This window comes from Leptospira alstonii serovar Sichuan str. 79601 (assembly GCF_000347175.1).
Lineage (GTDB): Bacteria > Spirochaetota > Leptospiria > Leptospirales > Leptospiraceae > Leptospira > Leptospira alstonii.
The window spans coordinates 56,100-113,770 of the sequence record NZ_ANIK01000056.1; the positions used below are offsets into that span (position 1 = coordinate 56,100).

Consider the following 57,671-nt stretch of genomic DNA (forward strand, 5'->3'; position numbering starts at 1 on the left):
TTCTTCGAGAAGGTCGGAAACAAAAGCGTTGATTGCATAGTGCGTGGGAAGGGAAGAAAAATCCTCTTTGATGAGATATCCGTGTTTTAATTCGACTTCGATTCCGGGCAACTCTTTCGGTCCTAGATCCGTGTTGGATAAGGCTCCGTTACTCTTGCCGGAATCCAATCCGTAAGCGGGCGCAACGTCTACTTCGCTTCCATCGTAATACCAGGAGAAATCGAGCGCTTTGATTCTTTCGTTTTGAGAACAATAGATAAGAGCCCGTTCGATTCCGTCCGCAAACTCGGAAAGAATTTTTTTTCGATCGAGTTCGGAAAGAAGAGTTTGCGCTTTTTGGAGAAACGTCTCCGCATTATGATTTTTCAGCCAGTTATGAATCGCGTTTTCTCTTTTTACGAGATTCTCCGGATCCCATTGTAGGATCGGTTTTTTGATTGGTCTTTCCATGAATGTTCCTCTTCGTTGTCGAGTTTTTCGTAGATCGTATTATCGATAAAATTCATCGCTTCTTTGTACATAGTGTCGTAATCCCCGCAGTAGTGCGTATGAAAAAAGTCCGTAAAAACGGATAACTCGTCTCCGTATGTGGTGACTATAAAGGATTCAAAGATGTTCGATAAAAAACTTAAATCGAAGTCGAACGATCATGGTAGCCCTTTGTCGTATGTAAAGAAAAATCCGTACGGATTGTCATTGGAAGATCGAGGAAACGGATTCCGGTTTTGTCGCGCGGCGTTTGGAGCGGATGATAAAACGAACTCATTCGAAAAAGGGTGGACATATCGTTGTGCATGTTCCCTTATCGATTCCTAGATCGGCCTACAGTATGTCCAATTTAGAAATCGCAGATATGCCTCTTTGTATAGGTATGGAATACGAAGTAATCAAATCATTTGACACTTTTCAACAGAGTAAGAGATACACTTACGTCGGATATAATGCGCTCTATGACGATAGGAGCGTTGCAGGTTATGAACATTTTTTTCATGATGCGGAGAACGATAAACTGCACGGTTGGCGAACCTCAAACGATAGAATTAAAAAAGAGACCGTTTCATTTTTTAATCGGGTAGGCGGGTGGGAAAAACCCGTATCGAACTCGATCACACCGATCGATTTGAATCGATTCGATTTATCTCAAATTCTTCAATCGTATGTCCCTTATTTTAAATCATTGATTGCGGGGGAAAAAAACATACGGAATTGGTACGAGTGGTGGGAGGAAAACGAAAAACTTTTGGAGAAGATTTTTTCGCGCGGAGAATACCTGCGGTGGAAAATTTATCCGATACAAGAGGTGGAAAAGTTTCTTAGAGAATCGAATATTCCTTTCCAAAGGGGTTATCGATACCTTTGGATCGACTCCGATCGTTTAAAATATTATTTTAATATGTAATGCGTGCGTGATCGCGGCTTTATGAAATTTGAATTTACTTGTAGTATATCGGCCGCCGTAAGAGGCGGCTTTTGAATTTTAAGAAATCAACCGTAAAAACGCAACAAGGAGGGATATTGCAGTTTTTATAATATTTCTTTGGATCATTTACTCGTCGTCATCCTCGTCGTTTTCCTCGTTTTTACCGAACACCAAACCTTCGGGATCCATGGAACAGGCCCAACCGTCGTGTTCACAAACATAAACTTTGAAATTTTTAACGGTTTTCAGTTTTTTAAAGGATTTGTCTTTTACAGCAAGAGAAACCGCACGTCCCATCGTTCGACCGACAAGGTTCCAGATATAATCTCTAAGGAGACGAAATGATTTGTCTTGATAACCGAGCGTGTCGTAGGCGTCGCTCATGATTCTACCGGGTTCATGCAACGTGAAACCTCCCACGGTTGGTCCTTCTTCGAAGTATTCGTCGTCCTCTCCGATACCGAAATAGAATTCGCTGCAGTCGATCCCGGCTTCTCTAAAGTTTTGGTTACCGCATTCGGCGACAAATCCGGTTAATCTTTCTCCGTCGTCCTCGTCCATTTCCTCTTTCGCGAATTGAAACGCTTCGATACAATTTTTGAATAATTGTTTTTCGTACTCGGCCCACGGAAGCGCCGATAATTGTTCCAGAAACGAAGCCAATTCCGGTAATTGCGAAACTGCCGTTTTTAGTTCCTCCACTCTCTCCTCGATTTCCGAATTGGCGCGACCGCTTGCGGAACCGGCGGAAGAAGTTTGCGCTTCTCCTTCTATATAACCTTTTTTTAATTTTTCGGCGAGTAGCTTTTTTGCCTCTTTCAGACATTCTTCCTCGTCGTCGAACGATTTAGTCTGCGTTTGTCCGGAGGAACCGGTTTTTCCGTATGTTACCGTAAATGAATCTTCGGAAACTTCGATCTGCCAAAATTTATCCGATTTGTCGTCTTTAAACGTTAGGTAGTGTTTCATGGTTTTCCTTATTGAATTTTATTTTACAATGTGTCCTAAAATTTGCCGTAATATATATCTCATTCGTTTACGAATTCGGACATGATTTTTTATCGACTTAATTTGCCGGTAACTTTATTATACGGGATCGGTTGTCGTATCCGCCTCGCCTAGCTTCGCCTCGTATTCCGTAAGATACAAAAAAAATCAAGGACGTTAATCTTCTACTGAATTGAGTAACTCCTCAGGAAAAGTTAAGTGTAACTTTGGGATTGATCTGTCCCATCTCGGTTTTCATCTCTTCTTGATTTTGAGAGACCGGGTTGTTGCCGATTTTTAATTCTTTCAAAGTTTTCATTTCGGAAAGAAATTTCGGCAGTTCGGAAATTTGATTATCGTTCAACCAAATCTCTTCTAGTTTTTTCAGATCTTTTAAAATTTCCGGGAATTGTAAGAACTTGTTATTTGTCAAATAGATGTCTTTTAAAGATTCCAATTGAACGACCGAGTCCGGGAGAGAGGAAAGTAAGTTATCACGAAGAGAAAGATATTCCAATTTTCTAAAGTTCCCGAATAAATCGGATAGTTCTTCCAATTGATTGTTACTTAGATCCAAAGATTTCAGGTTCGGAAATTGAATCAGAGATTCCGGCAATTTGGAAAGTTGGTTCCCAGGGAGGCTCAACTCGGTTAGGGACTCGAGTGTGACTTCTATATTAGGAAAATTTGAAATTCTATTCCTATCCAGAGCGATACGAGTCAGTTTTTTCAATTCCGCAATTTCGGTAGGGATCGTTTCCAGTTCATTGCCCCAAAGCAAAAGCTGCTCCAGATTGGGAAAGTTGCGGACCCCGTTTAGAGAAGTCAGTTGATTCTCGAAGAGTCCCAGTTCTTTGAGGCTTGTAAATTCACGGTTTAGATTGGAAATTTTTGCGATCCGGTTGTCGGATAAGTTCAAATCTTTGAGAATTTTTAAGTCCGCCAGTCGATCCGGAAACTCGGTCAACTGATTGTTCATAACCAGTAACTTCTTTAGTTTTGAAAGTTGGAAAACGAATTCCGGTATTTCCGTAAGGGAATTTCCGTTCAGACAAAGCGATTCAAGTTGCGAAGAATTTGACGGGCTCGTTTTCTTTTCCGCAAAAAAACCGTTATCGGTAAAATGCAAGGACCGAAGCGAAGATATATCCAATAAGAATTCAGGAAACTCGGATAACTTTGCGCCTTTGATAAAAACGGTTTGGATGTTTTTGAGTTCGGCGAGGCTTTTTAAAGAAATTATATTTTTACAATCGTTAATCGTAAAACTCTTTAGATTTTCGAATAAACCTATATCGCTTAGACCGATCTCTTCAACTCCCGAAATACTGATGGATTCGCCGCCCTTTGAATAATACTTGAAGAGAGGAGATTGACCGATTTTGAGTATTGTATATAGATCTTTCTGCTCTTTCGCGTTCGGATCGAAAAATACGGAAGCGTCTTCGTCGTGGTAATAGGAGAACATTAGAAAATACGGCTGCTGTTTCGGAACTCGTTTAAAAACCTCTTCTTTAAGAGTTTGTCGAATCACTTCCTGTGACAGACGACAAAGTATATCTTTTATCGCCGAGAAGTCTTCGTCTTCCAATACTTCGCGGATTTTTTCCGGTTTCTGTTTTAGGTGATTTCGGATAAAATTCGAAAAATCTATAATCGGAGTATTTCGGATACTACCTTCGGTCAATGCGTTTTCCGGATTGTTACTTTCCAGGTCGTAATCGAATTCGATACAGTGATCGGTATTTGCGTCGTCCCATCTTATATCAAAGACGCCGATAGGGGATTTTTCGTTTTTACCCAGTTCGTCCCAGTATCTATGAACGGCGTCAAAAACTTCGCCCGCAGCGTTTTCCCAATCCGCTTTTTGAAGTATTTTAGAATATTTTGAAGATGTAATGTCTTTGATCCGAATTTTCAGAAATTCACGGAATGTGTCGGATAGCAACGGATTTGGATTCATAAAGTGTCCTTTGGATTTTGATCGATCCATAACGTTTTAAGGGAAGATAAATCTCATCTATATTTAAAAATTTTTTCGGAATTTCAGGCATCGGCTTTGCGAAGTATGTTCTTTCAAAGCCGAAAATTGTCGTTTGGGAGCGTTAGGCGGTATTGCATTACGGTTTTCCTTATTGAATTTTACAACAGCAACTTAACTTTATTTTATCAAAAAGCAGGCTACAAGAATTTGTAGGTCTTTCCAATGATAAAACCCCGACCGTTTATTGCGATTTTCCGCACATCTTCCTCGTTACTTACGATGTTCTATGAAAGTATAATTTCTACCATGAAAAACCAAAGCTAAATCGGTAGTGGGCTTGTACAAGCGGATGGTTTTGTAAAAATCAAAAGTTGCCTATTCAAATGTCGGACTGTAAGAAAGGATTTGTGGATCTACTACCAACGGCTTAAAATTTCGATTTTCGTATAAGGATTTTTGTCGTCTCTCGGATCGACGGCCGTATTCGCCTCTACTTCGACGAATTTTGGAATTCCTTTTTCGGCAATACACAAATCGATATTATTGTCATTGTCGTCCGTATCTGCAATTTTGAACGGAAAAACGGTCAGCTTGTTTTTTCCGGAAATCATTTCGATCCGAAATTTTTTCAACTCGCGATCTCCCAGTTCTTGCCCGTCCGGAGCCCTAACACCTCCCGCCCAAACGGTTCTTACGACTACAGCAGTTTCCGAAAACGGACAATCTCCTCCACGTTTGGAATCATTGTACGGATAGGAGCGACTGAAATCAAAATATTCCGCATAACTGATAAAAGGTCCCGCAACCAACGGAGTTACTTGGATTTTTTGTCCGGTTAAATTTTGTCCGTCGCGAGTTAGCAATTCTCCTACGATGACTACTTCCGTCGGTTCGTTATCGGGGTGGTTTCCAAATTCGCCGATCAATAAAACGGTCCGCAATTCGAACGGTTCCAAAGCGGGCACAAACGTAACAAACGAAGGGTAAAAAATTTCCCCTTTCATCGTAAGGATCCGAAAGTCGGAAACATCCAGAGTTGTCGGGTCGATCTCATGGGAAAAAACCAAAGGCATTCCGTCCTTTCCGGGCGCGCTTCTCCACAAAACGATCGATCGCAAAGGAAGGGCGTTGTCCAAACCGAAAAAAGCGGAGAGTAACTTTGCTTTTCGACTTTTACCGATTTCCGGAACATTCGAGGACAATTGGTAATTCGGTATAGAAACGCAACCGTTCAGAAGGAAAATTCCTATAAAAATGATTTTTATCAAGTTCCACATAGTAGTTCCGACCTTTCAACGATCTTGTTCCCGTTTTTCGGTAAAGCGAAAAATGTTTTCAAAGGAATGAGAGCTGTAAACCTGACCCCTATCCACTGATTCCTAGTACGCTCCTACGTTTTTAAACGAACGATGAAACCCCGGATTTCTTCCGTGCCCTTATGGAGAAAAACGGAAAAAATTTTAACCTGACCCCTGAGCCCTATCCACTGATTCCTAATACGCTCCTGCAAGTTTCCTCGAGGTTTCAAAGATATTGTTCCAAATATTCTTTCCCTCGAAGATGACTCGGAAAGAAAATCGGAAATTTTTTACCGGTTTTGGCTCTGGACCTTCTATAGGATTTGGATGAATTCCAGAAGGTTTCGTACTCGGAATCCAAACGAAAAAGAAGTTTTTCCCAAAAAATAAAATGCGAGTCCACGAACTCTTGTCGGATGTCCTTCGCTCTGAGAGTCAAAGGGCATTTGCCGGTAAATTCTTTCATAAAGACGAGTCCGACTAAAACTCCTCTCGTATCCAAGTAAGGTTCGAGAGGAAAGGTTCTGCAACTGATCGAACGGTTGTCCCTTTCACAAAATTGAATTCCTTTGCATTCGCAAAAAAGGGTCTCTTTGGAATCGTATTCGGCAAGCATCTTCTTATCGATTTCCGTTTCCGGTTTCCAAACTTTCCAGAGATCCGTTCTTTTTTGTAACATGGAAAATTCGGAACGATATAAAGTCGGAACTGCGTTATCCGCGATACAACAAAACGGAATCCCGTCGTTGTCGGGTTTACACAATTCTCCGCAATCGAATTCGGTTAGTTCCTCTTGGAGTAGGGAGTAGTAATAAGCAATCTCATCCTCTGCGAGGTGTTTAGGATCGTTTTTTTTTGCTGTCGTCTTCAATGGATAGATTGCCCCGGTTTTGATCGACTCTGGTTTTTTTTGGACTTAGGATTTTCCGAAAGACCGCATATCCTAAAAAGAGAATTCCCGCAGAGCAAAGAATTCCCCACTTTCTGTAGAAGAGTTCCACACCGGGTGAAAGAAAACTATTTTTCTGAGCTAAGGCCATCAAAAGAGCAAAAATCGTTAAGAGTGAAAACGCACTTAAAAAAAATAATACCGTGATCCTTAGATTTTTCAGAGTGTTTTCTAGATCTCTTTTGAATTCTAAAAACCGAGAATAAAATTCTCTCGTTTCGTCTCCTTCCGACAACTTTTGCACGTTATAGAATGACTCGAATTCTTCGGGGATCTTAGTCGTATCTAAAAGTAGGAACTCATAATCCAGGGTCTTATCGTATTCTTCTCGAACTTCCGGAGAACTTAAGGTGAGGTAGGCTCTGGTTCCTTCTTCACGATCCAATTCTCGGGAAGGGTTCCAGGGATCGGATTCCAGTTTTTCCAAATAATCCTGGTACGCAGACTCGATTCTGCGTAAGTCGGAACTCCGGGAAACATCCAGGAGTCGGTAGTAGTCCGGTTTTGTGTTCACTGCCATAAACAATCAAAAAAGGGGAGAATTCGGGAATTCTATGGAAAAATCCCCTCGACCCTATCTATGGAAAACCCCTTTACAGCGCGTCCTGCAAGCAGAAATTCAGTTCTATGGGTGTTCTGGAACAAGAAAAAAAGGCGGGAAAAGTCTATATTGAGACATATGGCTGCCAAATGAACGAATACGACTCCGGGATCGTTTCCAGTTTGATGAAGGACGCCGAATATTCCTCCTCCCCCGACCCGGAGAATTCCGACATTATCTTTTTAAATACCTGCGCGATCCGGGAAAATGCTCACGCAAAGATTTACAATCGCCTTCAGTCCCTCGGATACCTGAAAAAAAGGAATCCGAAACTAGTCATCGGAGTTCTCGGGTGTATGGCTCAGAATTTAGGGGACGATCTTTTTCATCAGGAACTTCCTCTGGATCTGGTCGTAGGACCGGACAATTACAGAAGTCTTCCCGAACTGATTCAAAGAATTCGAGGCGGGGAAAATTCAATCTCTCTCACCCGTCTTTCTAAAATCGAAACCTACGACGAAATCGAACCTAGGGTAGTCAGTGGAATCCAGGCCTTCGTTACGATCATGAGAGGCTGCAATAATTTTTGTACTTTTTGCGTGGTTCCTTATACTCGGGGAAGGGAAAGAAGTAGGGACCCTCAAAGTATCGTACGGGAAGTTCGGGATCTCGTGGAAAAGGGAATTCGTCAGGTCACTCTTTTGGGACAGAACGTAAATTCTTACCAAGAGCAAGGACAGGATTTTGCCGCTTTAATTCGGATGCTTCTGGATGAAACTACCATCGAAAGAATCCGTTTCACTTCTCCTCATCCGAAGGATTTTCCGGTTCATCTCCTCCGGTTGATGGCGGAAAATCCTCGTTTCTGCCCGAACGTTCATCTTCCCCTACAAGCCGGTAATACGAGAGTTCTGGAAGAGATGAAACGTTCCTATTCCAAGGAAGAATTTTTGGACGTGGTCCGCATGATCAGAAACATCGTTCCCGATGTCGGAATTACGACCGACATCATCGTAGGTTTTCCGAACGAAACCAACGAAGAATTCGAGGACACTCTCGCCGTGGTTCGCGAAGTGCAATTCGATATGGCATTTATGTTCAAGTATTCGGAAAGAGAGGGGACGATGGCCCGGAGAAAACTTCCGGACAACGTTCCCGAAGAAACGAAGTCCGAAAGACTTACAAAACTCGTGGACTTGCAGACTTCGATTTCCCACGAACAAAATCGTTCCCGAATCGGAAGAGTATATTCAATTTTGATTGAAAACACTTCCCGCAAGTCGGATAAACAACTTTCCGGAAGAACACCTTGCGGTAGAATGGCCGTGTTTCCTCTTCCCGAAGGAAAGAACGTTTCCGAGATGATCGGTTCTACGGTTTCCGTACGGATCGAAAGTGCAACCAGCGCGACTCTCAAGGGGAGGATCCTTGCTTGAAGGATGGCGACAATCGAAAGAAAGCTTCCGCAAAAAAGTCGGCGGCGCGCCAGTCCGCGGATAAAACAAAAAACGTTTCTTCCTCCAAAAAAAAATCCGATGTATCACCTAACAAAAAGACTACGAAACAAAAAACGTCCGAATTTTTTTCTTCGGTAGATTCTTCCCCTAAAAAAAACGCCGATCTTTCTTCCGCCTTCGATTCTCCCAAAAAAAGCAATTCCGGTTCTGCGGATCTAAGAACGGTTCGTTTGAACAGCGTGGAGGATCTTCCGCCGGATTTTAAAGTCCATACGGACAAACGTAAGTTTTATATGGTGATTCCGATTTTGGATCGATACATTCTGGGTGAAATTCTTTCTCCGTTTTTGGTCGCCCTAGCGTTTTTCACCATGGTTTATATGGTTCTTGCCCTTCAAAAGATGATCGGTCTTTTTGTGGGAAAAGGTGTGGACCCGCTTCGTCTTTTGGACTACTTCGGTTATCTTCTTGCAAACACTCTTCCGATGACGATTCCAATGGCATGTCTTATGAGCGGAATCATGGCCGCGGGAAGGCTTTCGGGAGATTCGGAAATTACCGCGATACGCTCCGCGGGAGTCAGTTTTCCGAGAATCTATATTAACTTTCTTGCATTCGGTTTCGTCATGGCTTTGATCGTGGCTTATCTGAACTTCTATCTTTCTCCGGAAAACACGAGAAAGATGAACGAGTTCAACAAATGGGTTCTTGCGTATAATCCCCTTCTTGCGATCACCCCCGGTCAGTTTAGCGGAGATAAGATGCAGGATCTTTTTGAAAAAAGAGCCAGAACCATGTACACGGAAGGGATGAATCCGGACACCGGACAACTCAATGGAGTTCAGATCCGCGAGTGGGAAATTTTCCTGGAAGGAAACGAATACTTTCATATCGGCGGAAAGATGATTCCGATGGGGGGTTCTCGGATCATTCAGATCATCAACGCGGGCAAGGGAAATCTCGTGGAAAAACTCGGACCCGACGGGGAATATGAGAAATCTATTCGTCTTAAAGACGGTTGGATCTTGGAGTGGAGCGACGATCGAAAGAGTTTTTCGGTAACCGATTTCAGAAACGGAGAAATGGATTATAATATTCCTAAGGGAAAGGAAAAGAAGACGTTGGAGTTGAATGTTAAACCGGAAACTTTTTCCATGCCGGTTCTGTTTCAGATTCGAAACAATATTGAAAGCGACGGTCTTGAAAAAATTCCCGGACTCGAAACCCTAAAAGAGATGGGAGTTCAGATCAAGGGTTTGATCGGACTCAAACAAATGGTGGAGCAGATGAAGATCGAACTCGCCATGGGAGCGGCTAACGGAACTTTGACGCCGGATCAGATGACTCAACAATATTCCGTTCTGACTCAGTTGATGGCTTTGATGCAGCAGGGTAAAAAGGTCTTAACGGATTTTAACGTGGAAATTCACAGAAGAATCGCAATGCCGATCTCTTGTCTGATTTTTTTCTTTATCTCGTTCCCTTTGGGGCTTGTGGTCAAACGTTCCGGCAAGGGAATGAGTTTTACGCTTGCGGTCGTTTTTCTAATGATCTACTTTACATTTTTTACCTTGGGAAGTACGATTTCCTATAATGATAAGGTTCCGGATTGGATCGGTCCTTGGAGTGCAAATATTCTGATCGCTCTTCTGAGCGTCAATATTATGATCAAAAGAACGGATATGGATTTACCGAAACCGATTCAAAAGATTCTGGATGGAGTTTCCGATCAAAAATCAAAATTGACAGAGAGATTGGAAAGTTTAAGTATATGGGGAAAGATAAAAAAGATCACAAAAAGAGGTCCCTGACCCGGGAAAATCAGCGGTTAGTGTTAGAATGAATAATACAATGAGTCAAAAAAACGCGATCATTTGGCATCTTACTTCGGGGAAGGAATTCCCGATTCAAATCTGGAAACATCCTCGCGTAAACATAGAGTTGAGCAAGGTTCCTCTGGACGGTCTCGGTGCGATCGATCTGTTAAAGGCGGATATTCATATCTTCTTTCTTTCCGTAAGTTTGGAGGAGTGGAATCGAATTCGTGAATTTATCAGAAAATTCGAACTTCATCCATATGCAAGTTTGATCATGGTTTATTCGGACGAAGCCGAAAAGATCAACAGAGTTGTTCCCGAAAACGGTAAAATCGAAGTGCTCGAACATCCGGTTCATCCGAGAAATTTAAGACTGATCTTGGACAGAACGATTCAATCCGAATTTTATAAACTCGCCGCGAACGAAATCGGAAACAGTTGTTTGACGAACATAGGATTTTTTGAAGGAGTTTTCGAACTCGCTCAGAAAGAATATAAGGATGCGGCCAAGGCGAACGAAGCTTTACAAGCCATCTTAGAATTCGAATCCAAGGTCAAAAAGAACAACGAAGAAATCAACAAGGCATTGGAAAGAGTGAACGAACTGAAAAACAGAGAATTACTCGCTCTTCACGAACGTCTCAAAGTTTCCGAGATTTTGGATTCCATGAAAACTCAGGAATTGAAAGACGCCCTTGATTTTAAAAAGGCGACCGAACAAGCGTTGAGTTATTCTCATATAGAAGAGATTCAACTGGATCGAATTCTCGAAGCTCAGGATCGTCTTTTTGCATACACCGAAAAAGAGATCAGGGATCTGATCGAAGAGAATCGAAATCTGAAAAAACGTTTAGGAATTTAGTGGGGGTTTTTGTTTGTCCCGAAACCTCGAAGGAAATTTGCAGGAGTTCCTCTTTTTTCAATCTCTAAACAGTTCTCTGGAGAATTCTTTGTAATCCGCGGAGTTTTTTCCGAACTTAAACTCCGCATACAAAAGTCCGTGTTTTTTTCGGAGAATATCGTATTTCTCCCGAGCTTGATCGTCCCGATTCTTTTTAGAAAGTCGATACGCTCTTTCGTAACAGTTTGCAAGAAAACCCTGAGCTTCCGAGTCCTCGTAATATTTGTTTCCGATTTGAATGTATCTTTCCAAAAGATCCATGGCTTGCAAAAAATTTTTTAAAGCGAGCTGATGTTTGATGTATTCCCTATAAATGTTCGCTTGTAGATCTCGATAAGATTCGGAGTCTTTGATTTTTTGATTCTGGATCTTTTCCAAGGAGTTCATCGAAGAAACTAAAAGATGAATGGAATCGGATCTGGATTTGATCAGGTCTCTGGCAAGGGATCTTTCGAAATTTTCGCGACGATTTTTCTTTTGCCATTCGTAACGATCCGCTTCAAAGGTTTGCCGATCGAATTCTTTCCGTTTTACATCCGCAAAGTCGTTCGTTTTTCTAAAACGATCCACCGAACTTAGGAAATCCTCTTTTGCCTTTTCGAAAAGACTTTTGGAATTCTCCTCGCTTGCGTCTCCCAATAAATCCAAGTCTTGGAACTGAAGAGAATCCTTACCCCAATCGGATTCTCCGTCGCTTCCGTCGGGGATTAGAATTTCGATCTTCTTTTCGTTCGGTGTTTGTTCGCTCCCGAGCATAAAAGGAGAATGGAGTATGAAAAATAAGATCGTAAGGAATCTGAAATAAAACGAAGAATTGTTCATCGGAGATCGGTCCAGGGACAAAGAAAAAACGCGAAAAGAATCACGGATCGACTTTGAAAAAAAATATCTGAGGTCAATTTAGGATTGTTCTGAAATTTGCGTCATCCAAAAATTAGAGCGAAAAACAAACCATAAAGAGTCACAAAGAATGAAAGCAGTTTCCGTACCGGCAACCAAGAGGATCGCGCTCGTCGCACACGATAATCGTAAAGAGGATTTGGTGTCCTGGGTTAAAACTCACAGAGAAATCCTTTCCGGACATCATCTATTCGGAACGGGTACGACCGGAAAATTGATAAACGAAGAGACCGGACTTCCGGTTTATAGATTTCTTTCCGGTCCCTTGGGAGGAGATCAACAGATCGGAGCTAAAATCGCGGAGGGAGATTTGGATATCGTGATCTTTTTTTGGGACCCTCTTACCGCGCAACCCCACGATCCGGACGTGAAAGCATTACTTAGGATCGCCGTACTTTATAATGTGCCGATGGCTTGCAATCGATCCACCGCCGATTATATGATCAGTTCTCCCCAATTTATGATATCTTACAAAAAGATTCTTTTGAGCTACGATCGGAAAATTAAAAGAGATTGATCGAGATGGGGATTGTTCCCCGCAAGCGTTTCCAGTGGCGAGAGGCTATCTTTTAGGAATTAGGATTTTACATGCAATAAAATGTAAGTGTACGGATAAATGGAAAAATTTTTACTTGCGAAAAGTATGATTTTCTGATAGAGGAAAAGTTTTCAAATTTCTCGTAGTTCCGACAGATTTATCTTGCGATCCAAGTATTTGTGAGGTCGGATATGACGGAAAGGAATTACGCTCCAATGCCGATCAAAGTTATTCTCAATATTTTTAAGAGACGTTTAAATTTCGCTCTTCCTTTGCGGTTTTCGGAAGAGGCCGTTACGGCGATTCGAGCGCATCTTGTCGATCGGCCGGAATCCGCGTTCCAAGTAAGAATAGAAAGAAAGGACGGACACACGAACGTTCAAGTGGGTTATGATCGAAAGAAAAATCTAAAAACCGCTCACTCGTATCCGGTTCTCGTGGAAATTGCCGAAGAAGACGAAATTTGCCTGGAGGGATCGAGGATCGAATGGAATCGGGAAAATAATGAATTTCTAATCTATCCGGACGTGGATTTGGAGATAGAATATCAGATTTTTCTAAATCGTTTTAAGATACGGATAAATCGAAACGTATTCAAAGACGATCGAACGAGAACCTACGCGAATCGTTCCGAGTTTCCGGATTGGTTTCCGATTCGCGCCGGAGAATTAGGGATTTCTAAAGTGAAAATTAAAGGAAGAATTTGGACTTTGACTTTGGTCGATCGTTACAAAACAAAGGAAATTCTAGAAATCGAAAGTTCCGTCGCGGATGGAATCTTGGATTATTTCAGTAACTTTCCCGTTTTACGCGATTAACGTTTCCAGAATACTCGATCGCCTTCGGAGATCGTTTTTAAACCTCCGTTATCCGGAACGGCTCTGGAAAGAAAGTAATCGGTTTCCTCTATCGTCGCTTCTCCCGATTTGCCCGAACTATTGAAAATCTGAATCTTACTCCCTTTTTTTAAACCGTCCAGAGTTCCGACGTTGACGACGATATCCTGGTCTTTCACTTTCAAGACGGAACCGCTCGGCGGAATCGCCGCTAAAATTTTGGAAACGGATCTCGCGGATGCTTCCGGAATAAAGTCCCTGCCTTTTGCGAATATTCTGAATGTGGAAAGTATCTTTTCGTGTTTGGAATCCTTGATGGTCCAGTCGATATTTAACGAATGATTTTCGTATTTTAGAGAACCGTAAATTATAAATCTGGGTTTGACCCCGTTCTTTGCGGAGTCTTTGATTTTGAGAAGGGCGGATTCCGAAAAAGATAAAATTCCCGTATAAGGATCGGCTTTAATATCGAAAGAAGCCGGGTTATTTCGGGCGGATTCCAAAACGTCCGAAAGTAGGATCGTAGGATTTAAGGAAAGATTTTTACGCACCGAAGCGGAAACTAAAAGCGCAAGATCCGGATAATCGCCCAAATAGGATTTATCGGAAAGGTCGAACAACAATAGAACCGGTGGGGTTCTTCCGTAGTTTTCCACAAGATTGTCGCCGGTGATTTCCACCAATCCCTCTTTGTAGGAAATCGATTGTTTTGCGGAGTTCAGAAGATTTTCAATTTCATACTGATACTTTTGATTTTCCGAATATTTCTTTCTCAAGAATAAAAGAAGATTGAGATAACGCGGAAAAAATCCGGTTCTTTTATATTCGGATAAGGTTTGAAATTGAACTTCCGGTTGACCGGGAATGAGTTCTTTTGCGGTTGCAAGATGATGAGAAGCCATATCGTAAAGAAGGGAATTTTTAGAGGAACGAAAACGTTGCATTCTATATTCCCCGAGTTTTCTTCGAAAGGAATGATTTTCCGGAAAATGATCGAGCGCGACAGACTCCGCTTTTTGCCTCGATATCGAATCTAAATCATCTAATCTTAATATTTCGGTCAGATCGTTTTTAAGCGCATCCTTTTTTGCGGAGTTCGTTCCTTTTTCTTCGGCAAACGCTTTCAAGTAGAAATACGAGGGATTTTGAGGATAAAGAGAAACGAGTTTGCCGGAAAGCGAGGCCGCCGAAGAAAAATCCCCTTGCCAGATTTTGATTCTTGCGAGCAAATCAATCGCTTCTTCAAAATCGGGATATAAGGAAATGGCTCTTTCTAATTTTTCGGCCGCCGCTTCCAGCTTTTGTTTTCTCTCCGGATCGAAACTTTTTTCGGACCAATCGATCAGTAACGAGGCCATATTGAAGAATAACTCGGGATCATCCGAAGAAGAAGCGAGAACAGTGTTCCAAAGATGATAGGCTTTGGAAAAGTTACCTGTCTTACCGTTTACCTTCGCTTCTAAAATTTGAACTTCTTTGGAGTTTTGAAATTTAGACCTGGAGCTTTCGAGTTTTTTCAGAGCGGATTCGTAATTTCCCATCTCCAAAAGAATCTGAATTTGAACCGGAGCCAAAACCGAATCCAACGGATCGGTTTCCAACGAAGGTTTTAAGAGATTTAGAGAATTCTGATATTCTTTTTTACGAACGTAAGCTAAAGCGGCCCCTTTAATCGCGGTTTTGTTTGCCGGTTCGAGTGCGAGGACCTTGTTATAAGCCTCCAAGGATTCCTTATCCTTATGAAGATGTTTTGCCGCGTCCGCGAGTCCTAGTAAAGAACGAGCCGACATCGGATTGGAACGGGACGCTTCGGAAAAGGACTGATAGGCCGCCGTATAATTACGATCCTTAAGAAAGGATTCGCCTTCTTGAATTTTTCGAATCGTATCCTGAGAAAAAATCGGTTTTATGAATAAATATAGAATCAGGATAGAAAGGAAACGTCTTTGTAAAATGTTTAAGATCATTTTATTTTGTAAAGAATCCCGCTTCGGTTTTACCCGAAGTGTTTCTAAAGTTCGCCTCTATGACAAAGGGAATGTAAAAATCTTTTTTGTCCGCGTCCAATCTGCTTTTGAAAGATACGATATAACGTCTGTCCTTATGAGATAAAAAGGAGTTGTAAAGGTTCTTCTCCGATCCTTCTCCCGGAATTAGGATGAATTTGCCCCCGGTGGAGGCCGCGATCATTTTATACGTTTCGACCGCGGGTCCGGAATCCGAAAGCGATAAGAAATATACGGGAATCGAATGTGCTTTGGAATAGCGGATGATTTTTTCCGGCGATATCTGAGTAAACGAATCCGGATACGAATCCCCTGAAATCAAAACTAAAACGATCCTCGGTCCGAGACGACCGAGTAAATCGGATATTCCCCTATAAATCGCTTTGCCCGTCTTAGAACTCGAATCGTTAGGAGAAGTTCTTAATATTCTAAAAATCTCATGCATTGAATAGTTGAAATCCGAGGCCTTGATCAATTCCGTTCCGGAACGAAGGACTTCGATTCCGTCGTATTGTCGCAGCGAAGTTAGAAAAGGTTTCAGGGACTTTTCGAATACCGGATAGGCGGATTTGATTTCGGGAGTATTTTCGTAAACGAGGGATACCGAGATTCGATTGTTGAATTGCTGCATGTCGGCAAGTCCGATCAACGGGGAGAGGTTTCCATATTCATAAACTTTAAAGGAGTTTCTTGGAATCGCCTTGATGTCCCGTCCCGATCGATCCCTTACGCGGAGAAATACCGAAATATCCGGATATTCCCGATTTAAGACCTTTTCCAATACTATGTCCATGTTGGAAGACAATTGATTGGAGGGGCTGAAAATCTCCACTCGGTGCCGATTGAAGTCGGCGATGAATTGTGTTCCCGTGTAATCAAAGGCAGATGAGAAAGGTTGGTTTAGTTTTCGTATTACGTTTTTTGAATCTCGAAAGGAATCCAATAATCTCCAAGTATTGTCTTGGGTATTGTAAATGATGAGTCCCGACTTTTCGTCGGAAATATGGATTTCGTTTTTTCGAATCGTCAAATTGCGGGGAGATGACAGGATATTTGGGTTTGTAATTTCCCTGAGAAAGTTTCCTTCCGAGTCGAATACGGCGATCCGGGAATTCCCGCGATCTGCCACGTAGATTTCGCCTTTAGAATTTACTTTGAGTCCGGACGGGTTGCGCAGAATTCCGACACCGATTTCTTGAACGAAGGTACCGTCCGCTTTTAACTTCTGAATTCGATTGTTTCCGGAATCCGAGACGTAAAGATATCCGTCTTTTGTGAAGAATATTCCGGTTGGCCCATGAAATTCCCCGTTTCCTTTTCCTGAATTTCCGAACCGATTGCGATATTCGCCTCTTGTATTGAACTCATAAACCTTATCGGCCTTAAAATCCGCGACAAAAATTGAATTTCCCCTCAATGAGAAGAATAGAGGACCCGCCAAGTTCCGACCTAAGGAACCTTTGAAGTTATCCATTGGGTTACCGTTCGGATCAAATTTTACTATGTTTGCGGTGTCAAAGGAAAGGATATATAGAAATCCGTCGTCATCGATGGCTACGTCGGAAGGGTTTCGGAATCTAAAACGCCTGAGGTCGTCACCTAAGATCGAGGAATAATAATGTAAGGCCAAATCTTGGCTTCCGCCCGCTAAATTAATTCTAAGCGCATCTAATCTCGTTTTTTGAATTTGATTGAGACCTGTGGTCTTCTCTATTTGTTCTAATTCCGACATACTCTCAGGCCAATCACCGGAAAGATAATACGAGTTTGAAAGTAGAAGCCGAGCCAACGTAAAGTCATTCTTAATGGAGAGCGCTTTTAAGAAGCCTTCTCGTGAGGATGAATATTGTGAGTTATTAAAATAAGAGAATCCTCTCGTAAATTGGGTCCTCGCTTCCTTTTCCTGAATAGAAAAGTTTGGAAGTCCGTCGGAATTCAAAGAAAGCGTAGCGGAGATAAAGATTAAAATAATAAAAAATCGACTAAAATGCATATGTGAATGCTTAATTTCGCCCTTATCTCTATAGGCAGATGAAAGAGACATAATTTCAAGAATTTTTTACCTAAGACTAAAGAATAACTATACTGTGAAAGTATGATCTGAGCTTGTTTGCGAAACCGTATTAAAAACGTGAGTTCGTTTTAACCGATGTGAAAGCGATTGAATATGGAGACTTAGAACTTATCCTAAAACATGTCGAGCGCCAATAAAAACAAAACGCCTTAGTTTCGCAAATATGTGGGAACTCCTGCAAATTTCCTTTGAGGTTTTGAGACAAGTTCTAAAGCAAAAGGGGAGTTCGACATAGGAAGCAAAGATAGGACAGATTCTTGTGTGGAATCAAAGGAGTATAAAATCAAAATCAGGTTTCAAATACGGATAAATTTTCCATAAAGGCGGATTTTTCGCTAGCAATTTCATTGCTTTGAAGGGAAACATTTTCGAAAACTTTACGGCTTTGTTTCCAGTTTTGGTGATGTTCCAACCAAGTTTCCCTCTTAGCTCGGTTTTCGGAAAGTTCCGTTCTGGTTTCTCTAATGAGAAAATCCAAGAGGAAGATATAGTTTCTAAAACTTATTTCAATACGTTTAAGCTTTTCTTCCACTTCCATTTCTTCTTCCAATATCGGATCTTGCCGATAAAAAAACGGAAAATTATGCGCTATTCAACTCGAAATTTTTTCCGAACAAAATTTTCTTCAAAATCAATTTTTGATTGGAAAAAATCGTAAAATAAAAATGAAGAGGGACTTCTTGCTTTCTGAACTTTATAAGTTCATCCGCTAAATTTTTACTTTGCGAATCTTCTTCCCTGTCCAAATCGACGAGTCTAGAAAAGAGCTTACAGACCGATATACCGAAATAGAACCCTGCGAACTTTGCCTCATACCAATCTTGGTGATCAGGACGAAAAGAATATCGAATCAGTCGTTGGTGCTTTGATTGATAGAGTGTTTTTCTAAAAGCCGTATCTGGGAATTTAGAGAACAGATTTCTTTTTTGAAATTTGAGCATCAAATAATGAAAGTAATTCTTTAAATTCTTATGTCTTTTGATTTGTTTTCGAATAAATGTATCTAAATGTGTTGGAACTAATAAATCGGAAGGTCCTATGTCTTTTTTGGATTTACCTTTGAACTCTGTGAAATCGTTTAAATGATTTTTTTGCATTTTTATCTTCCCCTAAATAATGCGGTTTCAGAAGGAGTTAAGATGTCTTAATGAAATGAAAAAAATTTAAGAAAATATCTATTAAATGCAAAATAAATAATGATATAGATCGATGAATTTTGCCAAATTTACCCTTAAGAAAAAAAATTTAAAACGGCCACATGAGCTTCCACCGATTCCGATAAAGCATTTAAATCGTATCCCCCTTCTAAAAAGGATAATACTTTACCTCCGCAGATTTTGTCGGCGCTTTCTAAAACGATTCGAGTTAGATCTTCAAACCCCTTCGTTGTGATATTCATTCCTCCGAGAGGATCTTCCTTATGTGCGTCAAAGCCTGCAGATATTAAGATGATATCCGGTTTAAAATGTTCCATTGTCGGAATCACGATTTCTTTAAACTTCTGAATATAGGCTTGGTTGTCGGAATTCGCTTGCATTGGGATATTTTTCGTGGTTCCAATTCCCTCGCCTTTTCCCGTTTCACTTAAAAGGCCGGTCATAGGGTAGAAAGGAAATTGATGAATCGATAGATAAAAGACATTTGGATTTTGATAAAAGATTTCCTGGGTTCCATTTCCATGATGGACATCCCAATCAATAATAAAGATTTTCTTGAATCCGCTTTTTTGTAAATACCGAGCGGTAATAGCAACGTTGTTTAAAATACAAAAGCCCATGATTCGATTGTGTTCTGCGTGATGTCCCGGAGGTCTAAGGAGGGAAAAGCCGTTCTTTATGGCTCCTGAAATTAAGGCATCGGCTAATGTTATGCCTGAATTGGCGGCTGAATAAGCGGCAATCCACGATTTTTCCGTAAAAGGGGTATCGGGATCAAAATAACCTCTTTTTCCTTTAGAACTTTCAATTTTTTGAATATGATCAATAGAATGAATTTCGGTGAAAAATTCATGTGAAACCTTCTTTATTTCAGGAACAAATAAAGAAGTGAAATAACTGGTTTGATGTAATTTATTAAGACACGCAAGTAATCTGTCGGAATTCTCATAATGTTGAATTCTAGGATCTGCGTTATGGTAGAGAAAATCTTGTGAATAAATAAAACCTGTCGTCATTTTTAATCCTATCTTGAATTTATTTTTTGAACGGATATATCGGGTTGAATTGAAATCATACTATTTCGTTCTATCATAGTATAAAAAAGGGAAGTTGATCTCAATAAGATTTAAACTCTCCGGTTTCGAACAATTCGCCGTCCCGACGTTTGTTAGAACGATTAAAAATAATATCTTGGCTAAATGGAAACGAAGTCTTTGTAATACATTAAAGGATAGTTATGAATCCGGTAAAATGCGCCTAACAGTGATTTAAGTTGAAATTTTAAGCGATGGATTCTCATTTTTGGTTTTGATAGAGATTTCTTTCAGATTGGTCCATCCAAAATCCGAAAAATAATTCGATTTTAACTTTGAATTTTAAACTATTTTTTAGTTGAACGTATTGAATTCCGACATTTATTAAGAACCAAAAAGCCCATCTTTAAAGTAGTTAATTATGTCGTTAAAGGGTGTTTCGAGCTAAGTATGAGATTTTTGTGATCGGTTCTAAAACTTTTTTGATCCTTGAATAACTTTTAAATCCTGTGAATAAAATTATCATATTTATCCTAACTTTTTTCTTTTGGATTTCTCCTTCGTCTCCTGATTTTGATCTCCCCTTTCCAATAAAAAAGAATACTAAGAAGCATTCTCTGGAAACGGTTCTTTCCGAGTCTCGAGGTGTTGCGGTCGGATCTCCTGAAATTATAGAAAAAAAAGAAAATAGAACTCGTCTCAAAACCTACGAAAATTGCGGAAATGAATGCGATGCCGAAAAAACTCGAGACGTTTTGGGACAAACTCCAGTTACGGGAATAAAGGGGAAAGCGCTTATAGATCGGTTTAAGACGCAATCTTCCCAATCCGGAGCTACTGGGGGCGCAAAAGTGGAAGCCGTAGCAACTCAGGATAGAGACAATACTTTAGAGAATGTCGAAGCACAAACGATTTCTAATATAAAAGTTCCGGAATTTTCGCGGGGGATTTATATTTCGCAAAGAACTTTGAAGAAGGCGAAAGAATTTTATGATATCAGGAAAAAAGGGAAACAATACGGAGTCAATTTTCTTGTAATTGATATTCAACCCTTAGTTCCGTCTAAGGAAATTGTAGAAACTTTGGTAGCCGAAGGATTTTATCCCGTTGCCAGAGTTGTGAATTTTGACGGCGGACTTCCGACTGAAAAGCCGTCAAACCAAAGAATTGCTTCCATACACAAATCGATTCAAGCCGCTTGTAAGTCCGGTTTTCCGGAAATTCAATTAGATTACATTCGTTATGCTGATAATCTTCAGTTAAAACTGAGTTACGAAACGAGGTATAAAAATATTTCCGAAATTATCAAGAATATTAGAAAAGAAACTCTCAAATGTGAGAACCTTCCGTATATAGGAGCCGATATTTTTGGTCGGATCCCCTTCAACCAAAATGATATGATTGGACAAAAAGTGGAAATATTTGCTCAGGTAGTCGATGTTCTCTATCCAATGCTTTATCCATCGCACTTTTACGGTATGCCGGCTAAAATCAAAAATCCCTATCAAACCGTTTATGACGGAACTCTTCTCACTATAAAAAGATCGCTGAAGACAACGAGAGTCATTCCTTACATTCAAGGTTTCAACATGTCCGTTAAAAAGTCGGAACTCACACTTTCAAATTACATCAAAGCACAGATAAAAGCTTCTTACGATAGTGGGGGGCACGGATTTGTAGTTTGGAATGCTTGGAACGATTACGAATCAACGTTCCAAGCGTTGAAGGATTACGACGAAGAGATAAAAAAGAATTAACTTTACCGCTTGTCCCAAAACCTGAATGGAAATTTGCGGTAGTTCCCACATTTTCATCCTTTGAGACAAGTTCTAAAACAGAGATTCCCTAATCCGATTTCAAAGGAATTCTTTTAAAAAAAATCGGGGTGATTGGAAAGGGGAACCCAAAGATTCAAAAGATAAAGAGCCAAAACGATCGTAAAACAGAGGCTGAAAAAAAATCCGATTTTCACGGGTTGTGTATGAGTTCGATATCCCGATAGAAAGATATGAAGCGATAAAAAACCGACGGCGATCGTTTCCGCTATTAAAACCGCCACGACCGGAGGTTGGGGGCCGAAGAATAAAATCAGAATCGCGGGAAGAAATCCCAAGAAACTCATAAAAGCTCCGGTAGTGATCCACATCATTAAGATCAAACGAGACTGTCTTTCTTCCGGAAATTGAAAGAAACCGACCGCCGCACCTACGATCAATTGATGAATCAATCCGTGAACGGTATAAAGAATTCCGGACGAAATGAGAACGATTTCTGGGACATGGATATGTTCGAATGAGTTCAATGGAGTTTCTCGAATTTATTTTTTCTAAACATATACGGAGCGTTCCGTTCCTCAATCAAAATTCATGTTGACCCGACCTTTCGAAAAAAATGTAATAGAGAGCGAAAAAACGAAATCGAGTCTTACATGTATCAAGAGTTATGGGCGCCTTCCTCCGATCGAATCGAATCTTCTAATTTAAATCGATATCAAAACTTTCTCAAAGAAAAAAAGGGTCTTTCTTTTTCTTCGTTCGAGGAACTCAGAGCCTGGTCCGTAAGGGATGTCGGAGTTTTTTGGGAGTCCGTCTGGGAATTTTCCGAAGTCGTTCATTCCAAAAAATACGAGACCGCATATCGGAGCGGGCCGAGTTTTACGGATTCTCGTTTTTTCCCCGGAGCCAAACTCAATTTTGCTGAAAATCTTCTTAGAAGAAACGATTCGTTTCCGGCGTTGATCTATAGAAGCGAAGACGGTTCCAGAAGAGAGATCAGTTATGCGGAATTGCGTTCTTTCGTGGGAGCCGTCGCTAAGGATCTGAAAAAAAGAGGCGTCGTACCCGGAGATCGAGTCGCGGGGCTTATGCCTAACGTTCCCGAGACGGTGATTGCGATGCTCGCCGTAACTTCCATCGGAGCGATTTGGAGTTCCTGTTCTCCGGATTTTGGCGCCAAAGGTGTGTTGGATCGTTTCGGTCAGATTACACCCAAGATCCTATTTACCACGGATCAATATTCTTTCAAAGGGAAGGATCTGTCTCTTGCGGAGAATCTGACTCAAATCCTGGCTTCCATTCCTTCGATCGAAGCGGTGATCGTATCGGATTACAAAAAAGGAATTTTACATTTTAAAAACGGAACGGACACGGTTCTTCCGGAAAATTATCCGAAAAAGAACATTCATTTTTTTGAATCTATTCTTCGGGAGAACGAGGGAGTCGAGCCGGAATTTTATCAAACCGATTTCGATCATCCGGTGTATATCATGTATTCTTCCGGAACGACCGGACTTCCGAAATGTATGGTTCAGGGAGTCGGAGTTTTTATCAATCACTGGAAGGAATTGGTTCTTCATTGCGATCTCAAACCCGGAGAAAGAATTTTTTATTATACGACTTGCGGTTGGATGATGTGGAACTGGCTCGTAAGTTCCTTATCCGTCGGGGCAACCGTCGTCTTATTCGACGGAAATCCGTTTTATCCGGGACAGGAGATCTTATTTCAGATTGCTTCCGAGGAAAAAATCGACGTCTTCGGAGTGGGAGCGAAATACATTCTCACTTTGGAAAAGTCCGACTTTCAACCGAAGGGTTTGGATCTTTCTAAGGTAAGGACCGTGTTGTCTACGGGTTCTCCTTTGACCGCGTCGGGCTTTCGATACGTATATCAAAATTGGAAAAAGGATCTTCAGCTTTCTTCGATTTCCGGGGGAACCGATCTCAACGGTTGTTTTGCTCTGGGAAATCCGATCCTTCCCGTTAACGAAGGGGAGATTCAATGCAGAGGTCTCGGCATGGACGTGGAGATTTGGAATGATTCCGGAAAATCCGTACTCGAAGAAAAGGGCGAACTCGTCTGCAAACAACCTTTTCCTTCCATGCCCCTTTATTTCTGGAAAGATTCCGAGGGAAAAAAATATAAATCCGCATACTTTGAATCCTTTCCGGAAGTTTGGTGTCACGGCGACTTTGCGGAGTTAAAGAAAAACGGCGGCCTTGTCGTTTACGGAAGATCGGACGCGACTCTCAATCCGGGCGGCGTGAGAATTGGAACCGCGGATCTGTACGGTCTGATCGAAACGTTTCCCGAAATTTCCGATTCCGTCATTATAGGTCAGGATTGGAAGGAAGACGTAAGGATCGTTTTATTTTTAAAAATGGCTCCGGGAAAAAAATTGGACGATTCCCTCGTTCAAACCCTGAAAAAAGAAATTAAAGATAAGGTTTCTCCGAGACACGTTCCGTCCAAAATTCTCGCGGTCGCCGATATTCCCTACACGATCAATATGAAAAAAGTGGAGATCGCCGTCAAAAGGACCGTTCAGGGAGAACCCGTTACAAATAGGGAGGCCCTTAGCAATCCGGAAAGTTTAGAATATTATAAAAATCTTTCGGAATTGAAAGAGGATTGATGCCCGTTTCAAAAATAGAGTTATTGAAAAAAAACATATCCGCTTTTAACAAAACTGCTTTATGTTCGTTTTCAAGTGAATTTTGAGAGAAATATTTTGTCGGAACCAATGAAAATTCATCCAAAAAAAGTTACATTTAAAGAATTTAAATTCTTCGCAAAACAATTCATTGTGAAACGAAGGAATCGAAAGAAAATTCTTATCGTTCTTTTTCTTTCGGTTCTTTGTTTTGCGGACGAACTGCGGCGTTCTCCCTTGGAAGCGCAGGGAGATATATTCAGATTCTATAATGTTTCCAGGCTGAAAGAAATTTTGGAAAAGGGAGAATTGAAAGTCGCCGGTGATTCCGCGTATGAACCCTTTTATATCGTAAACGCAAAAGAAGGTTTTCCCGGTTTTGATTACGAGTTGGGAAAAGCCTACGCGGACTTTCTCGGAGTAAAATATAAATTCGTTCCTTATCCCGAATTCAACGAATTTGCGGATGCGATCAAAAAAAAGGAGGCGGACATCGCGTTATCCGGAATCTCGAGTAGTCTCGAAAGATCCAAAAAAGTAAGGTTCAGCGCGGCTTATCTGATCGCAACTCCCGCCGCTCTGATTCGAAAATCCGTTCTTCCTCCGCCTCCGGAAGGGAATATTATCACGACTCAGAGTTTTAGAAACATTCTCGATTTAGCGGATGTGAGCGGGGTCACGTTTGCGGTCAGATCCTTTTCCAATCGTCACGAGTTTCTTCTTAAAAAATTCAAGAACAATCGGATTTTCACTTACGGTGATACGCCTTCCGCCTGGGAAGCCGTCAAAAACGGCACCGCAAATTGTCTGGTCTCGGATTCTTTTTACATCAAAGGTCTTCTTCTTAAGGACAAATCGATTGCCTCCAATTTCAGGCCCCTTCTCGAACCCGTCCAAAGAGAGGATATCAGCGCCGCCTTTCCTCAAGGAGATCCGGCGTTTATTAGAAATTTTGAATTCTTTCTCGAGGAGCTGGGACGATCCGGAGTCCTTAGGGAAATGGAAGATAAATATTTCAATAAATCGGATTGGGTTCCTATCGAGCGACCCTAGAAGCGAGATAGCCAACGAGCAGCGGAGCGTTGCGAGTGGCTCTTTGCGAAGCAAAGATGAGGCCCCTAGAAGCGAGATAGCCAACGAGCAGCGGAGCGTTGCGAGTGGCTCTTTGCGAAGCAAAGATGAGGCCCCGAGTTTATAAAGGTCCGCTGGTAACGTAGGCGTCTGGGCGCGCTCGACGGATTCTGTTCCGTTTTGGAATGAGCCTTATAGTCCTTTGAAGACCGGTTTTCTTTTCTGCTCGATTGCTTTGATTGTTTCTTTGAAATCTGCGGAAATAAAGTTCCTTGCCTGAGATTCGGCTTCTTTCCTAAGGGCGGCTTCTAATTTTTCTTTGTCGTAAGTGTTCTTTTTTAACTCACTGAGCGCTAAAGGTGCGCTTTCGGATAAGGCGATTGCGATTTCAGTCGCTCTTCCCAAAACTTCCTTTTGCGGAACCGAGTCATTACAAAGTCCGAGTCGGAACGCTTCTTCTCCATTTAAGGTTTCCGCTAAAAATAAAAGCCGGTTTGCAATATGAGTTCCGAATAATTCTTTTACGATGTAACTGGAACCCATACCGGGATGGATTCCAAGTTTAACGAAGTTAAACTGATATTTAGCTTCATTGGCAAAAACTCGGATGTCGCATGCGAATGTAAGCGAAAATCCGGCTCCGATCGCATGACCGTTTGCCGCACAGATAACGGGAATGTCCAAACTTCTTACGGATAAGAAAAGATTATAGAATTCGAACATAGTTTTTTTGTTCGTTTCATAATCCCGGGTTGAGAAAGATTTTAATAATTCGAAATTACCGCCCGCGGAAAAGATATCATTCTTTCCCGTTAAGATGATAACTCTCGGTTTATTTTTTTCGGAAGTTTCCATCAACCCGTCGATGATTTTTTTGAATTCCAAACCCATTTCTCGGGTCATAGAATTTCTTGTTTCCGAGTTGTTGAAGCTTAAAGTCAGTATTTTGTTTCCTGAACCCAAATCGATTGTGTCTTGATCAATGAATCCCATTAAACTGCTTTTCTCTCCAGTTCGAAACTTTCATACCAAATTCGATCGGAAACGGTCAACGGTTTTTCCCCGATGCCCATCTGCGTATAATATTCGAGGAGAGTTTCCAGATGAACCGCTTCCTCGTCTTCTAAAGTCCAAAAACTCGAGTCGATGGATTTTGAAATTAGCGCCTGGCCTCTGACGGAATCTTGAAAGTATTCCGGTTTTCCTGAAAAAATCAAGTGTGCGGAGATGAGATCGAATCGAATCGTTTCCAGGATTTTTTTGAAGTCGACTTCCGACTTTTCAAAATACCTGGATGCAATTTCGGTTTGAAAATAATCTCCCCAGGTTAGGATATCCGGTTCCGTACCGGTCTTTTCTTTGATTTGTTGTATTTTATCTTGTTCGATAAAAGGGGCAGTCGCAAATCTATCAACGAGTTCCTTAAGAGCGATCAGATCCAGAATTTTTCCGGCTGACAACTTTCCTTGTTTCATCATATCAAATAATTCTGGATTGAGTTCCGACTTTCTAATATCCATACCTTCTTTTTCGGGAGATTCTCGCACCTTCCCACGGAATTTTTTCCGGATAAAACCTAAAAACTCCTTGGAGCTTATCTAAAATCGTTCGCTATATCACGCCAAACTTGCGTTAAACCTATCTCCTATCCACTATCCACTAAAACCTATGTCTCTTAAATCTTCGTAACTGAATTCCGACTACTTAGAAACCGATATTCAAGATAGAATTCTCCCTAAACAGAAACAAAATCTATGGCAGTCGGAAGATCGGACAGTTTACAAGAACTCATTACAATCCTGGAAACGATGTTTGGGGAAACGATCATCGGAACCGACATTAATCTCGTAAAACATCTATTCTATTATCTCAAAGCGGACGACGTAGAATTTCCATTCGACTACGATGGACAAAGATTCTTTGCCGTCGTGGAAAACATAGAAGAAACGAGCGTAAGTCTAAGAATTCCGGGCGCGACCCAAGGATTGACTTTAAGGGCGAAAATCAGTTTCGAAATCATGAATATTCTCTATCAATTCGAGGTTATCATTCTCGAATTTTTGGACGAATCGATCGTTCAAATTCGAATTCCGTCGGAACTACAGGCGGCCTCCTTTAGAAAGAACGTCCGAGTATCCGTCGACGATCTATTTATGCACTACGTGATACTTTTCAGGTCGCTTTCCGGCGGAGGAAGGGAGATCGGCAGAAATATTCAAGTGGAACAGAGATTCAATAATCTCATGCGAGAAATTAAAAAGGATAATCCCGATTTAAGGTTGGTTAATATTATAATATCAGAATATATTTCCAACATTTCTAAGGAATACGAGTTCGTGTTTTTTGCAAAGGACCGGGAAGAAACGTTTTTAGACTCCTTTATTCGCAGGAACGATCGGCCCGTATTCATACCCGATACGTCCTTGATCGTCAATTATATCGGTGAAAACGAGGATTCGGAGTCGGCCGCGGAAAACTACCGTGAAGAATACATACGAATGGTCCTTGAAAACGGACAGGATTATGCGGATCAATTTTTTCGGGAACTTCAAAAAAAGGAAATTCGCGAGTTTGTGATTTCTTATCTCGTTTTACCGATTCGATTGTTCAACGACGTCGTGGGTTATGTGCGTGTTTATACTTCGGCTATGGATCGATATTCGATTACGTCCGCTCAGGTGGGTTATTTGATAGAACTGGCGGAAATTTTCAGTTATTCGATGACCAAAATCTTCATTCGAGAAGACAACTACGGACACGCTAAAGCCGGAACCCGGGTGGTGGACATCAGCATCAACGGGCTTTTATTCGAAATCGAAGAAAAGAGGATCTTTCAGTATTTGAAAAAACATAATATTATAAAAATGTTTATTCCCGTCTCGGAGAAGATTCTAATCCTAAGAGGGGAGGTCGTTCGTTATATCGTTTCCGAAGAGGGTAAATATCTTCTCGGAGTGAATTTTTTCGACTCCAACCCGGACGACATGTTGATTCTTCAGAAATACATTTTTACGAGAACAAGACGCGTTCTTTCCGAGTAGGGAAGTTATGTGTTGATTCTGCGCATTCCAACGGTCTTGTTTAGAGTTTTGCCAAGATGTTTGAAAATGCGGGAACGTTTTAGGGGTCGGATGTCAGGGTTTTAGTAGATAGGCCTTTCAATAGAACTACTCAATAGTCTGAATTGAAGCAGTGTTTGCGATAAAAATTAACAGTACTCAATTTTATAGAGATCAGTAACGCGAAAGCGATTGAAGCGAGATCAACAAATTGGAATGACGAAGGAAAAACGTTCTTCGAGCAAACCTTCAATTTGTTGATCAGAGCAGAAAGCGCGGCCCCTCACCGGTTTTTTCATATGGGAAAAACCGGTGAGGGGTTCGCCCAAACTTTACGCCACAAATTCACTTGAAATCAGAAAAATCGTTTTGCGAAACGCGAATCAGATCCGAAAAGTCGGATCTGATTTCATTTGTCCCTTCGTTGTGGAGTTTTCTTAGGTAACGATTGAATCGTTAGAGATCCCAACCGTTCCCGCTCGGAAGAAACTACCCGAACGAGGCGCTCAATTTTCGGTGTAGAGTCCGAAATGTCGGGAGGAAGCGGCCGTACATCCGCCCATCGAGCAGGCGACCATGGCCGCGGTGATTTTTCCGTTCACAGTCCGCGCGATCATCACCAAATTGTCGTTAGCTGCCAGCGGCATTCCTCCTCCTCCGTTGCCGAACGTTGTGGAAGCCGAAATACCATTTGTGAAAGCGGGAACGTTGGTGGAAGAGTTACCGTTGTTTTGAGCCGACAAGGTGCGCGCGTCGATATTCACGCCTGTACAGATCCCGTTTAAACAAGTGAATTTACCGCTTACGAAAGAGTCGACTGTCGCCGCATTGGCTCCCCGCAGGTTGTCAAAACCGAGTAACGTCTTGCCGTTGAAAATTCCGGCGCCGTTTAGAGAAGTGTCCTTAGCCAAACCGAAAAAACCGCCTTTGTCGGTACCCATATCCAGAATGAGCACACCCGTCGAAGAAACGAACGCCGTTTCACCGGTATTCCATACGACTTTACCTTCGGTGCAGATTCCGTTATTGATATTTACCGCCGTACCCGCGCCACCCAAAGTCGTAATCGTTCCTGCAACGAATTTCTGGTTCGTTCCCGTGATCGTCAGTGTTCCGTATCCTCCCTGGAATGAACCCGCTACGGTTCCGAACATCGCTTGAACCACGTTGAACGTTCCGGTCACGTCGGAACAGTTAGAACTTTTTTCCGTGTACACCTCCGCGCGCATCGCCGTCACGGGTGCACCGCCTGCGTTTGAGTAACCGGAAATCGGCGTGGCCAAAAGTCCCACACCTGCAATGGGAATTGCGAACCCGCCTTGTGTATAGGACGGTGCGGAAAGAAGGGAGATGAAAGGGCTCGCAGTATATGTGGCCACTTGACCGGAAATTTTTTCGTTGGTCGTGAGATTCGTAAACGAGAAATTTCCGAAGTTGGCTTTTACCATATCCCCGGTCATAACGTCTCCGGGACTTTTCGTTCCGCCGTAGGATACGGATGAGCTATTATTTGTCGAAGATCCGGCTAACAAGGCCACTAAAGCCAAGAGAGTCGAGGAATCGTCATTGTCCTTCTTGCAATTCAAAACGGTCGCGGCGAGGACGGTAAGCGCGACTAAAACCCGAGTAAAGTGTGAAATAAGAAGATGATTCATAAAATGGTAGCGTCGGCAATATCGTAGCAACGACAACCATTAAAAAGAGATGCTTCCGCAAAAACTTTTACCGCGATAAACAACCGTAACTTTTTACAGAGACAAATTGACACAGCTTTGAAACTTGCAAACCAAACGTTAGATATAACTTTGAACCTCTTCGATCGAAACGGACGCGAGTGAGTATTAAAAAAAAATGAACCTCCCGACTTAGGAAAAGTAAGACGAGGTTTAAGGGTAAATTCTTAAACGCCGATTTATCAGTTAAGCGGTTTTAAAACGTACGGATCACCCGGAACCGAAGCGGGTTTGAACGTTTTATATTTTTCTAATGAATCCGCGAACTTATTTTTCAGAATTCCGACTTCCTCCGATTCTCCCAAACCGCTTTGGCCCTTGTCGGAAGTCAGTTCGGCAATCTTATCCAAGTAGAGTTTACACTCTAAAAGATGAGTTCTATAATCGGATGGGTTCAGTTGGATCGCATTCTTTGTAAGTTTTTCGGAAATTTCGAAATACGCGTCCGACTTTTTTCGATCCGCGGAATCTTGAGTCGGGGTTTTACCGGGTTTGGATTTTTCCCGATAAAGGTAGTAGTAGGTTAAAGCGGAATGGATGAGAAGTTCGGAATCCGACCGAGTCAGCTTGAACGCTTCCCGAATGACATCCATCGATTTGGAAAGAATGGATTCGTTTTTAAAACCTTCCGTTTCGTATTTATGATTTAAGTAGTCGACGTATTCCGTATAAAATTCGAGTTCTTCCTGAGAATTCCCGAACCGTTTTCGGTTTTTCCAAGCCATAGAAAATTCGGAACCCGCGGAAACGTAAGCTTCTCCCGTTCTTTTATAAAGAAGACCTAAACGGAGATGGCCCATGGGCGAAGAAGGGTCCAAGCTGATCGTATGTTTGTAAGACCGGATCGCTTCCGCGATTTCGTTTCTGGAAAGATGATAATCGCCCTTTTTCCTTTCGACGATTGCGGGTTCGATTTTTTCCGAAACCAAAGGGGCTGCCACCATAAGGTGTTTATCTTTTACGAGTCCGAGGTGACCGGTTCCTCTCGCTCTTTTGCCGATAAAGGAAGTTTGAAAGATGGACTTGATTTCGATCTGCGCGACTATGTTTCCGTCTTTGTAATACTTATGATCAAAGTCCTTTTCGATGAGATATAAGGTTTGTCCCACTCTGAGTCCGGGATCGAAGTTGATTTTAATCGTGACCAAGTCGAGTCTCGTATCGACTCCGATATCGAGGTTCTTGTTTTTTCCTTCATCTTCGATCGGCTTTACCTTATCATAAAGTACGGTTTCTCCCACAAGAATCATCTTTTCCTTTTCCGGTTTTGCCGGATCTCGGAAAGCGTAGACGAGTTCTCTTGAGTCGACTTGCCCGAAGAAAGAGTTCAAAAGAAGGATTACAAAAAAAATTCGAAACGATCTCACCTTACAAAGATCGGCCGATCTTTCCGACTCGCCTCGAAAAAAGATGCGTTCGGATATTCTAAAACTGATTTGCGGGAATTGTTTGCAGAATTCAAAAGCCCACGTATAGAGAGATCCCCCACTGGGCGGATCCAACGTTCTTAAGCAAAGCTCAAGAACGTTGGACCGGGCTCTCCGCTTCAATCTGCAAAGCAACATGAAATACCATCGTTGATCTCTGAGTGCATGTTGCATTGCAGTATTTTCGCTACGATCCCTTCCGCGAACCGTGTAGTTCCGACGTTTCAAGTGGCAGGACCGGTTTAAAGCCGTATTAGCCTTCGGAAGTTTCTCGATCGGGACATAAAATCTAGGAACTCCTAGCCCGGGGAGACGATGAATTTACTCGAAATGTGGGAACTCATACGATCGCACCGGAAATGACTCCGGCGGATGGGAATTTTAAGGACTCAAATCCTCAAAAGAAGAAATCTTAGGATGGGAATGGGAAGGCTGCGGAAAGTTTCCGGGACGTTCCAAAATTGCGGCTTTGAGTTTCGCTTTCACAGCGGCGTCCGCTTCTTCTTTGATATCGGTGAAAAATAAAATCTTTTCGGGCGCGACACCGAGTTGTTCCGCGATCTTGAAATAACTCGAAGATTCTCTTTTAGCGCCGACTCCGGTGTCGAAGTAAGCGGAAAAATATCCGCTCAAATTGCCGGACTCGGAAAATGTAAAAATTAATTTCTGAGCCTGAATACTTCCGGAGGAATAAACGGCCGATTTCTTTTTGGCGGATTGAATCCTTTTTAAAAACGAAGGAACGTCCGCGAACAGGGAACTTTTCAGTTCTCCGTTTTCATAACCGTACTTCCAAATCCTACCCTGAATTTCTTTCAAAGGACCGCTCTTACGATCCAAAGAAACGAGATGTTTACAATAATCGCTCAGGTCTTGGGGAGAATCCGAAAGTTTTTCGAAATCAGCGAAATCGTTTGTTCCTTCTTTGATCTTCCCCGGAAACGTCGTATCGTTCTTTCCTTCTTCGATCAACTTATCGATCCATTCTTTCTCCAGGGAGTTCGATCGGAAAAAAGAATCGAACTTACCGACCGAATACGGAAATAAAATTTTATGAACGAACTCGATGGGAGTCGTGGTCCCTTCGATGTCGAAAAGATAAACGTCGAAAGCTTTAATGTCCAATTAGATCGCCTCTTTGATTTTTTTGGCTTCCGAGACCAGATATTCATGTACGTCTTTCTCGTCCTTTTCAAAATTTTTCAAAACGATCAGCCAAAATAGGGCGCAGGGAATCCAAAAAAGGACGGAGATGGAAAGTCCGAGGGAACGATCCCCCGGAGTCAGACCCAAAATCACCGCGCTCATCGCGGGTCCGAGTCCTTTTCCCAAGTCGTCGGTGAGGTTGTAAAGCGCGAACATACTACTTCTATTTTTTGGAATATTCACATTGATTAATGTAGCTCTGACGTTCGGCCCCGTAACGGAGATGATGAACCCGGCGACGATGTTGATTAGGATAAAAAGTCCCGAGTTTGCTATATTCTCCGCCTTCAAAAGGTAGATACAAGGTAAAACGCCTAGCAGGATGCTGGACATACAAAAGACGGGAAGGTATCTTTTGTTGTAGTTGTAGATTTTTTGTCCGATGACTCCGCCTAAAAACGTACCGGCAAAAACTCCGATTGCGGCATACGTTAAGAGCATCGTCGCGGTCGCCTTATCGAGATGATAGGAGGTTTCGTAATAATCGACCAAGAATACGAAAAAAACTCCCCAAGGAACACAACCCGGAATTCCCTGAAGGAAGATTCCGATGTTCGTTTTGTTTCGGAAAAGGAGCCTAACGTCGTTCCAACGAAGATGAAAATTTTCCTCGGAAAACTTATCCGCGATTCCGGACCATTCCGATTCTCCTCCGCCTCGGATCGGCTCCTTGCAGAAAATCCAATAGATGATCGCAAAAAAGAAAGAAGGAATGGAAAGATAGATAAAACTCGCTCTCCAACCGTTGATCGGGTCCGCGTTTCCTAAAATTCCTCCGAGAAGTTGACCGACTCCGAGACCGATTCCCATAGAAAGAGAAACGTAAGCCGCGGCGGTGGATCTGGATTTGTCCGAAAAATAATCGCCTAGGACCGTAAAAAGAAGAGGGAAAATTCCTCCGAGACCGAATCCCGTAAGAGTTCTATAAATTACAAATTCCGAATAATCCGTCGCAAATCCCGAAAGAAAACAAGGAACCTCTCCCAAAAAAACGGAAAAGAGAATGAGTTTTTTTCGAGAATACTTTTGGGATAAATAACCCATACTAACGGACACGGCTCCGCCTAAGATGAAGAATAGGATCGGAATGACTCCGCCGATATACCAATCCACGTCTTTCGAATCGACCAGACCGAAAGAAGCTCCGATGTTTTTTAAGTTAGGCGCGATTAGATTCTGATCCGCGAAAAGGAAAAAAGCCATTCCCATAATCATCCAGAACGCTAAAATTGCGTTCCATCCGTGATTTGCCAATTCTCCCAATCCAAAAAAGCGAAGAAGACTTTTCTCCGAGGGTCTTTTTTCCATATTCTCTCCGATTTTTATACGAGTTTTCGATTTCCAGGAAACGAATCCAAACAATGAAGGAAGCGGAGAAAACTCAAGGAAACTTTAACTTTGATTTTAGGGAACCTCTAAAATCCTGCATTTTTTTGAAAATCTATATTATAGAATGCTTTATAACAGCGTTTTGTGCATATCCAAATATCGAAACGGATGCGTTTAGTGGTTCTCTTTAGAATTCGAATCTCCCGTTCGAATCGATACAACCGGACAACCAGCCGACGAGACATAGACATATCCTCGATTCATTTTGCGCAAAAACGATATCCGGATGAAAAAAAACCGTTTTTGATCGGTTTTATAATATTTAGTTGACCCATATGGTTTTAATGATTCTTTTCTTCCAAACAAATCGGTTTTAACAATGACCTTTCACCACAAAGAATTCTACATTCTATCCAGTTCCGATAAATCAAAATTATACTGCCAATCCTGGACGAGGCCGAACGCCAACCGATTGATGATCTTTCATCACGGTTTTGGAGAACATAGCGGGCGTTATGCGAACTTACTTCGTTATTTTGTAAAAAGCGATATCAACTTCTATTCCTTCGATATGAGAGGTCACGGAAATTCGGAGGGAAAAAGAGGGCACGCAGGCTCTTTCGATTTATACGTGAGAGACCTTTCCGATTTCGTTTCCGAGGTTCTCAAAAAGGAACAAAAGGAACGTTTTTTTCTTTTAGGGCATTCACTCGGCGGAGCGGTTACTCTTCGTTATACGCAGGAAGGGATCAATCAAGACAATGTCCTCGGGTTGATTCTCGGTTCTCCCGCGCTGATGGTGAAAATGGATTTTAAAAAGAAACTCAAGAAATTCGCGGCGAGTCTTTTAAGCAAAATTTCCCCTTCTACCATTGTGGATGCGGAATTGGATCTTAACTATCTTTCCCACGATCCGGATGTGATCGAGGCATACAAACAGGATCCTCTCGTTCACGGAAAGGTTTCCTTACGAATGGGGGCCGAACTTTTGGAAATCGGACCTAAGTTGATCAAAAAGGCGAACGTACTTAGATGCCCGGTTCTGATTCTTCACGGACAGGAAGACGGACTTGTGGACGTAAAGGGTTCCACGGAACTTTATAAAAATCTAATTTATAGAAACAAAAGAATCAAAATTTATCCCGGATTTTATCACGAGTTGATGAACGAATTTCCGGAACATAGGGAAATGGTGTTAGGCGACATCCAGACGTTTTTGGAAACCATTCAGAGAGAAAAGGCAGATTCGGATTCGTTCCCAAAATTAGAAAAGAAAACGCCGATTCCACGAAAAAAAAGAAATCCGGTTTCCAACCCTTAAAATTCGGAAAGGGAAATGAATCCGACGGATTTTTTTTTGCCTTTCGCATAACGTCATCCTGTAGATGTTCAGATCTTCGGGAACAACGGCCTGTTTATGAAAGGTTGAACTATTGTTATCCGATGTTTTCGGTACATCGGAGTATGTTGTACGACTCAGGATGAAAATAGAAATGAGTAAATAGAATAGCGGTTTATGAACTTTATACTTTCGTTTTTTTGTATTTACCATTATCATAGGATCTCTTTGTTTTCAAACTATGCATGACATTAAAATATACGATGTTCGCATAACGAAATAGGCTTCTCGACGTTTGCGGTCCTGGAGCGCCGCGAGAAGCCGAAGATGCCAACAATTCCTTCAGGGATTATTTAACAATCTTGCTGAATGATGAATCGTAACAATTTCAATGTTTAGAAATTTATTTACACGGTAAACAATGCGATAATTCCCCGAAATTCGTTCCCTTAAGTTTTCAATATTAAATTCAGGGACCACCCTCCCCATTAATGGAAACGAAGGAATTTTTTCTACCGTATTGATAATTCTATTTATTACGTTTAACGCGTAGATTTCAGAATCTTTAGTTATATAATCGTAAATATCTTGTAAATCAGACTTGGCTCTTAGAGACCAAACTATCTCTTTCGCCATTTATTAATTTCTTCGAGGATTTGTGCATGAGGCACAAATTTATTATTATCCAACTCAGTTAAGCCCTGTTGAACTTTTTTAGAAAAGTAAAGTTCTTCCATAATATCATCAAAAGACGTATCATCCGGTAAACTTTTAATAAGATTGATCGCCTGTTGTTTCGTTGAAGGCATAAGAAATAATTGTTTCGAAAGTAATAATTGTCAAATAAAATTTAAGTGCCTGTGTTCGCATAACGAAATAGGCTCCTCGACGTTTGCGGTCCTGGAGCGCCGCGAGAAGCCGAAGGTGCAAGCTTTACCAAAGCGTTTTTAATCCATGCGATCTATATTTTTTCATTTCCGAATCTTTACTTATCAATGTAAACTTTCTTAAAATACATTGCCAAATTAGCATTCTATCGAATGGATCTCTATGATACGTAACCTTTAATTGATCGTATGTGCTCGCATCGGCTGATTCAAGATTTATAATTTCAATATTGGATTTAGAGAGAATTTCTGGGATTTTCGATGGCTTCATTCCGAAAGTATTAAATTTTCCTAATATAACTTTCAGTGAAATCTCTCAAAGAGAAACTGAGCTGACGTAGATCATATTTTCCGAATTTTCGATAGTCGCTTTAACTTTTTTACTTAGTAAGTTAGATGAACCGATTCCCGAAAGAATTACATGAGTATCAAGCAAATACTTCATATTAACTTATAAACTCTTTTTCGGAAATTTCAAAATCTTTAGAGAAAGAAATTTTTACCTTTCCATCCAATAATCCTATTTTTCTTTTCCCTTCCTTTTTACTTTTCACAGAAACAATCATGGCAATCGGCTTCTTGTCCTTTCCATATAATATTCCTACATTTTCACCATTTTTAACCGATTCTAAAACTTCAGAGAAATACGATTTAAGCTCGCCAACCGAATACGATTTCATATTTGAAATTATATTTATTCTTGTCTACTTGTCAAAGATTAATTAATTGCCATAACTCAGACTAAAACATCAAAATCGTTATTTTAGCGGGGAGCATTAATCCGCAGTTAGGCGTAGTTGTCATCTTTGATACTATTATACCTAAGAATTTTCCTATAATAAGAATAGAATATATCAAATAAAATTTTTCAAACTTCTCGGCAGTATATCTTTATATGGAAGGTTACACCTTATAAGTAAAGATTTAATGAATAGCTCGTCAATTTCTGATGCGGGAGTATAGTTTATGTTATTCAATTCTAACAATTAAAGATTCTCGATCGACAGGATCTTGCGGTCTTCCTTATGAGAAACGATCACTTCCAATTTTAAGCCGCTCTTAGAACCGGATCTTCTGAACATTCTTTCCAAAAAACTTTCGGAGGATTTTACCTTACAATCGGGAGGAAGGGAATCGATCGCCTCGTCCTTCAATCGAAACCTATCGAATTCGATTTTGCCGGGATGCAGGGTTCTTTCTGGAACCTCCCAAACCGTATCCAGACAATTGAGACCCTCTTTTCCACTTAAGAGAATTCTAAAGTTCCAAGTCGGATCCGGAAAACGGATTTCGGCGGAATCGTTTTCGTTTTTCATAAACAAGAAAAAGGTTGGAAAACCGTCCTTACCTTCTCGGCTGGATTTGACGTACAAGGTAGTGGACTCCATTTTCGACTTGGGAGAAGAAGACTGAATCGTAAACGCACCCGGATTCAACGTTCTAGCGACCATGCCGATTACTAAAACGACTAAAACCAAATTTAAGATAAAGACCAAACGTACTCTCGAAAATCTGCCTCCGCCGGATTGTTTTCTACTTTCTTCCAGGAATTTTCTAAATTCTTCCGGAGAACGAGAATGATAACCGCCGCCCATCTCAATTTCCTCCCTTTCTTAGTAGTTTACGGATTTCGGATGCGGTCGGAAAACCTTTTGATTTTTTTGCGGCTCGGTTCAGCAAAGAAAACGAAAGTTGAACCGTTTCGGAGATCGTAAAACCTCTCGAAAGAAAAAAACAAAGAATTCCGGCCAACAGATCCCCCGTTCCCATCACGGCCAATTTCGGCTCCGGTGTTTCCCAAAGGAAAACGGAGCCGTTCGAGTCTATTAGAAAAGAGGAATGTCTTTTCCACAAAAGGTTCGTCTTAAAGTTCCGAGCGTATTCTTTGGCGAGGGAAATTCCTTGTCCGATCGATTTGATTTTCGTATTCAAAAGATTTTCCAGTTCTCCCGTATGCGGGGTCATCAGGACTTTTTCGTGTAACATCGTATTTGCGTAGGTTTGTATCGCTCCCGCGTCCAAGACGCAGAATTTTTCCTTGGGTAAGGAGAGGATCGGGCATTCCTGCGTATTTAAACCCGGACCTAAAAGAAAAACGGATGTTTTTCGAACGAAAGGAAGATCCATAATTTTTGAAACTTCGGGGATCGTATCCACCATCCAGGAAGGATCTTTTTTTAAAACGGCCCGAACCGTTTTTTCGGAGGGTGTCAAAAGAAGAGAAATTCCACCGCCTAACTCGTGAAAGGCGAACAAGGAAGAAAGAGCCGCACCCGACATTCCCTGAGAGCCGCCGATTAAAACCAAAGAACCGTTTTTGTATTTATGGGAATCCTCTTCTCTTCCGAACGTGTTTTTTAAAATTCTAAACGGGATTTTTTTCCAAAGGAATTTGCCGGTGGGCACGATGGGATTTTCCATCGTGTAAGAGATAGGGTAGGTTCGATCAAGACTTTTTCCGATCGGAAAACCTATTTTGTGAAACGTTTTCCGTACTTTGCCGGGTAAAAAACGGTTTTTCCATTTTTTCATACCAATTTCGGCTAACGCGTCCGCTTCAAAAGGAAGCGGTAAGTCCTCGTTAAAACCGGATACGACGTCGATGCTGAGGATGAAAATTCTATCGGGATTTTTTCGTTTGTTTTCTTTGATTTTGGATACGACGACGTCGACAGGACTTTTTAAGGGAAAACGAAACCCGGTTCCGAGTAACGCGTCGACGAGAAATATCGTTTCGCTTCCGGGTAAAACTTCGAAACTTTCCAAAGGGAGGATATGACCTCCCGAATTCAAATACGCATTTTTATAAAATTCGGATTCTTCCGACAAATTACCGTCTTTCAGATAAACTTCCGGTTCTATTCCTTCTTGGATCAAAAAAAATGCTAGTGCGAGTCCGTCTCCACCGTTGTTGCCGTTTCCGCAGAGAATTTGAACTCGGTCGTAGAAACCGATTTTTTTTTCGTATTTTTGATAGATGGAAAGGGCGGCAAAACCCATAAAGTGAGATCCGGAAATTCCTGTCGAGAAAATCGTTTTTCGATCCAGATCCCCGCTTTCCTCGTCGTCAAACAGAGATTCTGAATATTCGAAAAACTTTATTTCCATTTATGGATTTCCAGATAACCGGACTTGATTCTCGCGGAATAGATTTCGTCGTTTAAGTCCATCCAGGTTTCTCTCCAAAGTCCTCTCGGAGGAAGATAGTTGAGTCGGATGTTGTTGACGTGAGTTCCGTCGTCGTCGTGAACCTGAAGTCGGATCGAACTTTCCTCTTCGGTTTCGGTTTCCCAGACGAAAAAATTATTATCTTTTAAGATCCAATATAAGGATTCCGACGGATCTTGAATTTCTTTGAGAAGAATCGCGGCCTTGGTTTCGAAATCGTACTTGAAAATTTTGCGCGACTTGAATCTGGAACTTTTCTTATCGAAAACGCTGAAAGATGCGACTGCGTATTTTCCTTCGAGATGAGGAAGGATCGTTTCCAATCTCGCCTGTGTGGTTTCCGTATCGGAAATGATTTCCGAAAAGTTGGAGGCGCTTACCGATCGGAGTAGGGCGCCGTTTTCGTATGCGGAAAGTTTCATTTCTCCGTTTTGTTTATGAAACACAAACAGAAGATCGTCGTCTCCCGCTTCCATTCTTTCGATATAACCGAACGGAGTGTTCCCGGAAATCCCTTCCACATAGATCGTATTTAAAAGTTTACCCGCGTCCGAAAAATGAAGAATGACGGATGGAATAGCTTCTTTATATTCCGTATCAAACGATCCGCTCTTTTTCAAAAAGATATCTTCGGTTGTCGGATCTACTTTGGGTTGTTCCTCTTTTCCTTCCTTTCCCGCTCTGGATTGAAGATAAATTTCCTCGTCGGCGTTAACCGCAACGAGTCCTATCTTTCCGATCTTCGCCGAAATCAATTTGTATTTATCGCCGACTTTTTCTTTGAGAGTTCCCAACATAAATTTTAATTCACCGTCCGTGGAAAATACTTTCAGCAGAGACTGATCGAAGTCGGGAACGTAGATCTTACTGGAAACTACCGGCATCGTCTGAGGCAGATTGGTCGGAACTCCGTTCAAAATTTTCGCTTGAACGTCGGAGAGAGTGTTTCCCAATTTGATTCTTCCGTAAAGATATGAATTGTAATTATCCACTTTGAAACGAGTACAACTTAGAATCGATACGCCGAATAAAACGATTCCAAAGAAAAAAATCCGGGCTCGTCTTTTTATACCGAAATGAATGCTGAAATTGGAATGGAGATTTCTCATGAAAGCCTGTTATCCGATAGGAACTTGGAATGTAACGATACCATTCCAACACATTGATTGGAAAACAAGCAATAATCCTTGGGATTTCTTAAGGCCTTAAGAACGCCGGGTTTTTTTACTTTACACTGTAGCTAAATTTGAATAGTTTGATTAGGATATCAGGAAAAATTCATTCATTTTTGAGTTTTCTCTCTAAGGCCGGGGTTTGACAGTAAGCAGGGAAGAAATCAATGGTATTCTGGATGGCGTCCTGTTTTTGCCTGTTAAGCTGTACTCATTAAAGGTCAACCAAAGGCCTAACCACTCGTTGATCGAGGTTGTCTTGGACAATCTTGAACATCCGTATGGTTCAGTCAGCCTTCTGGAATGTGAGCAAGTTTCCAGAAAACTGAAAGAAGAGTTAGAACGGATCTCACCGGATCTGGACTACACTCTTAAAGTTTCCTCCGCAGGGGCGGAAAGGAAACTTGACCTTCCGGGAGACCTGGATCGTTTCCGGGGGATACCGGTTCGTCTGGTTTTTCAATCCGAAGAATCAGAGAAGCCCCAGGAAGGAATTTTTCGGATCGTGAATCGGGACGGTGATCGGTTGATTCTGGAAAAATTCCAAAAGGGAAAAAAAACTGCCGTAAAAAAGCAGACGACCCTGAACCTCAAGGATATACTGAAAGGGAATCTTTACGTAAGTATTTGATATGGCAGTTAAGAAGACACAATCGGAAGGAAATCTGTTGGAAGCGATCCAACAATTTTGCGCGGACAAATCCCTCGATCGGGAAGCCGTTATGGGAGTCATTCGAGATTCTCTCATAACCGCATATAAGAAAAAGTCCGGCCTAGAAGGTTTGGAAGAATCCGAAGAATCGGAACAACCTTCTCCGGTTACGGTAGAGTTTGCCTCCGGTAAAGATAGCGTAGTCATTGCGATCGCTAAAAAAGTCGTAGAGGGAGCTCCTTCATCCGCCCTCGAAATCGGTTTAGAAGATGCTAAAGCGATCGACACAGCCGCCGAGATCGGCTCGGTTGTTTCTTTCCGTGAAAAACCGGTGGAACTTTCCAGAATTATCTCCAGCCAAGCCAAACAAATGGTCTTTCAAAGACTGAAAGATATGGAGAAGGAACTTCTCTATAACGAGTATAAGGCGAAGGAAGGAGAACTCACTCACGGTTATTTCCAGAGATGGAAAAAAGACGCGATGAGTATCGACTTGGGCAAGGTAGAAGGAATCATGCCGCGTCGCGAGCAGAACCCGGGTGAAAAATACCACAGCGGGGATAGACTCAAAGCAATCATTCAAAGAGTGGAACTCCGTCCGAGAGAACCGATTCCGGTCATTACTCTTTCGAGAGCGTCCGCAGACTTCGTTCGTAAACTTTTCGAAATGGAAATTCCCGAAATATACGACGGTCTCGTTGAAATCATCAACGTAGCCAGACAACCTTCCATCCGAACCAAAGTAGTAGTACGCGCGACCCGTGGGGACATCGATCCTGTGGGCGCTTGTGTGGGAATGAAAGGAGTTCGGATTCAATCGATCGTAAGGGAACTCGGAAACGAGAGAATCGACATCGTGGAAGCATCCGACGACCCGTCCGAGTTTATCGCAAACGCGATTTCTCCCGCCAAACCGGTGGAAGTGAAGGTGGACGGTTCGGGTAGAGAGGCTATGGTAGTCGTTCCGGACGATCAACTTTCTCTTGCGATCGGGATCAACGGATCCAATGTGAAACTCGCATCTCAATTGGCGGGTTACAAAATCGATATCAAAACCGTGGCACAGTACAACGCGGAACTTGCGTCTCCGGAAGCGAGGGAAAGGTTGGAAAGGCTTTTCTATACACCTTCGGAAGAATCGAAAGTTTCGGTTGCACAAGAAGAGGAGGACGAAGAACTGACTCCTCTGGAAGATCTTCCCGGTCTCTCGGCCCGTATCGTCGGGATTTTGAAGAGCGAGGGAATCAAGGATCTGGAAACCCTGATCGAATACAGCCAAGACGATCTGGCAAAACTGCAAGGAATCGGTCATACGACAGCCGGACAGATTCTCAAATTACTCCGAGAATCCGTAGAATGGGTGGAGGATAACTGAAAAACCCGAATGGGTTTTTCAGAGAGCCGGAGTTTTTAGTACTTCGGAAAGCCAGGGAATCAATTATGGAAGATAAAAATAAGACGATCAAGGAAACGCTTCAGGGCGCGGCAGATGCGGGAAAACGCAAAAAGCTGATCATAAAAAAGAAAGGGGACGAAAATTCGTCCTCTTCTCCCTCTGCGTCTCCTAAGAAAGAAACGATTGCCGAATCCGCTCCCGCAAAGCCGGTAACACCATTGCCTTCAAGAGGCGATTCCGGCCAATCGCCGATCGTTCGCCCTGCGCCTTCTGCCTCCAAAGAAGGGAAATACGAGGAGTCGAGAAGACAAGACTCTGGTCCCGTTAAACCTAAAGATCCTCAAGGGCGGCAAGGCGGAGATTCTTCTTCCCATCCAACCTCTCGTTCTCCGTTTCAAAGAGAAGATTCCAATATCATCGTATCTAGACCGATTGCCAGGCCGGCCCCAAGGCCTAATTCCGGCGGCTATCAAGGCAATCGCGGTCCGGGCGGCCCAGGACAAGGCGGCGGTTACCAAGGCAATCGCGGACCGGGTGGCCCAGGACAAGGCGGCGGTTATCAAGGCAATCGCGGTCCGGGTCAAGGCGGCGGTTATCAAGGCAATCGCGGTCCGGGTGGTCCAGGACAAGGCGGCGGTTATCAAGGTAATCGTGGTCCGGGTCAGGGCGGTGGATACCAAGGTAATCGCGGACCCGGTCAACAAGCTGGACCTGGAAATCGTTTTGGAGGAAGTGGTCCGGGAAATCGTTCCGGTGGACCGGGTGGACGTCCGATGCCGATTACTTCTGCGGAAGTCGAACTTTCTCAAGCGAGAGGCGCTGCCGGTGCGAGCAAAAAGAAAGGACACGATAAGGAAAAAACTTCCTCCGACAAGAGGGATTTTTCCGGCGCGGAAAACACGAAATTCTTCAAACAAAGATTTAAAAAGACCAAGGTCGTCGGCGTTTCCGGAATCTCCGTTCCTAAAGAAATTACAGTATTAGAAAATGTGCAAGTAGGCGAACTCGCCAAAAAGATGAACCTCAAACCGGGGGACGTCATCGGAAAACTCATGAAAATGGGAATGATGGTGACGATCAACAATATCATCGACGCGGAGACGGCGGGTCTTTTGGCGGACGAATACGGTTGTAAGGTAAAAGTTGTTTCTCTTTACGAAGAAACCATCATCGAAGAAGAAAAAGATAACGAAGAAGAAAAAGATAACGAAGAAGATTATATCAATCGTCCTCCTGTCGTTACCATCATGGGTCACGTCGATCATGGTAAGACGAAATTGCTCGATACGATACGTAGAAGTTCCGTCATCGATACGGAATCCGGCGGAATCACGCAACATATCGGTGCGTATCAGGTAAGAACCGCGCGCGGTCTCGTTACATTCTTAGATACCCCGGGTCACGAAGCGTTTACTTCGATGAGAGCCCGCGGTGCTAAGGTTACGGACATAGTAATCCTCGTAGTCGCGGCGGACGACGGCGTTATGCCTCAGACGCTGGAGGCGATCAGTCACGCAAAAGCTGCCGAAGTTCCGATCATTGTTGCCATCAACAAGATTGATCTCCCGTCCGCAAATCCGGACAAGATCATGCAGGAACTTGCCAACCACGGTCTTCAATCGGAAGAATGGGGCGGGCAAACGATGTATGTCAAGATCTCCGCTCGCGAAAACATAGGAATCGACAAACTCTTAGAAGTAATTCTTCTCCAAGCGGAAGTAATGGATCTCAAATCGAATCCAAAACGAAGAGCCAAAGGAACCATCATCGAAGCAAAACTCGATCCGGGTCGCGGATCGGTTGCCACCGTCCTCATCCAGAACGGAACTCTTCGTGTCGGAGATCCTTTTGTTGCGGGAATTTTTTCGGGTCGCGTAAGAGCGATGTACAACGATCTCGGACAGTTGATCGAGGAAGCAGGACCTGCGTTCCCGGCTCAGGTGACCGGTATCGACGGAGTTCCGGATGCGGGCGCTCCTTTTGACGCGATGGCGGATGAAAAAGAAGCCAGAAATATTTCTCAACATAGAATCGAGTTCGAAAGAATCGGAAACGCGGGCGCCGCGGCCGGAACTACTTCTAAGGTAACCCTTGAGAACATGAACGAGTTTATCAAACTCGGCGCATTGAAAGAACTCAAGGTGATTATCAAGGCGGACGTTCGCGGTTCAGCGGAAGCGATCAAAGAATCTTTGGAAAAACTTTCCACACCGGAAGTGAAGCTGAACGTAATCCAATCCGGCGCGGGTGCGATCGTGGATATGGACGTTATGCTCGCTTCTGCTTCGAACGCTCTCATCATCGGTTTTCACGTGCGTGCAAATCCGAAAACGATCGCTCTTGCGGAAAAAGAACAGGTTCAGATCAAGTATTACAATATCATCTATCAAGTTGTGGATGAAATCAAACTCGCGATGGAAGGACTTCTCGAGCCGGAAAAGATCGAAGAAGTTATCGGAACCGCGGAAATCAGAGAAATCTTCAAGGTATCCAAGGTCGGAAATATTGCCGGTTGTATGGTTACATCCGGAAAAATCGCCAAGTCGGCGAATGTCCGCGTAATCAGCGACGGAGTGACGAAGTTCGACGGGAAACTAAAATCTCTCAAACGGGTCAAAGACGATGTGAACGACGTTGTTTCCGGTTTCGAGTGCGGTATCCAAGTGGATGGATTCAACGACTTCAAGTCCGGAGATATCATCGAAGCTTACACCGTTACGGTAATCAAGCGGAAGCTTGAGTAGGAACAACGGACCGTGAATCCGATCCGGAGAAAAAAAGTCGAAGCGGAGGCAGTTCGAACCGTTGCGATGATGATCCTATCGGGTAAGGTAAAGGATCCAAGGGTGCATATGGTTTCGGTTCATCGTGCCGAAATCTCCGATGACGGAAAGAATATGCGGGTCTTTGTAACCGCGATTTGTACAGACAAAAAAAAGTTAAAAGTATTGGCCGGACTCAACAGCGCCGCGGGCGTGTTTCAAACGACGCTGTCCGGAAAGTTAGGACTTAGGATCACACCAAGAATGCAATTCCTCTGGGATGAGGAATATATTCAGAGTTTGGATGAATCACTCAGACTTACCAGAAAACCCACAAATCCGGACTGAATCCGGGTTCTTACTCATTCACAAACCCGAAGGAATGACTTCCTCGGATCTTGTCGTAACCGCTCGTAAAAAACTCAGGTTCAAAAAAGTCGGTCATACCGGAACCTTGGATCGAGCCGCGAGCGGGCTTATGATTCTTCCCATAGGAAGCTGCACGAGTTTTTCCAGCGTCTTTTTGGAAAAAGAAAAATCTTACCAAGCCTGGGTTACGCCGGGAGAATCCACGGACTCCGGAGACAAGGAAGGCGAGATCCTGGAATCTCTTTCAAAGGAAGAAACGGAAAATTGGTTCCTGGAACATCAGGAAAAACTAAAGGGTTTATTTGGAGAAGTTCCGACCTGGGAAACTCAGGAAGCTCCGGAAGTTTCCGCGCTCAAGGTAAACGGAAGAAGAAGGTCGGATCTCTTTCGGGAAGGGGTCGCGTTGGTTCCCGCCGTTCGAAAGATTCGAGTGTATCAATACGAACTTGGGATCTTTTCGCCCGAATCCATCTCTTTTAAGATCCGAGTTTCCGCCGGAACTTACATCCGAAAGATCGTAATGGATATTTCCGATCGCGCCGGTTTTCCGCTTCGTTTGGAAAAATTGGTTCGTACGAGCATCGGCAAACTGAGCCTGGCTCAGGCGGATTCGTACGAAAATCTTTTGGAAGGGAATGTCAAAATTCATCCGCCGGAATCGATCTTAGAATTTCCGACCGTGGAAATTTCAAGTGCGGAGGTGAAAAACGTACTCAACGGTAGAAAGATAAGTCTGGAATGGATTCCGGGAACGGAGTTTCTTTTGGTTTCACCGGAAGGTGAGATTCTTGCTTGGTGTAAAAAAGAAGAACACGGGATTCATGAGTTAGATTATAAATATTTAAGAGTCTTTCCTAAAAATTAGCTTTAAAGCCGTTCCATTGCCTGAAAAATGGTAAAAAGGTATATTCACGATATGATAGCTACTGAACGAAAAAAAACAATTATCAGTAATTTTGCCCGCAAGGCGGGTGACACGGGTTCCACCGAAGTGCAAGTCGCTCTGATCGATGCGAGAATCAAAGAACTCAACGAACATTTCAAGTCTCATAAAAAAGATTTTCATTCTAAAACCGGTCTTTTAAGACTCGTGAGCAAAAGAAAGAAACTTCTGGATTATCTCAAAAGAACCGAATTAGACCGTTATAAAAAACTGATCGAAACTCTCGGACTCCGTAAGTAAGCGAGTCAGCCATGGCACATACAATTTCCGGCCAATACGGTCGTGATTCTATCGTTTTAGAAACGGGTAACTGGGCTAAACAAGCTCACGGAGCCGTCGTTTATAAATCTGGAAATTTAGTTTTACTCGCCACCGTTTGTGCGGCCGAGGATGCAAAAGAAGGACAGGACTTTTTTCCTCTTACCTGCGAATATACCGAAAAACTTTATTCCGTCGGTCGTTTTCCAGGCGGCTATTTCAAAAGGGAAGCCAAACCCCCCGAACATGAAATTTTAATTTCCAGAATCATCGACAGGCCGATTCGTCCCCTGTTTCCGGAAGGATATTTCTGCGAAGTGCAATTACAAGTGCAGGTTCTTTCCGCTGACGGAGACGTTACTGTGGCCGGACACGCGTTAAACGCGGCGAGCGCTGCATTAGCGGTTTCTGATATTCCATTCAACGGTCCGATCGGCGGCGCAAGAATCGGAAGAGTCAACGGAGAATTGATTTTAAACCCGACTACGAAAGAACTCGTAAATTCCGATTTGGATCTCGTGGTCGCCGGAACCAAAACTCATATCGTTATGATCGAAGGGGAAGCGAAGGAGCTCAGCAACGAGGAAATGCTCGCCGCTCTTCGTTTCGCTCAGAAACATATCGCTGAATTTGTAACTCTTCAAGAAGAATACGCAAAAAAAATCGGCGTGGTTAAAAGAGAAGTAAAACTCAGAACAAAAGATGCGGAACTACTCGCGAAAGTGAAGGACTATGCGTTTGCAAAACTCACCGCAGCGAATCAAACTCCCGATAAAACTTCCCGTAATAAAGAAATTTCTAATGTAAATAAAGAAGTCGTAGAATTCTTCAAACAAACCGTGGAAGAATCCGAAAAAATCAAGGATATCAAAGCTTATCTTCACGAATTGGAATACGAAATCGTTCGCGAACAGGTTCTCACAAAAGGAACCCGTTTTGACGGAAGAAAGTTAGACGAAATTCGTCAGATCTCCGTGGAAGTCAATCCTCTTCCGGGTCCGCACGGCTCCGCCGTTTTTACCAGAGGTCAAACCCAGTCTTTAGGAGTTGTGACTCTGGGAACGGGTTCCGACAATCAGAGATACGAAACTCTGGAAGGACAAAAAGAAAAGTCCTTTATGCTTCACTATAACTTTCCTGCGTTTTCGGTGGGCGAGGTTCGCAGATCTTCCGGTCCGGGAAGAAGAGAAATCGGTCACGGAAATTTGGCGGAACGCGCCCTGAAACTCGTTCTTCCAAAGCCGGATGAATTTCCTTATGTCATTCGCGTTGTATCTGAAATTTTAGAATCCAACGGTTCCAGCTCTATGGCCTCCGTTTGTTCCGGTTCTCTTGCGCTGATGGCTGCGGGGGTTCCGATTAAGGGAAGCGTTTCCGGAATTGCGATGGGATTATTTTCCGATGCTTCCGGTAAGTTTGCCGTGTTATCCGATATCGCCGGTCTCGAAGACCATTTCGGAGATATGGACTGCAAGATCGCGGGAACCAGAAAGGGAATCACAGCGTTTCAGATGGACTTGAAAGTAACCGGTGTGAGTTTCGACGTTCTTGAAAACGTATTCACTCAAGCTCAAAAAGGTAGATTCCATATTCTGGATATTATGGAGAAACATATCTCCAAGGCTTCCGACACGTTAGCCGGAACCGCTCCAAGAATTATCGTAAGAAACATTCCGAAAGATAGAATCGGAGAATTGATCGGTCCGGGCGGTAAGAACGTCCGCGGAATCAGCGAACTCACCGGAGCCGAACTTTACATCGAAGACGATGGAAGAGTAACGATTTCCGGCGCGAACCAAGAGTCCGCGGAAAGAGCGGCTAAGATGGTCGACGGATTTTTCACGGAAGTGGAAGTCGGCAAGATCTACGAAGGAAAAGTAAAACGAATTGCGGACTTCGGTGCGTTCGTTGAAATTCTTCCCGGAAAAGAAGGCCTCTGTCATATCTCTAAGATCGATTTCAAAAGAGTGAATTCGGTAAAGGACATCGTCAAAGAAGGCGATATCATCCGAGTGAAAGTTTTGAACGTCGATAAGACCGGAAAAATCGACCTTTCCAGAAAAGACGCCCTCGAAGAAGAACAACAAGCGTAATCAGTCTCAACGCCCTTGGTGCAAGAACCTTCACAATTCGTTCATAGAAAAGTTCTGCCCGGGGGCATTACGGTCCTCTTTCAACAAGCCCCCCATACAGTCAGCGTTTCCGCAGGCGTTTTTGTTCGAGTCGGTTCAAGACACGAATCTTCTAAGAACGCGGGTTACTGTCACTTCTTGGAGCATATGCTTTTCAAGGACACGGAAAAACGCACGGCCAAGGAACAAGCCGAAGACATCGAAAGGGTCGGCGGTTTTACGAACGCCGCGACTTCCAGAGAATACACTTACTTTCACGTAACTGTCGCGGGAAAACATATCGGTCTCGGCTTAGAGCTGTTAGCCGAAATGATCTACGAACCTCTACTCAAACAATCCGATATCGAAAACGAAGCGGGTGTGATTCTAGAAGAATTGCAGGGATACGAAGATTCTCCCGAAGACTATATTCACGATTTTTACTATCAGAATTTTTTTCCGAATAACTCGCTCGGCCGCGACATTATCGGTACTAGAGAATCCGTTTCCGGGGTCAATCACAAGAAACTATTCAATTTTTATGATACGTATTATCATACGGAGAATATGTTTCTTTCTATTTCGGGGAACTTTGAACCCGACGAGATTTTTGCGATCGCCGCGAAGTATTTTAATAAATCCAGGAAGAAAAAAAAAGAGGTCGGTTCTCTTTCTTTACCCAGGAAAAAATGGGGCTACTTTCCGAAAAAGAAAAAGCTGGAACAGGTTTATTTCATTCTCGGCGGAGAAGGGTTTGCGAGAGAGTTTCACAACGCGTCCAAGGCCAGTCTATTCACTCATATCTTAGGCGGCGGAACTTCTTCCAGACTCTTTCAAAAGGTCCGAGAAGAGAAGGGGCTTTGTTATCAGATCACCGCTTATCCTTCTTCTTACGCCGATGCGGGAATCAACAGCATCGTTTGTTCCACTTCGAAGGATAAATTTGTCACTTGTATGGAAACGATCTCCGACGAGATCAAATCGATCTTGGATCATGGAATTTCCGAAAAGGAATTGAGAGACGCTCAGTCCAATCACGAAGGAACACTTTCGATCAGTTACGAACAGACAGAATCTCGGATGAATACGATCGCTTTAATGGAACTCTATTACGGAAGAAATTATTCTTACGAAGAAAGAGTGAAAGAGATCTATTCGATCACTTTGGACGATCTCAACGATTTTGCAAAATCCGTTTTTGGAATTCCAAAACTGCATCTTTCCGCGCTCGGAAATTTGGGCCTCAAAGAAGAAAAAGCGGTTCAGAAATTGTTTGCTTTGTAATCAAAATATTCGAAGTTTTGCATATTTAAATTTTTTTCTATATCGGCAAAAAGCTCGAAGTTGCGCGGAATGAAATTTTGCCGAACAAATCTGAGTTTTTCCGAGTCGCAATGGATATAAAAATTTTCATTTGTCTATTTTTAGGAATTTTCTTTCCGATTTGCGCAGCCAATGCTCAACCAATGAATAATGATCTCAAGAGAAAGGTCGTAGAGCAGGTTGAACGTCTCAAGACGATCTCAGGAAGTTCTGAGTGGCGTTTTTTCGAGCTTCCTGGAAGATCCTCCGATCCAATTCTTGAATTGGAGAAAATCGGTATCGTTTCCATTCCTTATCTGATTCCCTTCCTTTCGGATGCTTCACCGACACAAGCGGAACGAGCTCATGGAAACGGCGCCAGAAGAAAAACGACCGTAAACGAATATGTCGGTTATATTATTAATAGAATAGCGGATTATAACTTTTATCTATCGAAGGGCAAAGATGAAGAAGGGGATGACGACGGGAATGGTGATCTTCTGGGAGACGAACCGTTGGTCGATCCGAGCACGATTCTTGCGTTTCAAACTCAAATTGCAAGTTGGTATCAAAAGAATAAAAATAGAAGTCTCGCCGAACGAAAGCTGGATGATCTCAATGATACGTTTCATTACAATCGTTTTGCCGCCTATCATTGGTTTGGAGAATCAAAACGCAAAGAATATAGATTGCCTCTGGAAAACAAAATCAAGGAACTGCTTAAAGGCGAAGTCAATAGTTTTAAAGACAGCGAAATGCTTGCCTGTGCGGATGCTCTCGCTCAAATCGGCGATCCCAGATCGACGGCTATTGTCAGAAAAGTCACGGATCATTTGTCTTATTGGATTTATATGAGCTATCGACCCGTCGAAGAAGGACGTTCCGGAATAGGATCAAATCATATTACCGTATTGTTTCAGGCTTATGAAGCCCTTGCAAAATTCGGTCAAAAGAAGGAAGCGTTGATTCGTTTAAAGGAGCTGAAAGAGAAGTATCTGGAAGAAATGGATCAATATACACAAAATGAATTTATGGAAAATTTGGAACAAGCGGAGAAATGGTAATACGTTAGGCACAATTGATTTTTCGTTTTTTCTGAATTTTTAGAATAAGATTATATCGATTTTTGTGAGTTCGTGCCGTCGTTAATCGTAATTTTCTTTATAAACGAAAGTATTAAAATCGGTATCGAATCGGCTAATACCAATTTTATACATCGAGAAACTAAAGCAGATCTTGCATTTAATTTACTTTCAAAACTTGGATAGGGATTGGGCGCTGCCATCCCAAAAAGAGAACGTGAAAATATAAAAAATCCATTGATTATTAGGTTATTTTCATATTTTGATATTATAAAAAAATAAAATAAGCAATTTTATAAACGCAATGATCTTTAGATTTATATCATGCGCGATATATTTGTCCAAAAAATTCATATAAGATCATGGTTTTTCCGACGAGATACGTCAGCTGCTTAATGATATTAATTCTTCTTTTGTAATTAATACTGAGCGGTTCTTAAATTTTTTTTCCGATTCTTTAAACCTGATAAACTACGGCTTCTAACTATGTCGCTTCGGTTCGCGGGACGCTCGTAAGGGCGTTCGAACCTCGTGCCAATTCCGAGCAGAGGCGTTTCGGGAACACAAACATCGAGGAGACTCTTTCGTTAGGCGACATTTTTAAAAAATTACATTACAAGATTGTTTTCAAAATTATTTTGTAAAATCGAACAAATGAAAGAAAAAATAAAAAGAATAAAAGACCTCTGTAATTCGTTTCAAAGCAATATTAAAGAATATAAGAGTAATAAATACGACGAGGCAAATACGCGCGTTGATTTTATTGATAAATTTTTCGAATGTTTGGACTGGGACGTTCGGAATAATTCAAATTATGCGGAAAGTTATCGAGACGTTGTAAGAGAAGACAAGGTAATTATCGAAGGCAAACCGAAGGCGCCGGATTACAGTTTCCGTATCGGAGGAGTAAGAAAATTTTTTCTAGAAGCAAAAAAGCCGTCTGTAAACATAAAGGATGAAATTGAGCCTGCCTTTCAAATAAGACGTTACGGTTATACCGCCAAACTTCCGTTATCGATTTTGACGGACTTCGAAGAATTCGCAATTTACGATACAAGAATCAAACCCGAGAAAACGGATAAGGCTAGCGTCGGTAGGATATTTTACTGCACTTACGAAGAATATGAAAAACATTTTGAATTTATCTATAATACTTTTTCAAAAGAAGCGATTTACAAAGGAAGTTTTGATAAATATATCATCGAGAATAAAAACAAAAAAGGATCCTCTGAAGTTGATAAAGAGTTCCTTTCCTTAATTGAAGATTGGCGGGAGTCGCTCGCTAAGAATCTTGCAATAAAAAATAAGGATCTGGATATTTTTTCATTAAATAATTCAGTTCAGTTGATTATTGATAGGATCATTTTCCTGAGGATCGCGGAAGACAGAAATATGGAGAAGTACGGACTTCTCGCGGATACAAGTAAGAATAAGGAAGTCTACAAAAATCTAAACAAAATCTTCCTAAAAGCCAATGACAAATACAATTCCGGTCTATTTAAACCGGAGAAATGGATTTCCGATTTAGACATCGACGATAAAATATTTCAAAATATTATTAAAAGCTTATATTATCCCGATTGTCCTTACGAGCTCTCCGTACTGCCTATTGAAATTTTAGGAAATATATACGAGCAGTTTTTAGGTAAGACAATTCGTTTAACAAATTCTCATCAAGCGAAGGTTGAAGAGAAAGAAGAAGTAAGAAAAGCGGGCGGAGTTTACTATACCCCGCAATACATCGTACATTATATTGTTCAAAATACAATCGGCGAAAAGCTTAAGGATGTCGACCTATACGATCGTCCGAAACTAACCGTCCTAGATCCTGCCTGTGGATCGGGAAGTTTTTTAGTCGGAGCATATTCGTTTCTCTTAGATAAATATCTGGAAAGTTATACCGATAAAAAACGTTTGGATAAATCTCTTAAGAACGGGTCGGTTTACCAAGTATCCCGGAATGCGTATCGTTTAAGTATAGAAATTAAACAAAACATACTTCTCCGTCATATCTTCGGCGTGGATATCGACGGCCAAGCAGTGGAGGTGACAAAACTTTCCCTACTCTTAAAGCTTATGGAAGATGAAAATTCGGAAAGCGCCGATAGACTTTTCAAACATAGCGATATTAAACTTCTTCCCGATTTATATAATAACATCAAATGCGGGAATTCTCTGATCGGTTCCGATTTTTATGAAGAAAAAGATCTTTCTTTATTCGGTAAAACGGAACTCAGAAATGTAAACACTTTCGACTGGGAAAAAGAGTTTGCGGATGTTTTTAACGACGGCGGCTTTGACTGCGTAATCGGAAATCCGCCGTATGTAAGACAAGAAACGTTAGGAGAAGAGTTTAAACTATATGCGAAGGATCGTTTTAAAGCGACGTTCGCCGGGACGGCGGACTTGTACGTATATTTTATCGAAAAAGGGTTATCTCTTTTAAAAAACGACGGCTTCTATTCTATCATCGTCGCTAATAAATGGATGCGGGCGAATTACGGAGAAGCTCTCCGTAAATTTTTAAAATCAAAACGGATTTTTGAAATCATTGACTTCGGTGATTTGCCCGTTTTCAAAAGCGCAACCGCTTATCCTTGTATTATAAAATTAAATAACGATAAACCGCAGAACATAAAAACGGTTCAAGTAAGGGATTTGGACTTCGGTTCTTTGCAAGAACTGGTAAAGAAGGAAGCATACAAAGTAGATTGGAAATCTCTGGATGATAAAGGTTGGTCTCTATCCGATAAAAAAGAATCCGCACTTCTCGAGAAAATTAAGAAAGCGGGAATTCCACTTGGCGAGTATGTAGAAGGGAAGATTTATAGAGGTGCAGTAACCGGACTCAATGAAGCTTTTGTAATTGATGAGGAAACGAAGAATAGATTAATCAAAGAGGATAAAAAATCCGAACAAATCTTAAAACCGTATTTAAGAGGAAGAGATATTAAAAGATATTCGATTATCTCAAATGATCTACGGTTAATTTTTACATTGAGAAATACCGATATATCGGAATATCCTGCAATAGAGAAACACCTTGATAAATTCAAAAAATCTTTAATGCCTGGAGTTAAAGGAGGACGGGCCGCCGGTTCATATCCTTGGTTTTCGCTTCAATCTTCTCCATCATTTGAAGATGAACTTAATAAGAAAAAAATTATTTTACCCGCAATTGTTAATAGAGCGGCTGCCGCTTATGATGAAGTCGGATATTTCGGAAATGATAAAACTACTTTTATTGCTTCAACAGACTTTATGTTATTAGCCATTTTAAATTCCTCATTAATGACTTACTTTTATAAGAATATTGCTTCCACAAAACAGGGAGGTTACTTCGAACAAAAACCCATGTACATTTCCCAAGTTCCAATTCCCAACTCCGCTTCTCCTAAAACGAAAGAAAAAGTCATCTCTCTCGTCGAACAGATGTTATCCGCACAAAAAGAATTACAGCTCGCTACCAACGATTCCGACAAAAAACTCCTTCAACAAAAATGCGATTTGGTAGATAAACAGATCGATAAGATGGTTTATGAATTGTATGGACTGAATGAAGAAGATATTTCAATCATTGAAAACGGCGTTTAACGGAGACGCTGCGTGAGCGATCGAGGCGGAGTCAAGAAATTGAATTTAGATAATAAGAATATACTAAAAGTTATATACAATTTCTTGACTGAAGCTGAGAGCGCGACCCGGCGGAGTAAGACAAAGAAAGTTTCGCCGGGGCACGCCCCTAACATCTAAAACCTACATCGCCCCGAGATAAACCTGGAAATTCCCCGTCTTGCGAATCGATCGTTCGGATGGCATAAAAGTACGTTCGGAATCGTATACATAGCGTACTTCCTCCGAATTGGCGGACGTTACGGGAGATCCGCACTATGATTCAAAAGAAAATATTTGTCGTATTATTTTTAACGGCGATTTTTGCAAACTGTCGGGAGGAAGCTGGAAACGATTCCTTATTTCCATTGATCAAACTCCTCAACCAATCTGCGTCGGCCGTTTCTACGGATAACGCTTCCGGAGTTCCGCCCGGGCAGTCCGGATCACAGTCGGGAAATAGCCTCCCCAATCTCCCTCCTGTGGGAACTCCGGATCCGGAAGCCGCGACGAATGTATGTACAACGAATTTGCGTGTGTGGTCCAGAAATCAATTTCCCACCGCATATGAAGCTCTCACCGCGTTAGACAATGGTTTGGCCGTATCCGTAGGAAGTGGGAACGGAAGGCAAAGCACTTTTTTTTCCTTGGCAAATGGTGCGTGGAATCCGGGACCTCTCTTAAACCTGTATAGACATAAACCCGCCGCCGCGGTAATTTCCGCTTCTCGGGTCCTGATTTCGGGAGGATATGACGCGAATTGGAATGAAATGGACACCGTTGAAATTCTGGATACCGCGGGAGCTCCGGTTCTTGATCCCATTACCGGAGATATCATCGGCGATACTCGGCATATAAACGCAAATTCAATGAATTCTCCTCGAGGCGGACATGTTTTGACTGTGCTCGCGGATGGAAGGCTGCTTGCAAGCGGCGGGACTTTGTTTTTAGGAGATACAAGAGCGGAAATTTATAATCCAGCAACCGGACTATGGACCGAAACGGGACCGGTTCAGGAGGCAAGAATTTATCATACGTCGACTCGTTTGAACGACGGTCGAGTGATGGTTGTAGGAGGGATCGGTTCCACAGGTACGATCGCCTCCACTTTGATTTATAATCCCCAGACCGACCAGTGGGCAAACGGTCCGTCCTTAATCCAATCTAGAAACGCACATACGGCAACCCTGTTGCAGGACGGTCGTTTGTTGATCGCGGGCGGGGATTCAGCCGGGCTCTATAGACAGACGATTGAAATTTACGACCCGAATACGAACGACTGGACGTTATTACCGATGCCCGGACCTCGAACGGAACACGGGGCTTATTTGGAAGGAGATGGTTCCGTCGTGATTGCGACCGGAAGAAATTCGGGATTGGTAAGGTCTACGCTTCGTTATAATCCGAACACGGATGCTTGGTGTCGTTTACCGAACATCCCGAACGAGGTCCAGGGGATGACCGAACCTTTTGTACTTCCTTTGCCCGGAGGAGGCGCGACGTTTAACGGAATTCTTTCTTTAAGATAGGCGTTTGATATAAAAGGCCGTGTCGGAAACGCGGCTTTTCGCGCCGCGTAAAATGTCGTATTGTTCAGAGACGAAGTTTTACGACAGCAAGATCTTTTTTAATTTTTTCACGACACGGCAAAAAGGAAAGGAAAGCCATCCGTATTTTTTACGTCTCCGTCAACTTTACGAGCTCCGAGTAAGAATCGAAGTTAAAAAGCCCAAAGTGATTTGTTTTTTATCCCAATTCGATCAATGCCTTCTTTCGCCTAATTCCCGTTCTGCGGTTTTGAATCGACGTCATCATCCGAATCGAGCGCGGATTTATTTTTATCGTAATCCCATAAACCGTAACTTTTCGTCCAACCGCTGGTTTTATACCGAAACCAAAGGTGCAGCGAAAGCGAGGCGGCGAGGATAAATAACAAAATCGGACCTAAAAATCTACTTCCCCAAAAAAAATACAGGATACAAACGAGCATAACGTATTTAAAAATTCGAAACCATAACGCCTGCGCGTTTTTAGAAAATGCGACTTCCGCTTCCCTTCGAACCGTTTTTAGAAAAGACATTCGATTTCATACTCCATTTATTTTTGTTTCTTAACTTCGCTGCTATCCGCAAAGCAACATATTATCTCATTCGTATATTCTAAAGTATTTATTCTTGGAATCATGTTTGTTGCATCGCGGGATTTCCGCTAGGATCGCTTTCGCATTTGTTATACCGAACTCGCGTTAAACGGAAAACCGCCCTCGCAAATGCGGGCGGTTCGTTTGAAGGTTAGTTTTGTCGAGCTTCTCCCGAATCCGGTGAAAGTATTAAACTTTCCGAATCCACCGCTTCGAAGTGATTTCCTAAAACCTTTCCGAGTTTATGAAGTTGATCGTTGTTCCAATTTTCGTTCGGCGCTCCGGATAAAAACCAATCCGAGCCGTTGTCCGCAAGAATCATTCC

General features: G+C 42.3%; 47 protein-coding genes and 4 pseudogenes (2 of these 51 cut by a window edge). 22 read left to right on the plus strand and 29 right to left on the minus strand.

From position 1 onward, the window contains the following. On the minus strand, positions 1-450 hold the 5' portion of the coding sequence (locus tag LEP1GSC194_RS12110; RefSeq protein ID WP_020773872.1) for an LIC13197/LIC10919/LIC10469 family protein. The gene continues 222 nt to the left of window position 1, outside the view; the window shows 450 of its 672 coding nt (coding positions 1-450); its start codon is at positions 448-450; the stop codon falls past the left edge of the window. Positions 451-829: 379 nt separating this feature from the next. Here LEP1GSC194_RS12110 and LEP1GSC194_RS12115 point away from each other — a divergent pair, with 379 nt between their 5' ends. Next, positions 830-1,399: a hypothetical protein gene (locus LEP1GSC194_RS12115; RefSeq protein WP_017808869.1), complete on the plus strand. Its 570-nt coding sequence runs from the start codon at positions 830-832 to the stop codon at positions 1,397-1,399. 147 nt (positions 1,400-1,546) lie between these two features. Here the strand turns inward: LEP1GSC194_RS12115 and LEP1GSC194_RS12120 are convergent, their stop codons facing one another. From LEP1GSC194_RS12120 to LEP1GSC194_RS12140, 5 genes and pseudogenes are all read right to left on the minus strand, one after another. Continuing rightward, on the minus strand, positions 1,547-2,389 hold the full coding sequence (locus tag LEP1GSC194_RS12120) for a WGR domain-containing protein (protein ID WP_020773843.1): 843 nt from the start codon (positions 2,387-2,389) through the stop codon (positions 1,547-1,549). 223 nt (positions 2,390-2,612) lie between these two features. Next, positions 2,613-4,391 (minus strand): annotated as a pseudogene (locus tag LEP1GSC194_RS12125) (LIC_11051 family fibronectin-binding protein); the annotation flags it as partial. A 416-nt stretch (positions 4,392-4,807) separates the two neighbouring features. Beyond that, positions 4,808-5,668 carry a hypothetical protein gene (locus LEP1GSC194_RS12130; protein ID WP_021064678.1) on the minus strand — a complete coding sequence of 287 codons (861 nt, stop codon included), beginning with the start codon at positions 5,666-5,668 and terminating at the stop codon, positions 4,808-4,810. Between the two features lie 247 nt (positions 5,669-5,915). Next, complete coding sequence (locus tag LEP1GSC194_RS12135) at positions 5,916-6,560, minus strand: hypothetical protein (RefSeq protein ID WP_020773871.1); 645 nt, start codon at positions 6,558-6,560, stop codon at positions 5,916-5,918. Then, positions 6,529-7,158, minus strand: a complete 630-nt coding sequence (locus LEP1GSC194_RS12140) for a molecular chaperone DnaJ (protein WP_020773823.1) — start codon at positions 7,156-7,158, stop codon at positions 6,529-6,531. The genes LEP1GSC194_RS12135 and LEP1GSC194_RS12140 overlap by 32 nt, the downstream gene beginning before the upstream one ends. Positions 7,159-7,265: 107 nt before the next feature. Here LEP1GSC194_RS12140 and miaB point away from each other — a divergent pair, with 107 nt between their 5' ends. Genes miaB through LEP1GSC194_RS12155 form a run of 3 tightly spaced genes read left to right on the plus strand, consistent with a single transcriptional unit; the run spans position 7,266 to position 11,315 of the window. Then, the gene (miaB, locus tag LEP1GSC194_RS12145) at positions 7,266-8,615 is read left to right on the plus strand and encodes a tRNA (N6-isopentenyl adenosine(37)-C2)-methylthiotransferase MiaB (protein ID WP_036042589.1); all 1,350 of its coding nucleotides are present in this window, start codon (positions 7,266-7,268) and stop codon (positions 8,613-8,615) included. After that, positions 8,612-10,447 (plus strand): LptF/LptG family permease, encoded by a 1,836-nt coding sequence (locus LEP1GSC194_RS12150; protein WP_020773894.1) that lies wholly within the window; start codon positions 8,612-8,614, stop codon positions 10,445-10,447. The genes miaB and LEP1GSC194_RS12150 overlap by 4 nt, the downstream gene beginning before the upstream one ends. Positions 10,448-10,487: 40 nt before the next feature. Then, on the plus strand, positions 10,488-11,315 hold the full coding sequence (locus LEP1GSC194_RS12155; protein WP_020773884.1) for a hypothetical protein: 828 nt from the start codon (positions 10,488-10,490) through the stop codon (positions 11,313-11,315). Between the two features lie 57 nt (positions 11,316-11,372). Here the strand turns inward: LEP1GSC194_RS12155 and LEP1GSC194_RS12160 are convergent, their stop codons facing one another. Continuing rightward, on the minus strand, positions 11,373-12,176 hold the full coding sequence (locus tag LEP1GSC194_RS12160) for an FcpA-related putative periplasmic flagellar protein (protein WP_020773842.1): 804 nt from the start codon (positions 12,174-12,176) through the stop codon (positions 11,373-11,375). A gap of 148 nt (positions 12,177-12,324) precedes the next feature. On the opposite strand from LEP1GSC194_RS12160, the gene LEP1GSC194_RS12165 reads away from it, so the two are divergent. Both LEP1GSC194_RS12165 and LEP1GSC194_RS12170 read left to right on the plus strand, forming a co-directional pair. Beyond that, positions 12,325-12,771, plus strand: a complete 447-nt coding sequence (locus LEP1GSC194_RS12165; RefSeq protein WP_020773839.1) for a methylglyoxal synthase — start codon at positions 12,325-12,327, stop codon at positions 12,769-12,771. Between the two features lie 212 nt (positions 12,772-12,983). Then, complete coding sequence (locus LEP1GSC194_RS12170; RefSeq protein ID WP_408605335.1) at positions 12,984-13,610, plus strand: hypothetical protein; 627 nt, start codon at positions 12,984-12,986, stop codon at positions 13,608-13,610. On the opposite strand, the gene LEP1GSC194_RS12175 is transcribed toward LEP1GSC194_RS12170, so the two are convergent. From LEP1GSC194_RS12175 to LEP1GSC194_RS12195, 5 genes are all read right to left on the minus strand, one after another. Next, positions 13,607-15,595 carry a tetratricopeptide repeat protein gene (locus LEP1GSC194_RS12175; protein ID WP_020773801.1) on the minus strand — a complete coding sequence of 663 codons (1,989 nt, stop codon included), beginning with the start codon at positions 15,593-15,595 and terminating at the stop codon, positions 13,607-13,609. The two genes, LEP1GSC194_RS12170 and LEP1GSC194_RS12175, sit on opposite strands and share 4 nt — an antisense overlap. Position 15,596: 1 nt before the next feature. Further along, positions 15,597-17,627, minus strand: a complete 2,031-nt coding sequence (locus LEP1GSC194_RS12180; RefSeq protein ID WP_020773904.1) for an NHL repeat-containing protein — start codon at positions 17,625-17,627, stop codon at positions 15,597-15,599. 370 nt (positions 17,628-17,997) lie between these two features. After that, entirely contained in the window at positions 17,998-18,246 is a 249-nt protein-coding gene (locus LEP1GSC194_RS12185) for a hypothetical protein (protein ID WP_020773846.1), read from the minus strand. A gap of 43 nt (positions 18,247-18,289) precedes the next feature. After that, entirely contained in the window at positions 18,290-18,805 is a 516-nt protein-coding gene (locus LEP1GSC194_RS12190) for a DUF1564 family protein (RefSeq protein WP_020773901.1), read from the minus strand. 134 nt (positions 18,806-18,939) lie between these two features. Next, on the minus strand, positions 18,940-19,881 hold the full coding sequence (locus LEP1GSC194_RS12195) for a histone deacetylase family protein (protein WP_020773821.1): 942 nt from the start codon (positions 19,879-19,881) through the stop codon (positions 18,940-18,942). Between the two features lie 527 nt (positions 19,882-20,408). Between LEP1GSC194_RS12195 and LEP1GSC194_RS12200 the strand changes: the two genes are divergently transcribed. Then, on the plus strand, positions 20,409-21,656 hold the full coding sequence (locus LEP1GSC194_RS12200) for a putative glycoside hydrolase (protein ID WP_020773880.1): 1,248 nt from the start codon (positions 20,409-20,411) through the stop codon (positions 21,654-21,656). A gap of 113 nt (positions 21,657-21,769) precedes the next feature. Here the strand turns inward: LEP1GSC194_RS12200 and LEP1GSC194_RS12205 are convergent, their stop codons facing one another. Beyond that, positions 21,770-22,201 carry a hypothetical protein gene (locus LEP1GSC194_RS12205; protein WP_020773863.1) on the minus strand — a complete coding sequence of 144 codons (432 nt, stop codon included), beginning with the start codon at positions 22,199-22,201 and terminating at the stop codon, positions 21,770-21,772. A 126-nt stretch (positions 22,202-22,327) separates the two neighbouring features. Here LEP1GSC194_RS12205 and LEP1GSC194_RS12210 point away from each other — a divergent pair, with 126 nt between their 5' ends. Next, the gene (locus tag LEP1GSC194_RS12210) at positions 22,328-24,310 is read left to right on the plus strand and encodes an acetoacetate--CoA ligase (RefSeq protein WP_020773833.1); all 1,983 of its coding nucleotides are present in this window, start codon (positions 22,328-22,330) and stop codon (positions 24,308-24,310) included. A 195-nt stretch (positions 24,311-24,505) separates the two neighbouring features. Continuing rightward, a pseudogene (locus LEP1GSC194_RS12215) lies at positions 24,506-25,381 on the plus strand (substrate-binding periplasmic protein); the annotation flags it as partial. Positions 25,382-25,591: 210 nt separating this feature from the next. Here LEP1GSC194_RS12215 and LEP1GSC194_RS12220 read toward each other — a convergent pair. Both LEP1GSC194_RS12220 and LEP1GSC194_RS12225 read right to left on the minus strand, forming a co-directional pair. Continuing rightward, a complete protein-coding gene (locus tag LEP1GSC194_RS12220; protein WP_017808796.1) occupies positions 25,592-26,392 on the minus strand; it encodes an enoyl-CoA hydratase/isomerase family protein in 801 nt (266 codons plus the stop codon). Beyond that, the gene (locus LEP1GSC194_RS12225; protein ID WP_036042610.1) at positions 26,392-26,919 is read right to left on the minus strand and encodes a hypothetical protein; all 528 of its coding nucleotides are present in this window, start codon (positions 26,917-26,919) and stop codon (positions 26,392-26,394) included. The genes LEP1GSC194_RS12220 and LEP1GSC194_RS12225 overlap by 1 nt, the downstream gene beginning before the upstream one ends. A gap of 234 nt (positions 26,920-27,153) precedes the next feature. On the opposite strand from LEP1GSC194_RS12225, the gene LEP1GSC194_RS12230 reads away from it, so the two are divergent. Next, complete coding sequence (locus tag LEP1GSC194_RS12230; protein ID WP_020773891.1) at positions 27,154-28,440, plus strand: PilZ domain-containing protein; 1,287 nt, start codon at positions 27,154-27,156, stop codon at positions 28,438-28,440. 524 nt (positions 28,441-28,964) lie between these two features. Here the strand turns inward: LEP1GSC194_RS12230 and LEP1GSC194_RS12235 are convergent. The 4 genes from LEP1GSC194_RS12235 to LEP1GSC194_RS12250 all read right to left on the minus strand — a co-directional run bounded on the left by LEP1GSC194_RS12235 (position 28,965) and on the right by LEP1GSC194_RS12250 (position 34,132). Continuing rightward, positions 28,965-30,113: a hypothetical protein gene (locus tag LEP1GSC194_RS12235; RefSeq protein WP_017808449.1), complete on the minus strand. Its 1,149-nt coding sequence runs from the start codon at positions 30,111-30,113 to the stop codon at positions 28,965-28,967. A gap of 260 nt (positions 30,114-30,373) precedes the next feature. Further along, positions 30,374-31,627: a tetratricopeptide repeat protein gene (locus LEP1GSC194_RS12240; RefSeq protein ID WP_051185306.1), complete on the minus strand. Its 1,254-nt coding sequence runs from the start codon at positions 31,625-31,627 to the stop codon at positions 30,374-30,376. A 372-nt stretch (positions 31,628-31,999) separates the two neighbouring features. Beyond that, the gene (mtnC, locus tag LEP1GSC194_RS12245; RefSeq protein ID WP_017808182.1) at positions 32,000-32,743 is read right to left on the minus strand and encodes an acireductone synthase; all 744 of its coding nucleotides are present in this window, start codon (positions 32,741-32,743) and stop codon (positions 32,000-32,002) included. Continuing rightward, entirely contained in the window at positions 32,744-34,132 is a 1,389-nt protein-coding gene (locus tag LEP1GSC194_RS12250; protein ID WP_036042613.1) for an MFS transporter, read from the minus strand. A 400-nt stretch (positions 34,133-34,532) separates the two neighbouring features. Here LEP1GSC194_RS12250 and LEP1GSC194_RS12255 point away from each other — a divergent pair, with 400 nt between their 5' ends. Next, complete coding sequence (locus tag LEP1GSC194_RS12255) at positions 34,533-35,474, plus strand: alpha/beta hydrolase (RefSeq protein ID WP_020773862.1); 942 nt, start codon at positions 34,533-34,535, stop codon at positions 35,472-35,474. 2 nt (positions 35,475-35,476) lie between these two features. Here LEP1GSC194_RS12255 and LEP1GSC194_RS21450 read toward each other — a convergent pair. The 8 genes and pseudogenes from LEP1GSC194_RS21450 to LEP1GSC194_RS12290 form a co-directional block, all read right to left on the minus strand. Continuing rightward, a pseudogene (locus LEP1GSC194_RS21450) lies at positions 35,477-35,711 on the minus strand (hypothetical protein); the annotation flags it as partial. Positions 35,712-35,834: 123 nt separating this feature from the next. Continuing rightward, entirely contained in the window at positions 35,835-36,128 is a 294-nt protein-coding gene (locus LEP1GSC194_RS12260) for a type II toxin-antitoxin system RelE/ParE family toxin (RefSeq protein WP_036042590.1), read from the minus strand. Continuing rightward, on the minus strand, positions 36,113-36,301 hold the full coding sequence (locus tag LEP1GSC194_RS12265) for a hypothetical protein (RefSeq protein ID WP_020773867.1): 189 nt from the start codon (positions 36,299-36,301) through the stop codon (positions 36,113-36,115). The genes LEP1GSC194_RS12260 and LEP1GSC194_RS12265 overlap by 16 nt, the downstream gene beginning before the upstream one ends. Positions 36,302-36,425: 124 nt before the next feature. Further along, positions 36,426-36,824, minus strand: a pseudogene (locus LEP1GSC194_RS12270) (type II toxin-antitoxin system VapC family toxin). Position 36,825: 1 nt separating this feature from the next. Beyond that, positions 36,826-37,059 (minus strand): type II toxin-antitoxin system Phd/YefM family antitoxin, encoded by a 234-nt coding sequence (locus LEP1GSC194_RS12275; RefSeq protein ID WP_020773890.1) that lies wholly within the window; start codon positions 37,057-37,059, stop codon positions 36,826-36,828. A gap of 306 nt (positions 37,060-37,365) precedes the next feature. Continuing rightward, the gene (locus tag LEP1GSC194_RS12280; RefSeq protein ID WP_020773877.1) at positions 37,366-37,974 is read right to left on the minus strand and encodes a hypothetical protein; all 609 of its coding nucleotides are present in this window, start codon (positions 37,972-37,974) and stop codon (positions 37,366-37,368) included. A 1-nt stretch (position 37,975) separates the two neighbouring features. Next, the gene (locus LEP1GSC194_RS12285) at positions 37,976-39,487 is read right to left on the minus strand and encodes a bifunctional ADP-dependent NAD(P)H-hydrate dehydratase/NAD(P)H-hydrate epimerase (RefSeq protein WP_020773834.1); all 1,512 of its coding nucleotides are present in this window, start codon (positions 39,485-39,487) and stop codon (positions 37,976-37,978) included. After that, positions 39,478-40,656 carry an LIC_12708 family protein gene (locus LEP1GSC194_RS12290; protein ID WP_017808646.1) on the minus strand — a complete coding sequence of 393 codons (1,179 nt, stop codon included), beginning with the start codon at positions 40,654-40,656 and terminating at the stop codon, positions 39,478-39,480. Before LEP1GSC194_RS12290 ends, LEP1GSC194_RS12285 begins: the two co-directional genes overlap by 10 nt. A 205-nt stretch (positions 40,657-40,861) precedes the next feature. Here LEP1GSC194_RS12290 and rimP point away from each other — a divergent pair, with 205 nt between their 5' ends. The 11 genes from rimP to LEP1GSC194_RS23110 all read left to right on the plus strand — a co-directional run bounded on the left by rimP (position 40,862) and on the right by LEP1GSC194_RS23110 (position 56,735). Next, positions 40,862-41,350 carry a ribosome maturation factor RimP gene (rimP, locus tag LEP1GSC194_RS12295; protein WP_081605093.1) on the plus strand — a complete coding sequence of 163 codons (489 nt, stop codon included), beginning with the start codon at positions 40,862-40,864 and terminating at the stop codon, positions 41,348-41,350. 1 nt (position 41,351) lies between these two features. Next, positions 41,352-42,746 (plus strand): transcription termination factor NusA, encoded by a 1,395-nt coding sequence (gene nusA / locus LEP1GSC194_RS12300; protein ID WP_020773811.1) that lies wholly within the window; start codon positions 41,352-41,354, stop codon positions 42,744-42,746. Positions 42,747-42,811: 65 nt separating this feature from the next. After that, a complete protein-coding gene (gene infB, locus LEP1GSC194_RS12305; protein WP_020773815.1) occupies positions 42,812-45,511 on the plus strand; it encodes a translation initiation factor IF-2 in 2,700 nt (899 codons plus the stop codon). Between the two features lie 12 nt (positions 45,512-45,523). Beyond that, positions 45,524-45,877 (plus strand): 30S ribosome-binding factor RbfA, encoded by a 354-nt coding sequence (gene rbfA / locus LEP1GSC194_RS12310; protein ID WP_020773805.1) that lies wholly within the window; start codon positions 45,524-45,526, stop codon positions 45,875-45,877. Next, positions 45,834-46,763: a tRNA pseudouridine(55) synthase TruB gene (truB, locus tag LEP1GSC194_RS12315; RefSeq protein WP_036042592.1), complete on the plus strand. Its 930-nt coding sequence runs from the start codon at positions 45,834-45,836 to the stop codon at positions 46,761-46,763. The genes rbfA and truB overlap by 44 nt, the downstream gene beginning before the upstream one ends. Positions 46,764-46,814: 51 nt before the next feature. Then, positions 46,815-47,081: a 30S ribosomal protein S15 gene (rpsO, locus tag LEP1GSC194_RS12320; RefSeq protein ID WP_020773807.1), complete on the plus strand. Its 267-nt coding sequence runs from the start codon at positions 46,815-46,817 to the stop codon at positions 47,079-47,081. A gap of 11 nt (positions 47,082-47,092) precedes the next feature. Continuing rightward, complete coding sequence (gene pnp / locus LEP1GSC194_RS12325; RefSeq protein ID WP_020773825.1) at positions 47,093-49,192, plus strand: polyribonucleotide nucleotidyltransferase; 2,100 nt, start codon at positions 47,093-47,095, stop codon at positions 49,190-49,192. Positions 49,193-49,210: 18 nt separating this feature from the next. Continuing rightward, positions 49,211-50,494, plus strand: coding sequence for a M16 family metallopeptidase (locus tag LEP1GSC194_RS12330; RefSeq protein WP_020773893.1), 1,284 nt, complete (start codon positions 49,211-49,213; stop codon positions 50,492-50,494). A 110-nt stretch (positions 50,495-50,604) separates the two neighbouring features. Continuing rightward, complete coding sequence (locus LEP1GSC194_RS12335) at positions 50,605-51,576, plus strand: hypothetical protein (RefSeq protein WP_036042594.1); 972 nt, start codon at positions 50,605-50,607, stop codon at positions 51,574-51,576. 639 nt (positions 51,577-52,215) lie between these two features. Further along, complete coding sequence (locus tag LEP1GSC194_RS12340) at positions 52,216-55,188, plus strand: Eco57I restriction-modification methylase domain-containing protein (protein WP_020773875.1); 2,973 nt, start codon at positions 52,216-52,218, stop codon at positions 55,186-55,188. A gap of 296 nt (positions 55,189-55,484) precedes the next feature. Continuing rightward, positions 55,485-56,735 (plus strand): Kelch repeat-containing protein, encoded by a 1,251-nt coding sequence (locus tag LEP1GSC194_RS23110; RefSeq protein ID WP_020773883.1) that lies wholly within the window; start codon positions 55,485-55,487, stop codon positions 56,733-56,735. Positions 56,736-56,983: 248 nt separating this feature from the next. Here the strand turns inward: LEP1GSC194_RS23110 and LEP1GSC194_RS12350 are convergent, their stop codons facing one another. Both LEP1GSC194_RS12350 and LEP1GSC194_RS12355 read right to left on the minus strand, forming a co-directional pair. Continuing rightward, positions 56,984-57,286, minus strand: a complete 303-nt coding sequence (locus LEP1GSC194_RS12350) for a hypothetical protein (RefSeq protein WP_020773855.1) — start codon at positions 57,284-57,286, stop codon at positions 56,984-56,986. Positions 57,287-57,497: 211 nt separating this feature from the next. After that, positions 57,498-57,671, minus strand: partial view of a hypothetical protein gene (locus LEP1GSC194_RS12355; protein ID WP_020773820.1) — the 3' end only. The gene runs 777 nt beyond the window's last position; only the last 174 of its 951 coding nucleotides appear in the window; its start codon lies off the right edge, out of view; its stop codon occupies positions 57,498-57,500.

Bases quoted from the DNA above. Each gene is read 5' to 3' on its own strand.
- LEP1GSC194_RS12115 (WP_017808869.1), top strand. From the start codon at position 830: ATGTCCAATTTAGAAATCGCAGATATGCCTCTTTGTATAGGTATGGAA.
- LEP1GSC194_RS12120 (WP_020773843.1), bottom strand. From the start codon at position 2,389: ATGAAACACTACCTAACGTTTAAAGACGACAAATCGGATAAATTTTGG.
- LEP1GSC194_RS12130 (WP_021064678.1), bottom strand. From the start codon at position 5,668: ATGTGGAACTTGATAAAAATCATTTTTATAGGAATTTTCCTTCTGAAC.
- LEP1GSC194_RS12140 (WP_020773823.1), bottom strand. From the start codon at position 7,158: ATGGCAGTGAACACAAAACCGGACTACTACCGACTCCTGGATGTTTCC.
- miaB (WP_036042589.1), top strand. From the start codon at position 7,266: ATGGGTGTTCTGGAACAAGAAAAAAAGGCGGGAAAAGTCTATATTGAG.
- LEP1GSC194_RS12155 (WP_020773884.1), top strand. From the start codon at position 10,488: ATGAGTCAAAAAAACGCGATCATTTGGCATCTTACTTCGGGGAAGGAA.
- LEP1GSC194_RS12160 (WP_020773842.1), bottom strand. From the start codon at position 12,176: ATGAACAATTCTTCGTTTTATTTCAGATTCCTTACGATCTTATTTTTC.
- LEP1GSC194_RS12165 (WP_020773839.1), top strand. From the start codon at position 12,325: ATGAAAGCAGTTTCCGTACCGGCAACCAAGAGGATCGCGCTCGTCGCA.
- LEP1GSC194_RS12170 (WP_408605335.1), top strand. From the start codon at position 12,984: ATGACGGAAAGGAATTACGCTCCAATGCCGATCAAAGTTATTCTCAAT.
- LEP1GSC194_RS12175 (WP_020773801.1), bottom strand. From the start codon at position 15,595: ATGATCTTAAACATTTTACAAAGACGTTTCCTTTCTATCCTGATTCTA.
- LEP1GSC194_RS12180 (WP_020773904.1), bottom strand. From the start codon at position 17,627: ATGCATTTTAGTCGATTTTTTATTATTTTAATCTTTATCTCCGCTACG.
- LEP1GSC194_RS12185 (WP_020773846.1), bottom strand. From the start codon at position 18,246: ATGGAAGTGGAAGAAAAGCTTAAACGTATTGAAATAAGTTTTAGAAAC.
- LEP1GSC194_RS12190 (WP_020773901.1), bottom strand. From the start codon at position 18,805: ATGCAAAAAAATCATTTAAACGATTTCACAGAGTTCAAAGGTAAATCC.
- LEP1GSC194_RS12195 (WP_020773821.1), bottom strand. From the start codon at position 19,881: ATGACGACAGGTTTTATTTATTCACAAGATTTTCTCTACCATAACGCA.
- LEP1GSC194_RS12210 (WP_020773833.1), top strand. From the start codon at position 22,328: ATGTATCAAGAGTTATGGGCGCCTTCCTCCGATCGAATCGAATCTTCT.
- LEP1GSC194_RS12220 (WP_017808796.1), bottom strand. From the start codon at position 26,392: ATGGGATTCATTGATCAAGACACAATCGATTTGGGTTCAGGAAACAAA.
- LEP1GSC194_RS12225 (WP_036042610.1), bottom strand. From the start codon at position 26,919: ATGGATATTAGAAAGTCGGAACTCAATCCAGAATTATTTGATATGATG.
- LEP1GSC194_RS12230 (WP_020773891.1), top strand. From the start codon at position 27,154: ATGGCAGTCGGAAGATCGGACAGTTTACAAGAACTCATTACAATCCTG.
- LEP1GSC194_RS12235 (WP_017808449.1), bottom strand. From the start codon at position 30,113: ATGAATCATCTTCTTATTTCACACTTTACTCGGGTTTTAGTCGCGCTT.
- LEP1GSC194_RS12250 (WP_036042613.1), bottom strand. From the start codon at position 34,132: ATGGAAAAAAGACCCTCGGAGAAAAGTCTTCTTCGCTTTTTTGGATTG.
- LEP1GSC194_RS12255 (WP_020773862.1), top strand. From the start codon at position 34,533: ATGACCTTTCACCACAAAGAATTCTACATTCTATCCAGTTCCGATAAA.
- LEP1GSC194_RS12260 (WP_036042590.1), bottom strand. From the start codon at position 36,128: ATGGCGAAAGAGATAGTTTGGTCTCTAAGAGCCAAGTCTGATTTACAA.
- LEP1GSC194_RS12265 (WP_020773867.1), bottom strand. From the start codon at position 36,301: ATGCCTTCAACGAAACAACAGGCGATCAATCTTATTAAAAGTTTACCG.
- LEP1GSC194_RS12275 (WP_020773890.1), bottom strand. From the start codon at position 37,059: ATGAAATCGTATTCGGTTGGCGAGCTTAAATCGTATTTCTCTGAAGTT.
- LEP1GSC194_RS12280 (WP_020773877.1), bottom strand. From the start codon at position 37,974: ATGGGCGGCGGTTATCATTCTCGTTCTCCGGAAGAATTTAGAAAATTC.
- LEP1GSC194_RS12285 (WP_020773834.1), bottom strand. From the start codon at position 39,487: ATGGAAATAAAGTTTTTCGAATATTCAGAATCTCTGTTTGACGACGAG.
- LEP1GSC194_RS12290 (WP_017808646.1), bottom strand. From the start codon at position 40,656: ATGAGAAATCTCCATTCCAATTTCAGCATTCATTTCGGTATAAAAAGA.
- nusA (WP_020773811.1), top strand. From the start codon at position 41,352: ATGGCAGTTAAGAAGACACAATCGGAAGGAAATCTGTTGGAAGCGATC.
- infB (WP_020773815.1), top strand. From the start codon at position 42,812: ATGGAAGATAAAAATAAGACGATCAAGGAAACGCTTCAGGGCGCGGCA.
- truB (WP_036042592.1), top strand. From the start codon at position 45,834: ATGAATCACTCAGACTTACCAGAAAACCCACAAATCCGGACTGAATCC.
- rpsO (WP_020773807.1), top strand. From the start codon at position 46,815: ATGATAGCTACTGAACGAAAAAAAACAATTATCAGTAATTTTGCCCGC.
- pnp (WP_020773825.1), top strand. From the start codon at position 47,093: ATGGCACATACAATTTCCGGCCAATACGGTCGTGATTCTATCGTTTTA.
- LEP1GSC194_RS12335 (WP_036042594.1), top strand. From the start codon at position 50,605: ATGGATATAAAAATTTTCATTTGTCTATTTTTAGGAATTTTCTTTCCG.
- LEP1GSC194_RS23110 (WP_020773883.1), top strand. From the start codon at position 55,485: ATGATTCAAAAGAAAATATTTGTCGTATTATTTTTAACGGCGATTTTT.
- LEP1GSC194_RS12350 (WP_020773855.1), bottom strand. From the start codon at position 57,286: ATGTCTTTTCTAAAAACGGTTCGAAGGGAAGCGGAAGTCGCATTTTCT.